The 55629-nt window shown below is 61.7% G+C and carries 55 protein-coding genes, 1 tRNA gene and 1 pseudogene (2 of these 57 only partly in view); 25 read left to right on the plus strand and 32 right to left on the minus strand.

All coding sequences use genetic code 11. The features are described 5' to 3' along the window. The 8 genes and pseudogenes from ACERK3_13015 to ACERK3_13050 form a co-directional block, all read right to left on the minus strand. On the minus strand, window positions 1–413 hold the 5' portion of the coding sequence (locus ACERK3_13015) for a metal-dependent hydrolase (protein ID MFA9479206.1). 268 nt of this gene lie to the left of the window's left edge; 413 of the gene's 681 nt are visible here — the first part of the coding sequence; its start codon is at window positions 411–413; the stop codon falls past the left edge of the window. 152 nt (window positions 414–565) lie between these two features. Continuing rightward, window positions 566–994, minus strand: coding sequence for a hypothetical protein (locus ACERK3_13020; protein MFA9479207.1), 429 nt, complete (start codon window positions 992–994; stop codon window positions 566–568). A gap of 57 nt (window positions 995–1051) precedes the next feature. Then, window positions 1052–1276, minus strand: a pseudogene (locus tag ACERK3_13025) (DUF3553 domain-containing protein). Between the two features lie 541 nt (window positions 1277–1817). Next, the gene (locus ACERK3_13030) at window positions 1818–2273 is read right to left on the minus strand and encodes a GNAT family N-acetyltransferase (protein ID MFA9479208.1); all 456 of its coding nucleotides are present in this window, start codon (window positions 2271–2273) and stop codon (window positions 1818–1820) included. Between the two features lie 70 nt (window positions 2274–2343). Beyond that, window positions 2344–3135: a hypothetical protein gene (locus tag ACERK3_13035; GenBank protein ID MFA9479209.1), complete on the minus strand. Its 792-nt coding sequence runs from the start codon at window positions 3133–3135 to the stop codon at window positions 2344–2346. Window positions 3136–3186: 51 nt separating this feature from the next. Continuing rightward, window positions 3187–4101, minus strand: coding sequence for a mechanosensitive ion channel family protein (locus ACERK3_13040; GenBank protein ID MFA9479210.1), 915 nt, complete (start codon window positions 4099–4101; stop codon window positions 3187–3189). A gap of 60 nt (window positions 4102–4161) precedes the next feature. After that, on the minus strand, window positions 4162–5196 hold the full coding sequence (locus ACERK3_13045; GenBank protein MFA9479211.1) for an agmatine deiminase family protein: 1035 nt from the start codon (window positions 5194–5196) through the stop codon (window positions 4162–4164). Window positions 5197–5280: 84 nt separating this feature from the next. Further along, complete coding sequence (locus ACERK3_13050; protein MFA9479212.1) at window positions 5281–6177, minus strand: carbon-nitrogen hydrolase; 897 nt, start codon at window positions 6175–6177, stop codon at window positions 5281–5283. A 183-nt stretch (window positions 6178–6360) separates the two neighbouring features. Here ACERK3_13050 and ACERK3_13055 point away from each other — a divergent pair, with 183 nt between their 5' ends. The 4 genes from ACERK3_13055 (at window position 6361) to hemC (ending at window position 12924) form a co-directional block, all read left to right on the plus strand. Beyond that, window positions 6361–7821, plus strand: a complete 1461-nt coding sequence (locus tag ACERK3_13055) for an MATE family efflux transporter (protein MFA9479213.1) — start codon at window positions 6361–6363, stop codon at window positions 7819–7821. Between the two features lie 222 nt (window positions 7822–8043). Further along, window positions 8044–9012 (plus strand): DnaJ C-terminal domain-containing protein, encoded by a 969-nt coding sequence (locus ACERK3_13060; protein MFA9479214.1) that lies wholly within the window; start codon window positions 8044–8046, stop codon window positions 9010–9012. Window positions 9013–9060: 48 nt separating this feature from the next. After that, on the plus strand, window positions 9061–11700 hold the full coding sequence (gene clpB / locus ACERK3_13065; GenBank protein ID MFA9479215.1) for an ATP-dependent chaperone ClpB: 2640 nt from the start codon (window positions 9061–9063) through the stop codon (window positions 11698–11700). 177 nt (window positions 11701–11877) lie between these two features. Further along, complete coding sequence (gene hemC / locus ACERK3_13070; GenBank protein ID MFA9479216.1) at window positions 11878–12924, plus strand: hydroxymethylbilane synthase; 1047 nt, start codon at window positions 11878–11880, stop codon at window positions 12922–12924. 98 nt (window positions 12925–13022) lie between these two features. Here the strand turns inward: hemC and ACERK3_13075 are convergent, their stop codons facing one another. Beyond that, window positions 13023–13538, minus strand: coding sequence for a peptide chain release factor-like protein (locus ACERK3_13075; protein MFA9479217.1), 516 nt, complete (start codon window positions 13536–13538; stop codon window positions 13023–13025). Window positions 13539–13680: 142 nt separating this feature from the next. On the opposite strand from ACERK3_13075, the gene ACERK3_13080 reads away from it, so the two are divergent. Next, window positions 13681–14571, plus strand: a complete 891-nt coding sequence (locus tag ACERK3_13080) for a hypothetical protein (GenBank protein ID MFA9479218.1) — start codon at window positions 13681–13683, stop codon at window positions 14569–14571. 139 nt (window positions 14572–14710) lie between these two features. Next, complete coding sequence (locus ACERK3_13085; protein ID MFA9479219.1) at window positions 14711–15832, plus strand: tyrosine-type recombinase/integrase; 1122 nt, start codon at window positions 14711–14713, stop codon at window positions 15830–15832. Here the strand turns inward: ACERK3_13085 and ACERK3_13090 are convergent. Next, complete coding sequence (locus ACERK3_13090; protein ID MFA9479220.1) at window positions 15829–16161, minus strand: helix-turn-helix transcriptional regulator; 333 nt, start codon at window positions 16159–16161, stop codon at window positions 15829–15831. The two genes, ACERK3_13085 and ACERK3_13090, sit on opposite strands and share 4 nt — an antisense overlap. Before the next feature lie 262 nt (window positions 16162–16423). Between ACERK3_13090 and ACERK3_13095 the strand changes: the two genes are divergently transcribed. The 3 genes from ACERK3_13095 to ACERK3_13105 all read left to right on the plus strand — a co-directional run bounded on the left by ACERK3_13095 (window position 16424) and on the right by ACERK3_13105 (window position 20146). Beyond that, complete coding sequence (locus tag ACERK3_13095) at window positions 16424–18178, plus strand: DNA methyltransferase (protein ID MFA9479221.1); 1755 nt, start codon at window positions 16424–16426, stop codon at window positions 18176–18178. A 158-nt stretch (window positions 18179–18336) separates the two neighbouring features. Continuing rightward, window positions 18337–19197, plus strand: coding sequence for a type IIL restriction-modification enzyme MmeI (locus tag ACERK3_13100; GenBank protein MFA9479222.1), 861 nt, complete (start codon window positions 18337–18339; stop codon window positions 19195–19197). Between the two features lie 19 nt (window positions 19198–19216). After that, window positions 19217–20146 carry a hypothetical protein gene (locus tag ACERK3_13105; protein ID MFA9479223.1) on the plus strand — a complete coding sequence of 310 codons (930 nt, stop codon included), beginning with the start codon at window positions 19217–19219 and terminating at the stop codon, window positions 20144–20146. 180 nt (window positions 20147–20326) lie between these two features. Here the strand turns inward: ACERK3_13105 and ACERK3_13110 are convergent, their stop codons facing one another. From ACERK3_13110 to ACERK3_13120, 3 genes are all read right to left on the minus strand, one after another. Next, the gene (locus ACERK3_13110) at window positions 20327–20647 is read right to left on the minus strand and encodes a hypothetical protein (GenBank protein MFA9479224.1); all 321 of its coding nucleotides are present in this window, start codon (window positions 20645–20647) and stop codon (window positions 20327–20329) included. A gap of 155 nt (window positions 20648–20802) precedes the next feature. After that, a complete protein-coding gene (locus ACERK3_13115) occupies window positions 20803–21312 on the minus strand; it encodes a hypothetical protein (GenBank protein ID MFA9479225.1) in 510 nt (169 codons plus the stop codon). Between the two features lie 1093 nt (window positions 21313–22405). After that, window positions 22406–23110 (minus strand): recombinase family protein, encoded by a 705-nt coding sequence (locus tag ACERK3_13120; protein MFA9479226.1) that lies wholly within the window; start codon window positions 23108–23110, stop codon window positions 22406–22408. 562 nt (window positions 23111–23672) lie between these two features. Here ACERK3_13120 and ACERK3_13125 point away from each other — a divergent pair. Next, on the plus strand, window positions 23673–24287 hold the full coding sequence (locus ACERK3_13125) for a hypothetical protein (GenBank protein ID MFA9479227.1): 615 nt from the start codon (window positions 23673–23675) through the stop codon (window positions 24285–24287). Between the two features lie 278 nt (window positions 24288–24565). On the opposite strand, the gene ACERK3_13130 is transcribed toward ACERK3_13125, so the two are convergent. The 8 genes from ACERK3_13130 to ACERK3_13165 form a co-directional block, all read right to left on the minus strand. Continuing rightward, window positions 24566–24639: transfer RNA gene (locus ACERK3_13130), tRNA-Arg, on the minus strand. Window positions 24640–24679: 40 nt separating this feature from the next. After that, window positions 24680–25369 carry a hypothetical protein gene (locus ACERK3_13135; protein ID MFA9479228.1) on the minus strand — a complete coding sequence of 230 codons (690 nt, stop codon included), beginning with the start codon at window positions 25367–25369 and terminating at the stop codon, window positions 24680–24682. A 112-nt stretch (window positions 25370–25481) separates the two neighbouring features. Further along, window positions 25482–26198: a histidine phosphatase family protein gene (locus ACERK3_13140; GenBank protein ID MFA9479229.1), complete on the minus strand. Its 717-nt coding sequence runs from the start codon at window positions 26196–26198 to the stop codon at window positions 25482–25484. A gap of 102 nt (window positions 26199–26300) precedes the next feature. Beyond that, window positions 26301–26630, minus strand: coding sequence for a YkvA family protein (locus ACERK3_13145; protein ID MFA9479230.1), 330 nt, complete (start codon window positions 26628–26630; stop codon window positions 26301–26303). Window positions 26631–26774: 144 nt separating this feature from the next. After that, on the minus strand, window positions 26775–27812 hold the full coding sequence (locus ACERK3_13150; protein MFA9479231.1) for a D-alanine--D-alanine ligase: 1038 nt from the start codon (window positions 27810–27812) through the stop codon (window positions 26775–26777). Between the two features lie 46 nt (window positions 27813–27858). Next, window positions 27859–28899 carry a putative zinc-binding metallopeptidase gene (locus ACERK3_13155; protein ID MFA9479232.1) on the minus strand — a complete coding sequence of 347 codons (1041 nt, stop codon included), beginning with the start codon at window positions 28897–28899 and terminating at the stop codon, window positions 27859–27861. A 40-nt stretch (window positions 28900–28939) separates the two neighbouring features. Further along, entirely contained in the window at window positions 28940–29320 is a 381-nt protein-coding gene (locus tag ACERK3_13160) for a hypothetical protein (protein MFA9479233.1), read from the minus strand. Between the two features lie 199 nt (window positions 29321–29519). Then, window positions 29520–30266, minus strand: a complete 747-nt coding sequence (locus ACERK3_13165; GenBank protein ID MFA9479234.1) for an FKBP-type peptidyl-prolyl cis-trans isomerase — start codon at window positions 30264–30266, stop codon at window positions 29520–29522. Between the two features lie 78 nt (window positions 30267–30344). Here ACERK3_13165 and ACERK3_13170 point away from each other — a divergent pair, with 78 nt between their 5' ends. After that, window positions 30345–30806 (plus strand): gamma-glutamylcyclotransferase family protein, encoded by a 462-nt coding sequence (locus ACERK3_13170; GenBank protein MFA9479235.1) that lies wholly within the window; start codon window positions 30345–30347, stop codon window positions 30804–30806. Between the two features lie 25 nt (window positions 30807–30831). Here the strand turns inward: ACERK3_13170 and ACERK3_13175 are convergent, their stop codons facing one another. The 6 genes from ACERK3_13175 to ACERK3_13200 all read right to left on the minus strand — a co-directional run bounded on the left by ACERK3_13175 (window position 30832) and on the right by ACERK3_13200 (window position 38211). Continuing rightward, window positions 30832–32850: a beta-galactosidase trimerization domain-containing protein gene (locus ACERK3_13175; GenBank protein ID MFA9479236.1), complete on the minus strand. Its 2019-nt coding sequence runs from the start codon at window positions 32848–32850 to the stop codon at window positions 30832–30834. Window positions 32851–32978: 128 nt separating this feature from the next. After that, window positions 32979–34850, minus strand: a complete 1872-nt coding sequence (locus ACERK3_13180; GenBank protein ID MFA9479237.1) for a hypothetical protein — start codon at window positions 34848–34850, stop codon at window positions 32979–32981. 153 nt (window positions 34851–35003) lie between these two features. Then, the gene (locus ACERK3_13185) at window positions 35004–35741 is read right to left on the minus strand and encodes a glycosyltransferase family 2 protein (protein MFA9479238.1); all 738 of its coding nucleotides are present in this window, start codon (window positions 35739–35741) and stop codon (window positions 35004–35006) included. Between the two features lie 71 nt (window positions 35742–35812). After that, window positions 35813–36667: a 16S rRNA (adenine(1518)-N(6)/adenine(1519)-N(6))-dimethyltransferase RsmA gene (gene rsmA / locus ACERK3_13190; protein MFA9479239.1), complete on the minus strand. Its 855-nt coding sequence runs from the start codon at window positions 36665–36667 to the stop codon at window positions 35813–35815. A gap of 75 nt (window positions 36668–36742) precedes the next feature. Continuing rightward, window positions 36743–37393, minus strand: a complete 651-nt coding sequence (locus tag ACERK3_13195; GenBank protein ID MFA9479240.1) for an SGNH/GDSL hydrolase family protein — start codon at window positions 37391–37393, stop codon at window positions 36743–36745. Window positions 37394–37443: 50 nt separating this feature from the next. Continuing rightward, window positions 37444–38211, minus strand: coding sequence for a type 1 glutamine amidotransferase (locus ACERK3_13200; GenBank protein ID MFA9479241.1), 768 nt, complete (start codon window positions 38209–38211; stop codon window positions 37444–37446). A 125-nt stretch (window positions 38212–38336) separates the two neighbouring features. Between ACERK3_13200 and ACERK3_13205 the strand changes: the two genes are divergently transcribed. From ACERK3_13205 to ACERK3_13215, 3 genes are all read left to right on the plus strand, one after another. Next, the gene (locus ACERK3_13205; GenBank protein MFA9479242.1) at window positions 38337–38999 is read left to right on the plus strand and encodes a 7-cyano-7-deazaguanine synthase; all 663 of its coding nucleotides are present in this window, start codon (window positions 38337–38339) and stop codon (window positions 38997–38999) included. Between the two features lie 313 nt (window positions 39000–39312). After that, on the plus strand, window positions 39313–40278 hold the full coding sequence (locus tag ACERK3_13210; GenBank protein ID MFA9479243.1) for an NAD-dependent epimerase/dehydratase family protein: 966 nt from the start codon (window positions 39313–39315) through the stop codon (window positions 40276–40278). 46 nt (window positions 40279–40324) lie between these two features. Continuing rightward, window positions 40325–41653, plus strand: a complete 1329-nt coding sequence (locus ACERK3_13215) for a nucleotide sugar dehydrogenase (protein MFA9479244.1) — start codon at window positions 40325–40327, stop codon at window positions 41651–41653. Window positions 41654–41725: 72 nt separating this feature from the next. On the opposite strand, the gene ACERK3_13220 is transcribed toward ACERK3_13215, so the two are convergent. Continuing rightward, entirely contained in the window at window positions 41726–41926 is a 201-nt protein-coding gene (locus tag ACERK3_13220; GenBank protein ID MFA9479245.1) for a hypothetical protein, read from the minus strand. 160 nt (window positions 41927–42086) lie between these two features. Between ACERK3_13220 and ACERK3_13225 the strand changes: the two genes are divergently transcribed. Continuing rightward, entirely contained in the window at window positions 42087–42527 is a 441-nt protein-coding gene (locus ACERK3_13225; protein MFA9479246.1) for a nucleoside deaminase, read from the plus strand. Between the two features lie 103 nt (window positions 42528–42630). Here the strand turns inward: ACERK3_13225 and ACERK3_13230 are convergent, their stop codons facing one another. Beyond that, complete coding sequence (locus ACERK3_13230) at window positions 42631–43350, minus strand: type II secretion system protein (GenBank protein ID MFA9479247.1); 720 nt, start codon at window positions 43348–43350, stop codon at window positions 42631–42633. A gap of 202 nt (window positions 43351–43552) precedes the next feature. On the opposite strand from ACERK3_13230, the gene ACERK3_13235 reads away from it, so the two are divergent. Both ACERK3_13235 and ACERK3_13240 read left to right on the plus strand, forming a co-directional pair. Then, window positions 43553–43903: a hypothetical protein gene (locus ACERK3_13235; GenBank protein ID MFA9479248.1), complete on the plus strand. Its 351-nt coding sequence runs from the start codon at window positions 43553–43555 to the stop codon at window positions 43901–43903. Window positions 43904–43990: 87 nt separating this feature from the next. Then, entirely contained in the window at window positions 43991–44548 is a 558-nt protein-coding gene (locus ACERK3_13240) for a hypothetical protein (GenBank protein ID MFA9479249.1), read from the plus strand. Here ACERK3_13240 and ACERK3_13245 read toward each other — a convergent pair. After that, window positions 44515–45423: an esterase/lipase family protein gene (locus ACERK3_13245; GenBank protein ID MFA9479250.1), complete on the minus strand. Its 909-nt coding sequence runs from the start codon at window positions 45421–45423 to the stop codon at window positions 44515–44517. The genes ACERK3_13240 and ACERK3_13245 overlap by 34 nt on opposite strands. Before the next feature lie 196 nt (window positions 45424–45619). Then, the gene (locus tag ACERK3_13250) at window positions 45620–46222 is read right to left on the minus strand and encodes a hypothetical protein (GenBank protein MFA9479251.1); all 603 of its coding nucleotides are present in this window, start codon (window positions 46220–46222) and stop codon (window positions 45620–45622) included. 315 nt (window positions 46223–46537) lie between these two features. On the opposite strand from ACERK3_13250, the gene ACERK3_13255 reads away from it, so the two are divergent. Further along, entirely contained in the window at window positions 46538–46798 is a 261-nt protein-coding gene (locus tag ACERK3_13255) for a PF20097 family protein (GenBank protein ID MFA9479252.1), read from the plus strand. On the opposite strand, the gene ACERK3_13260 is transcribed toward ACERK3_13255, so the two are convergent. Further along, window positions 46702–47064, minus strand: a complete 363-nt coding sequence (locus ACERK3_13260) for a PRC-barrel domain-containing protein (protein MFA9479253.1) — start codon at window positions 47062–47064, stop codon at window positions 46702–46704. The genes ACERK3_13255 and ACERK3_13260 overlap by 97 nt on opposite strands. Before the next feature lie 462 nt (window positions 47065–47526). Between ACERK3_13260 and ACERK3_13265 the strand changes: the two genes are divergently transcribed. From ACERK3_13265 to ACERK3_13295, 7 genes are all read left to right on the plus strand, one after another. Next, on the plus strand, window positions 47527–48648 hold the full coding sequence (locus ACERK3_13265) for an NAD-dependent epimerase/dehydratase family protein (protein ID MFA9479254.1): 1122 nt from the start codon (window positions 47527–47529) through the stop codon (window positions 48646–48648). 102 nt (window positions 48649–48750) lie between these two features. Continuing rightward, window positions 48751–49794 (plus strand): NAD-dependent epimerase/dehydratase family protein, encoded by a 1044-nt coding sequence (locus ACERK3_13270; protein MFA9479255.1) that lies wholly within the window; start codon window positions 48751–48753, stop codon window positions 49792–49794. A 157-nt stretch (window positions 49795–49951) separates the two neighbouring features. Next, window positions 49952–50905, plus strand: a complete 954-nt coding sequence (locus tag ACERK3_13275) for a zinc-binding dehydrogenase (GenBank protein MFA9479256.1) — start codon at window positions 49952–49954, stop codon at window positions 50903–50905. Window positions 50906–51007: 102 nt separating this feature from the next. Continuing rightward, window positions 51008–52087 carry a glycosyltransferase family 4 protein gene (locus tag ACERK3_13280; GenBank protein MFA9479257.1) on the plus strand — a complete coding sequence of 360 codons (1080 nt, stop codon included), beginning with the start codon at window positions 51008–51010 and terminating at the stop codon, window positions 52085–52087. Window positions 52088–52198: 111 nt separating this feature from the next. Further along, window positions 52199–53371 carry a glycosyltransferase gene (locus ACERK3_13285; protein MFA9479258.1) on the plus strand — a complete coding sequence of 391 codons (1173 nt, stop codon included), beginning with the start codon at window positions 52199–52201 and terminating at the stop codon, window positions 53369–53371. Between the two features lie 27 nt (window positions 53372–53398). Further along, window positions 53399–54535 carry a glycosyltransferase gene (locus ACERK3_13290; GenBank protein MFA9479259.1) on the plus strand — a complete coding sequence of 379 codons (1137 nt, stop codon included), beginning with the start codon at window positions 53399–53401 and terminating at the stop codon, window positions 54533–54535. A gap of 61 nt (window positions 54536–54596) precedes the next feature. Next, window positions 54597–55629: the 5' portion of a glycosyltransferase gene (locus ACERK3_13295; GenBank protein MFA9479260.1), read on the plus strand. It continues 89 nt past the right edge of the window; the window shows 1033 of its 1122 coding nt (coding positions 1–1033); it begins with the start codon at window positions 54597–54599; its stop codon lies off the right edge, out of view.

The raw sequence follows: 55629 nt of genomic DNA on the forward strand, positions 1-55629 counted from the left end.
CAATGGTAGAAGGTGACGCCGCCCATGTGGATGATGAGCCCGGCGGGCATGCCCATGTACTGGCCGTTGTGGGACGAGCTGTGGTAGGCCTGTGTGAAGGCGATGTAGCCGAAGTCGGTGTCGATGCGGCCGCCGATGTTGCCGGGGTTGATTTTCTCGATGCCCTGGCCGTTGACGTAGTTGCAGATTTCATGGCTGGCGATGACCTCGGCGTGGTTGGCCTTGGCGATGGCGAGGGTGTCGCCGAAGTGGTCTTCGTGGCCGTGGGTCAGGGCGATGGTGTTGCAGCGGATATCGCTGGGCTTGTGCTTGGCCGACTCGTTACCGGTGAGGAACGGGTCGATGGCAAGGGTGTGCTTGCCGTCGTCGAGCAGGAAGCCGGAGTGTCCGAGGAAGGTTATTTTCAGGGCCATGGTGCGTCTTCTCCCTTGGGTGAGCGTTGATAGCGTTCAGGGGATGATAACGCGCCGACAGGCGTCAGATGGCCGACGTCTGGGGAAGACACAAAGCAACCGCTTCCGACTTCTGCCCTCGTCCGGCTACCCACCACCGCCTGTCGCCGGTCTCAGTTCCGAATGGCTTTGGCCAGGGCGGTGCGTGCCGCGGGCTGGCGGGTGGCCTGGAGGGTTTCGTTGAGCACAGCGGCGTTGCCGTTTCGCTTGATCTGCCGGACCAGACTGGACAGATGCTGATCGCGATCGCGTGCGAAGCGGGGGAACGCCTGCTCAAGCTCCTGGCGGGTGTACTTCGTCAGCGGGTCGTTCAGGCCGGTCTGCATGGTGGCCCACTCGATGAGGCTACGCGCGTCGGTGGAGAAGCGATAGCTTTCAAGCGTGGCCTGGAGTCGGCTGCGCGTGCTGGCGAAGGGGTCGGTCATCGTGTCGGGCAGTTCCCAGAGCTCGTGGGAGCGGTTTCGCGTGGCCTGCTCGAGTTGTTCGAGCCAGCCGCTGCCGACGTCGTTACCGAGACTTTGTGAAGATTGTGTGCGTGTCATCGTCGTTAACTGTTCCTTGTTCGATTGCACTGGCTGGTTTGCGGGCTTCAGCGGAGCGACGGCCGTGTTTACCACGAGGCGTCCGCGATTGACGAAGTCCACAGTCAGCCGTTGGGCTTTCCTGCCCTCGTGGATGATTGATTGAGCCTGACGTACGGTACCCGTGCCCCACTCTGGTCGGCGTGGATGGGTGACCTGGTCGCCGCGATTGTGCTGATGTTGTGATGGCGGCGTCATAAAGCTCGACCGCATCGCTTCCTCGGCACGTGCTGTCAGCGACATGCCGGGTGAGCTTTTCAAATCGGTTATTGGTTGACTATCCCTGCTTCCCCTGGCGATCCGGTGTTCCCTGTCGGTTTCCAAACGCCGACCGCCGCCGAGTCACGGTATCCCTCTACAAATGGAGGCTGGCCATCATACACATGTCCGTTCGACCCGCCGCCGATTGCGTGAGATGCCCTCGCGATGCGTGATGCGAAGTCACACCAAGCTTATCGACCTGATCGACTCTGTGACTTTGATGGTGGCTTGAGCCGCCTTCCCGACATGCAGGCCCTGACTGGCGTGCGTCGGCTGCTAATATATACGAACGCCGAAGCCGATCGGTTCATTCCCATTTCGGTTAGAGAAAATTCTTGCCCGTATGCTTGCACAGACCTGACAAATCATGTAACCTGACGAAAGCGTCGGTGAAACCCTGACACGCCGTCTACGGCCGGGCCACTGACGCCTTAATTCGCCCCCGGAAGCCCGTGCTGTCTCTTCGGAGGCAGCGCGGGTTTTTTTACGTTCTTTCCGGGCCATTCGGCCTCGGCGGGGTGGGTCAGGCCACGATGGTCAGCTCTTTTTCGAAGATGACAAGATTGGATTGGCGGTCGTTGTCCCAGCGGATGCCGATGATGTCGTAGCCGCGCGCGATGGCCATGTGGAGCATGGGGCGGTTGCGGGTGTGACATTCCATACGGCTGTACTCGTAGTGATGGTCGTTGGCCCAGGCGTTGGCGGCGTCCATGAGTTGGCTGGCGATGCCGGCCCGGCGGTGGGTGGGCAGGACGCCGTAGAGCCACTCGAAGAAGACGTTGGGCTTCAGTTCCAGGCCGACCATGAACCCGACGGGCTGTTCGTCGACGAACGCCAGCAGTACGAGCGGATTGTGTCTCCCGAGCAGTCGACGTTGGAAGAAAGCTTCGTCGCGGGCGGGGGTGAATACGTCTTTGTAGAGGCGGACCACGGTGGGTAGTTCGTTCTGGCCGACGATGTCGATTTTGGCTTCCGCCATGGCTGTCTTTCTCCCGTATTGGCGAGCAGGTGTGCGCCCCTGCGGGGCGGCCGCTGAACCTTGCGATTCGCTACCGGTGTTCGTGTTCGAAAATGTGGTCCATGCAGTAGCAGGCGGCGTCGGAACATTGCGGGCAGTAGCGAAACTCGGCGTCGGGGTCGCTTTTGTCGGTCTTGCCGCAGACGACACACTTGTGAAACGGCTGCTCGGCGAGCTCGGCCCGCTCTGTTTCGTAGACCCGGCGGCGGTGGGCGTTGCGGGCGCGAGTGATCATCTCTCCGCCGAAGAAGAGGAAGAAGTTGGCGATGCCCGCAGCGAGCACCGCCGCCTCCTGCCACTGACGCATGCCCAACGCCTGCAGGAACCAGCCGGCAGTCAGGACGGCGACGACGATGCCGATCCACTTGACCTTGACCGGGATGATGAAAAACAGAAGGAACTGGAACTCGGGGTAAAGCCATGCAAAGGCCAGCAACACCGAGATGAACACGTAGTAGTTGTTCACCGGCGCGGAGGGGTCCAGCAGGCCCGCGAGCGCGCTGAGCACGAAGGCGGTGAGCAGGTAGATGTTGTAACGGAAGTGGCCCCACTCGCGGTCGAGTGCGCTGCCCATGAGCCAGAAGATGTAGATGGAAATAAGAAACCAGAGCGGGTGCGCGAATCGCGGCATGAAGGCGAACGTCAGCAGCAGCCACACTTCGCCGGCGAACACGCGCTCCCAGACCAGCGCCATGCTGTCGAGGAACGCTTGTCCGGTCGTCGCCACGGCCGCAAGGTAGAACAGCGCCTGGAAGGCGATGAGGATGAGCGTCAGGTTCGGGATCGCGAACCGGCCGAATTTGCGTTCGAGCCTGTCAAGCATGGGAAAGACTATAACGAATGAAAGCGGGCAGACGTTCGCGCAAGGTCCGGATTACGCTGCAGCACCATCGTTGGCGGCGGTGGTGACAGCGTCGGCGGGCGGCGCGACGGGGTTGTCGAAGTGCACGTCCATCTGTGGGAACGGAATGCTGATGTTCGCTTCGTCCAGGTAGTACTTGATTGCGCGGATGGTGGCTTCGCGAACCGGGAAAAGGTCGGCAGCGGGCGCCCAGACGCGAACGGTCCAGTCGACGGACGAGTCGCCGAGCCCGGAGAGCACGACGGCGGGCTCTTTGTCAGGGGCCTGCCCCTCAACGCTTTTGACGGCAGCGAGGAGGGTCTCGCGGGTTTTGTCGATGTCAGCGGAGTAGTCGACGCCGACCGGCACGTCTGTGCGGCGGACGGGGTGGTGGCTCATGTTCTCGATCTTCGCACCGAACACCTGTGCGTTGGGCATGATGATGCGGCGGTTGTCGAACGTGTTCATGTAAGTGAAAAACAGCTCGATCTCGTCGACCGAGCCGACTTCGCCGTTGATATTGACCGCGTCGCCGACCTTGAACGGACGGAAGGTCAACAACATGACGCCAGCGGCGAAGTTGGACAGCGTGCCCTGAAACGCGAGGCCGATCGCCAGGCCTGCTGCGGCGATGACCGCGGCGAGGCTGGCGGTCTGCACCCCGAACTTACTGAGGCAGAAAATCAAAGCCATGACGAGCACGGCGTACTTGGCGAGCTGTGCGAAAAATTTGCTCAATGTCGCGTCGAAGTGCACCTTCATCAGCCCACGCTGGACCCACCGACGAACCCATGTCGCGACCGCAATCGCGACGAGAAGGATGGCAAGCACCGCCATGGCGTTGATGGCGATGTCGACGCCACGCTGGGTGAGTTGCTCGATCAACGGGTCGGACGTGGCGGTGCCAGTGGCGGCGTTGGCGGCTTCCTGGGCGAGTGTGGTCAGCATATTAGATCCCTCTTCACGAGTGATGATTGCGATTGGCAAGGATTGTACCGACAGTCGGCGCTAGCCGGCGGGTTGTTGCTGGCTGAGGCAATGCAGTGCGCCGAGGCCGACGACGAGCCATTCGCTGCGGACGGGGGTGATGATGTGCTCGGGCATTGCATCGTCGAGAGTTCGCAAGGCCAGTTCGTCGTTGGGTTGGCCGAAGGTGGGCACGAAGACGCTGCCGTTGGTGATGAGGAAGTTGGCGTAGCTGGCGGGGAGCGGGGCGGGCCCGCCGGGGCCGAAGCGGTCGGCGGGGTAGTCGAAGGTGATGGTTTCGGGGACAGGCAGCTCGATGAGGTTGAGCTTGCGGTTGCCTTGGTCGCGTGCTTGTTGGAGGACTTGCCAGTTTTGTTCGAGCGTGTCGTGGTCGGGGTGGTGTTGGGGGGCGCGGAGGGCGGCGACGGTGTCGGGGTTGATGAAGCGGGCGATGTCGTCGATGTGGCCGTCGGTGTCGTCGCCTTCGATGCCGCCGGGCAGCCAGATGACGTGGGTTGTGCCGAGCGTTTCGTGGAGCTTGGTTTCGATCTGCTCGCGGGTGAGGTGGGGGTTGCGGTTTTCGTTGAGAAGGCATTGCTCGGTGGTGAGGACCGTGCCGCGGCCGTTGACTTCGATGCTGCCGCCTTCGAGAACGAGGTCGTGTATCCAGATGGGCAGGTGGAGTTGGCGGGCGATGTGTTGAGGGACGACATCGTCGTAGTCGCGATGTTCGTACTTGTTGCCCCAGCCGTTGAATTGGAAGTCGTGGCAGGCGAGGCCGAGGTCGCGGTGGACGACGAAGATCGGGCCGTAGTCGCGGATCCACGAATCGTTGGTGGGGATGTTCAGTTCCTGCGTAGTGGAGACGGGCACGGCTTTGCGCATCGCATCGACCCATGCGTCGTACTGGGCGATGGCCTTTTCCATCACGACGGGCCAGGTTTCGACGTTATGTGGCGGGGTAAGCCAGACGGCGGCGTGCGGCTCCCACTCGGCGGGCATGCGATAGCCGAGCTCGGCGGCAGTGCCGGCGGGCGTGTGAAGCTGGTCGGCGTTCTCGATTTGGGGGTGAGCCATGGGGGGATTGTAATTTCTAATTTCTAATTGCTAATTGCTGATTGCTGATTGCTGATTTGGGGATTCGGCAGGGCAAGCCCTGCCCTACTCGTCCAGCAGGCGTTTGGTGATGGGTTGATAGGCATCAATGCGGCGGTCGCGGAGGAACGGCCAACCGCGGCGGAGCTCTTCGATGCGGTTGAGGTCGCATTCGACTACGAGCACGGCTTCGTCGTTTTCCGGCGCTTCAGCGAGCACGACACCGCCGGGGTCGCAGACGAAAGATGAGCCCCAGAAGGTCAGGTCGCCTTCCGTGCCGACGCGGTTGATGGCGGCGACGAACACGCCGTTGGCAATCGCGTGGCTTCGCTGCATGATCTGCCAGGCTTCTTTCTGCTGTTTGCGGTCGAAGTCGGTTTCGCCGTGGTACCAGCCGATGGCGGTGGGGTAGAAGAGCACCTGTGCGCCGTGCATGGCGGTGAGGCGGGCGGCTTCGGGGAACCACTGGTCCCAGCAGACGAGCATGCCCGTGCGGGCGTTGGTGGTCTGTTGCATGCGCCAGTTCAGATCGCCGGGGGTGAAGTAATACTTTTCGTAGAAGCGTGGATCGTCGGGGATGTGCATCTTGCGATAGCGGTCGATGATCTCGCCGTCGCGGCCGATCATGACGGAGGTGTTGTGGTAGAGGCCGGCGGCGCGCTTTTCGAAGAGCGACGCGGTTATCTCGATGCGCAGCTCTTTCGCCAGTTCGCCAAGACGGTGGGTGGTCGGGCCGGGGATCGGCTCGGCGAGGTTGAAGCGGGTCTCGTCTTCGACCTGGCAGAAGTACTCGGTGAGGAACAGCTCCTGCGTCGCGACGAGTTGAGCGCCTTGGCTGGCGGCGTCGCGGATCATGTCGCAGCAGCGGTCGAGGTTGCGTTGGCTGGCAGCCTCGTCGAGGCCTGGGGAGGCGTGCTGGACGAGGCCGAGCGTTAACGTCGAGGATTTTACTGTGGTGGCCATAGGTTGCTCCGTGCGGGTGAGCCCGCATCGTAAACGATGGGAGGAAGTTTCGAGTTTCTGGTTTCGAGTTTCGAGTTGGGGAGGGGGTGCTCACGACGTTACGTTGTGTCTGGCGGCGGCTGAACGTTTCTAATTTCAGAACTCGAAACCAGAAACTCGAAACGGCCTTATCATGCTTCGTTCATGCCACGCCAGCGTCCCCAATCCAGCGGCGAGTCCGGCACCGGCGACCTGACGCTGCCGCAGGTGCCGCGCAACGGCCGGGCTGCGTCCGCCACTGGCCCGCTACGGCGCGAGCTGTCGGGCAAGCTGGCCGGGCGATCGCTGCCGGGGCAGGTGTGGGTGCTGGCGCTCTGGCCATTCTTAGAGCAACTGCTCAACTCGGCGGTGGGCTTTGTCGACACGGCCCTGGCCGGTCGACTGGGCGTGCCGGCGGCGAACGCGGTGGCGGTGACCGGCTACATCGGCTGGCTGCTGGGCATGCTCCACATGGCGGTGGGCATCGGCGCGGGGGCGCTGGTCGCGAGGGCGATCGGCGGCAAGCATAAGCGCGTCGCCAACGCCGGGCTCGGCCAGGCTTTGCTGCTGGCGGTGGTCTGGGGCACGTTGACCGGCGTCGCCATCCTGCTCGCAGCGCGACCCATCGGGCTTGTGTTCGGCTTACGAGGCGAAGCGCTCGAACTCTGCGTTGTCTACATCCGCATCTTCTGCGCCGCAGCGCCGATGGCGGCCATCCTCTTCATCGGGGCGGCTTGCCTGCGCGCCAGCGGCGACACGCGCACGCCGTTCTTCGCCATGCTGCTGGTCAATGCGGTGAACGTCACGCTGTCTGTGCTGCTGGTGTTCGGCCCGGAGCCGATCGGCGGGTGGGGCGTGCAGGGCATCGCCATCGGCACGGCGGCCGCCTGGGTGGTCGGCGCGGCGCTGATCCTCGGCGTGCTGCTGCGCGGCAATGGCGTGATCCGCCTGCATCTGCATCGCCTGCGGCCGCATATGCACACGGCCAACCGTATCGTCCGCGTTGGCGTGCCGAGCCTGATCGAGTCGTCGGGCATGTGGATCGGCAATGCGCTGGTGGCGATGATCATCGGTCGACTGGCTGCCGAAGCGGCGCTGGGGGCGCACATCATCGCCATCCGTGTCGAGGCGCTCGCGTTTTTGCCCGCGATGGCGATCGGCACCGCCGCCGCGACGCTCACCGGGCAGTACCTGGGGCTAGGCGATCCGCACCGCGCGAAGCAGGCAGCGGGGCTTTGCTGGCTGTTCGGGGCGGTGATGTCGCTGGTGATGGGCGCGGTGTTCATGCTCTTCCCCGAGCAACTCGCCCGCATGCTCACCGATGAGCCGGAATTGTACGAGTTGGCGGCACCACTGATTTTCATCGTCGGCCCGGTGCAGCTTTTCTTCGGCACGTACCTCGTGTTTTCGCAGGCGTTGCGCGGTGCGGGTGATACGACGGTCGCGATGGCGATGACATACTTCAGCACGTTCGCCATCCGCCTGCCGGGGGTGTGGCTGCTGGGGGTCTACTGGGACATGGGGTTGTACGGCGTGTGGATCGCGTTGTGCGTGGAACTGGTCATCCGTGGACTACTGTTCGCCGGGCGATTTCTGCACGGCGGATGGACGAAGGTGAAAGTGTGACCTCACAAAGCTCGCCGTCTGGTGATGCGGCCTCCGCCAGAGGGCGCGTTGCATCCGGCTTCAACTGTCAAAACGGCAGGGCTGGATTGGTAATGCCTTTTCAAGTATAGGATTGTTCGGGGCTTACGATTGATTGCCTTGGTCCCCTGTTTGCATTCGCCTATTGACGGGTTGCCATGCGCCGGCATTGATGACCCTGATTTCAGAGGAAAGTGACTGCTCATGGCTGTGAAGTTTGAGGACTATTACGACACGCTTGGAGTAAAGCGCGATGCGTCGCAGGACGAGATTCGCCGTGCGTATCGCAAGCTTGCTCGCAAATTTCACCCGGACGTGAACAAGGAGAGCGATGCGTCGGCGAAGTTCGCCAAGATCAGCGAAGCTTACGAAGTGCTCGGCGATCCGGAGAAGCGCAAGAAATACGACGAACTGGGGCAGGACTGGAAGAACGGGCAGGAGTTCCGCCCGCCGCCGGGGTGGGAGAACATGGAGTTCAACTTCCGCGGCCCGGGTGGGGCGTCCAGCGGTGGAGGTGGCTTTCGGCCGGGTGGGTTCAGCGACTTTTTCGAGATGTTTTTCGGACGCGGCGGGAGCGGCGGTGGTGGGGCGGGCACGCGAGGGGGGCGATCGTCCTTTGAAGAGATGTTCGAGCAGCAGGCCGGGGGCAACCACCGCCGGGCTGGGATGGCGGAGCAGGAAGTCGAAGTCACGGTCACGCTGGACGACGTGTTCCACGGCGGCAAGCGGCAGATCGAACTCACGGAGCCCACCGGCCGACGCAAAAAGCTGGAGGTGAAAATCCCGGCTGGCGCGACCGACGGCTCGCGCATCCGCCTGAAGGGTGAGCACCTCGTGCTCCGCATCCGTTTGGCGAAGCATCCGCGCTTCGACGTGCAGGGCCACGACCTCACCACCGACCTGCACATCACCCCGGCCGAGGCGGCGCTGGGCGGCAAGGTGGATGTGAAGACGTTTGATGGGCCGGTGACGGTGACGATTCCCGCGGGTGCGCAGTCAGGGCAGAAGCTCCGCCTACGCGGGCGTGGAATGCCCAAGGGCAAGCACAAGCCGGGCGAACGCGGCGACTTGTTCGTCCGATTGCTGATCCGCGTGCCGCATCCGTTGAGCGATGAAGAGCGGAAGCTCTACGAGCAGTTGCAGGCGATTTCGAAATTTGATCCGAGGACGTAACCAATTTGAAGCCTGCTGCATGACGTGGTCGGCTTCGGGAGTACGATCATGGACTTCAACAGACTCACGCAGAAGACGCAGGAAGCCGTGCACGCGGCGCAGAGCGAAGCGACGCGGTTCGGGCATCAGGAAGTCGATGTGGAGCATCTGCTGCTCGCGCTCGTACGGCAGGAGGACGGGCTGGTGCCGCGCCTGTTACAGCGGATGGACGTGCAGATCAGTGCGCTGGTGGGCGATCTTGAAAATACGTTGACGAGTCGGCCGTCGGTGCGAGGGCCCGGCGCGGAGGCGGGCAAGGTGTTTGTCAGCCAACGGCTGAACCAGGTGCTAGCGCAGGCGGAGAAGGAAGCGAAACGACTGCGCGATGAATACGTGAGCGTCGAGCATCTCGTGCTTGCGATGCTCAACGAGCGGGACGGTGACGCGAGGAAATTGCTCGAAAAGCACAACATTAATCGCGATGTGTTTCTCGCGCTGTTGACGAAGGTGCGCGGCAATCAGCGGGTGACGAGTGCGAATCCGGAAGAGACTTACGAAGCGTTGCAGCGATATGGGCGGGACCTGGTACAGCTTGCGCGGACGGGCAAGATGGACCCGGTGATCGGTCGCGATGAAGAGATCCGCCGAACGATTCGCATCCTGTCGCGCAAGACGAAGAACAATCCCGTGCTGATTGGTGAGCCGGGCGTGGGCAAGACGGCGATTGCGGAAGGGCTTGCGCAGCGCATCGTGCGCGGCGACGTTCCGGAGGGTTTGAAAGACAAGACGATTTTTGCGCTGGATCTCGGTTCGCTGATCGCGGGAGCGAAGTATCGCGGTGAGTTCGAGGAACGATTGAAGGCGGTGCTGAACGAGATCAAGGAGGCCGAGGGCAAGATCATTCTGTTCATCGATGAGATGCACACCATCGTCGGCGCCGGCAAGGCAGAGGGGGCGATGGATGCGGGCAACATGCTCAAGCCCATGCTCGCGCGGGGTGAGTTGCATTGTATTGGTGCGACGACGCTGGATGAATATCGCAAGTACATCGAGAAGGATGCAGCGCTTGAACGGCGGTTCCAGCCGGTGCTGGTGGATCAGCCGACGGTCGAGGACACGGTGAGCATTCTTCGCGGGCTGCGCGAGCGGTTCGAGGTGCATCATGGCGTGACGATTCAGGACAACGCGCTGGTCGGGGCGGCGACGTTGAGCCACCGTTACATCACGGACCGGTTTTTACCGGACAAGGCGATCGACCTGGTGGACGAAGCGTGCGCGATGATCCGTACGGAGATCGATTCGATGCCTGCTGAGCTGGACCAGATCACGCGGCGGGTGATGCAGTTGGAGATCGAGGAAGCGGCACTGAAGAAGGAGAAGGATGACGCGAGTCGATCGCGGCTGGAGACGTTGCAGAAGGAGTTGGCCGACCTTCGGAACAAGGCGGACACGATGCGTGCGCAGTGGGAACAGGAGAAGCGTGGCGTGCATGATGTCCAGAAGCTGCGCGAGCAGATCGAGCAGGTGCGTCACGAAATCGAGCAGGCGGAGCAGGCGTACAACCTCGACAAGGCGGCGGAGCTGAAATATGGCAAGCTGCCTGAACTGCATAAGCAACTGGCCGAGGCGGAGTCGAAATCCAACGGCAAGGACGACAAGCAGGAAGGCCCGCGCCTGGTTCGCGAAGAGGTGACGGAAGAGGAGATCGCGCAGATTGTCGCGCGATGGACCGGCATTCCGGTTGCGCGACTTGTCGAGGGCGAACGTGAGAAGCTGCTCAAGCTCGACAAGGTGCTGCACCAGCGTGTGATCGGGCAGGACGAAGCGGTGCAGCTTGTCGCCGACGCGGTGATTCGTGCCCGGGCGGGCATTAAAGATCCCAAGCGGCCGATCGGCAGCTTTATTTTCCTCGGGCCGACCGGCGTGGGTAAGACGGAGCTGGCGCGGGCGTTGGCCGAGACGTTGTTCGACAGCGAAGACAACATGATTCGCATCGACATGAGCGAATACATGGAGCGGTTCGCCGTGTCGCGGCTGATCGGTGCGCCGCCCGGCTACGTGGGCTATGAAGAAGGCGGGCAGCTCACGGAGCAGGTGCGTCGCAAGCCTTACAGCGTGATTCTGTTTGACGAGATCGAGAAGGCGCACCATGACGTGTTCAACGTGTTGCTTCAGATTCTTGACGACGGCCGTGTGACCGACGCGCAGGGGCATGTGGTGAATTTCAAGAACACGGTGATCATCATGACGAGCAACATCGGCAGCCCGTACCTGCTGGAAGATGCGATGGGCGGGGCGGGTGAGATTTCCGACTCGACGCGGAACAAGGTTTTCGCGGAGCTGCGCAGCCACTTTCGGCCGGAGTTTCTCAATCGCGTGGACGACACGGTGCTGTTCAAGCCGTTGACGCTGGAAGAGTTGAAGCAGATCGTCGAGTTGCAGGTGGACGACATCCGCAAGCGGCTGGCCGAGCGGAGCGTGACGTTGGAACTGACGGACGCGGCGAAGCAGCATGTCGCCGAGGCGGGTTACGACCCGGTGTACGGTGCTCGGCCGTTGAAGCGATATCTGCAGCATGAGATTGAAACGCGGATCGGCCGGGCGATCGTGGCGGGCGAGGTGGTGGACGGCTCGAAGGTGATAGTGGATCACGACGAGGACGGCGGGATTCGGCTGGACGTGGCTTCGCCGGCGTCGGCCCCGGCGTGAGCGTGTGGGATCAGCAGCGTGGTTGCGTGGAATCGCTGTGGATGAACGCTGATCCGGAGCGGCCAGGGCACGTTGCCGGGGGCTGATGGGGGTGGCGGGAGGAATCCTGCGGGGCGTCGCTGACGCGGGGCCGCGAGGCCGTTATAGTACGGGTTCTGGCCCTAACGAGAGTGGACTGTGCGACGTAGCCGAAAGCCTATTGTGATTGCCTCGCGCCGTAGCCGACTGGCCCGCATTCAAGCGGAACTGGTGGGCAAGGCGTTGTCGAAGCTGCACCCGCGGCTGGAGATCGAGTACCGCTGGATCGACTCGGAGGGCGATCTGCACACCGGCCCGTCGCTGGCGGAGGTGGGCGGGAAGGGTCTGTTCACGCGATCGCTGGAGAAGGCGGTGCTGGCGGGCGAGGCAGACCTGGCGGTGCACAGTTTGAAGGATATGCCAGCGGTGGACACGCCGGGGCTGGCGCTCGCGGCCGTCCCGCCGCGTGCTGACGTTCGCGACTGCCTGATCACCCGCGAGGGTGCGGGCGGGCTTGCGGGTATGCCGGCGGGCGCGGTGGTGGGTACGTCAAGCCCGCGTCGAGCGGCGCAGGTGTTGCGTGCTCGGCCGGACGTTCGGATTCAGCTGATCCGCGGCAACGTTGATACGCGGTTGCGCAAGGTGCTCGACGTGTCCGGCGAGCACGGGCCGAGCTATGACGCGACGCTGCTGGCGGTGGCGGGGCTGCTGCGAATGGGGCTTCGCGAGCATGTGACCCAGCCGATCGATGTGGATGAGGTGCTGCCGGCCGCGGGGCAGGGGGCGCTGGGGATTCAATGCCGATCGGACGACCACGTGACGCTGACGCGTTGCCTGCCGTTGAATGATTCGACGATCGCCACGGCGGTGCACGCCGAGCGCCAGGTGGTGGCGGGGCTGAATGGCAATTGTCACTCGCCGATCAGCGTGCTGTGTCAGGCCGTGCCGCCACAGAGCAAGAGCAAGCGGAACACGGACTCGCATTGGTATCGGCTGCGGGCGCGGGTGATGTCGTCGGATGGTCAGACGGTGCTGGCGACGGACGAGACGGCTTCGCCGAAGGAACTGCGGCGGGTGGTGGCGCAGACGGTTGATGCGTTGATTGCTCAGAACGCGCGTCGGCTGCTGGCGGCCTGCCGGGGGATTCCGGTGGGGGAGTCGGCAGCGGGTAGACCCGCGGCGGCGGCAGAGGCAGTGGCGGAGTGATGGTGACTGGCGATTTGTGATGGGTAATGTTGTTGGACTGGGTCGCGCTCCGCTTTGCTTCGCGGCTAACTGACATTTCGAATGGCAACTCTTGAAATCTACTTCAAACTGCCCATGCCTCGGTCCTGCCGGGCCTGGTTGACCTGCGCGAGCACGGCAGGCTCGTGGCGGAGCAGCTTGATCATCTGCGAGGTGGAGATGCCTTGGATCAGGGCGGCGCGGGGCAGGTCGTAACCCACGGCGGCGATGGCGTCGAGGGCCTCGGCGAGCAGGGCGGGGAAGTCCGTGTGCTTGGGGTTGATGGCGAGGCGGTTGGCATTGGTACGCTCACGCCAGGTGGGGCTGGGGCCGGTGGCGGGGTAGTCGCGGCGGACGTGCATGGCCAATTGGAGGCGGAGCCTGCGGAGGGCGACACGGCGGTTCTCGGCCTGGCTTCGGCGTTCGCTGGCCTGGGCGGCAACGCCGGTGGGCTGGTGGGTGAGGCGGATGGCGGTTTCGACCTTATTGCGGTGTTGTCCGCCGGGGCCGGACGCTCGGCTACGCTGTGACTGGCACTGGGCAAGCAGGTCGTCGTCGGGCAGCGCGGCGGGATGAACTTCCCCATCTGGGCTCATATCGGTATGGTAACGCGATCGGCCTCGTTGCAGGTCAAGTCGGCCGGGGGGTGAGCCGACAAAGCAAGGGTGTCGCGCGTTTTCCACTTGGCCCTTGGCCACTCGATTTTCGGCCCGTTCTGCCCCGGAGTGAAGTTTCATCGTGAGTGAGCCGACCAGTGACAACGCCGTTGAGACCAAGGCGGCGCAGGGCGGAACGCTGCCAGCGTTCGACGCGTGGATGGCGAGCAACCCGTGGCATCCGCGGATCGTGCCGTTCGCGGTATACCTCGTCTTCCTGGCGATCATCGAGTTTGTGCGCGGCTATTGGCTGCTGAGCTACCCGCTGTTGTATGGCGTGCAGTGCATCACGGTGGCGTGGCTGCTGTGGCGGTATCGCAAGCTGTTGCCGGAACTGACGATCAAGTTTCACTGGCTGGCAGTACCCACCGGCGTCGGGCTTTGCGTGGCGTGGGTGGCGCTGGGGTACGCGATGATCTGGCTCGCCCCGGGCTGGTTCGCAGCGGGCGACGAGCCGCATTACATGCAGGAAATGCAGGGCGAACACCCGGGCGTGTTCTACGTGTCGATGGTGTTGCGGCTGATCGGCATGGCGATGCTCGTGCCGCTGTTCGAGGAGCTTTTCATCCGCAGTGCCTGCCTGCGCGGGCTCCACTCAGCGAAGAAAACCAAAGCAGGGCTGGTGCAACTCGCGGAAGACATGCCGCTGATCGGCGAGCGCGTCATGCACACGCAAGCCGCGAAGGAGGCGGCGAAGTACCCCGCCGCGTTCACGCAGCAGTTGCGCGAGTGGCCGGTGGGCAAGTTGACGATGTTCGGCGTGTTTGCCTCGACGTTCATCTTCATGGTTCACCACCTGCCTCGCGACTGGCCGGGCACGATCGTCTGTGCCGCGGTGTGGTGCTGGCTGCTGTGGTACACGAACCGCGGCGAACGACGCATGGGCCTCGGGCCGATCGCGTGGTCGCATGGCATTACCAATGCGGCGTTGTGGTGGTGGTGCTGGCAGATGGGCGACTGGCAGTTTCTTTAATCAAACCCCTTCATATTAATTATTTACGATCTATCCCCGCATCGGCCTGATGCTGCGGATTGCTGCCTTGCTTTCGTCTGCTGTGGGGTCTATTGTGGGTACTTCACGCATCGGCATCCGCCGAAGGGGAGTATTCAACATGGCGCTTTACAAGCGGGACGGTTCACCGAACTGGTGGATTGAGTTTGAATTCAACGGGCAACGGGTGCGGAAGTCGGCCCGCACAGCCAACAGGCGAAGGGCGGAAGATGTCGAGCGAAAGCTACGCCAAGACATGCACGACCACCACGTCTTAGGCAAGCCCGTGGTGAAGTCGATGACGTTCGAAGATGCAGCAGAACGTTACCTGAAGACGCATCTAAAGCCGAAGGGCCAGAAAGCGGCGACGGCCAGGAACGACGCATACAAAATCAACATGCTGGTAGATCGGGTCGGCGGCGGAAGGCTGTTGAGTCAGATTACCGCCTCATTTGTCGCCGCTTTGAAGGATGATCTACTAAAAGAAGGCAAGACGGATAAAGACGGGAAGAAGTCGGGCCTTGCGCCGGCGACGGTCAACCGTGATCTGGCGATCCTGAAAGCCATCCTGCGGAAGGCTCACGACGAATGGGGATGCTTGGCGACGGTTCCCCGGATCACCTTGCTACCCCTCAATAACCGCCGGCTGCGTTGGCTGGACGCCGACGAAGAAACCCGCCTCTTGAAAGCGTGTGACGATGCCCCGCACCTTCGCGACTTGGTTGTTTTCCTCATGGACACTGGGGCAAGGCTAACCGAAGCCACCGAATTGACGTGGGATCGGGTAGACATGGACCGGAAGCCACGTCCGTTGGTTAGCTTCCACGATACGAAGTCAGGCAAGCCACGAAGCGTTCCGCTTCCCGACCGTGCCGGACGGATGCTTGCACGGCTGCACGCCGACAGGCCAAAGGACAAAGCCCATGTCTTTCTGTCATGGCATCCGAATTGGAAAGGCGGCCGGCATAATCCTCATGCCCAGCCATGCGGTCAGCCTCATGGCGCGTGGGCCAAGGCGGTGAAGCGGGCCAAACTCGAAGACTTCCGCATCCACGATCTACGCCACACTTTCGCGTCTCGGCTGGTGCAGCAGGGGGCATCCCTCTTTGCTGTGTCGAAGCTGTTGGGGCATGAGTCGATCCAAATGACGATGCGGTATGCTCATCTTGCCCCGGACGAACTCGACGCCGCTATCAGCAGGCTTGATCAGCGATCCACACAAATCGCCACGCCAGTCGCCTAAGCCGTGGCGATAGACAAGAACCGCTGTCGCCGGCTGACGCTGCTCGCCTTTGCTCGGCTTGTCCGTGGCACGGTGAGCACGTCTAGGGCCAGCGGGCCGGCGTCGTGGGCCGGGAGTCGTGACGTTTCGGGCTGGCTGGTGCATTGGTTCAACAGGTATTCATCTACGGCCGTGCGATGGTAGAGCACACGTCGCGAGCCGGTGGGCTGTGTACGCGGCAGGTTCAAGCGGTCCAGTGTTCGCACACTCACGCCGATGTGTCTGGCTGCCTGCTCACGATTCATCCACGGGCCAGACGACGCTGGCGCTCCTTGGAAGTGCTGATTCATGTCTGAGTTTACTCCAGTAAAAAAGCAGGCCCTGACCTCGGCCGTTGTAGTAGCGTGCCGTAGTCAGGCTTGCATGTGTTTGTGTTTCTGATTCTGCTTCACGGTGGGGAGGCTTACTCGGCATCTATCCCCATGAAGCTGATGGTGAATGGAAATCTGTTAATCCATCACCCCTGCGACAATCGCCCCGAAAACCTTTAACATTTGCGTTTGACACGGATGCGCCGTCACCGAACCGCCTCACATCGGGGGTAGATGATTCATGCCGCTTTCATGGAACGAAATACGCCAGCGTGCCATCACCTTCGCCCGCGACTGGTCCGACGCCTCACGCGAACGCTCCGACGCGCAGACGTTCTGGAATGAATTTTTTGAAGTGTTCGGCATCCGCCGGCGAACCGTCGCTACGTTCGAAGAACCCGTACGCAACCTCGGCGGCGCAACCGACTTTATCGACCTGTTCTGGAAAGGCCGGCTCATCGCCGAGCACAAGTCGCGCGGCCGCGACCTCGGCAAAGCCCACACACAAGCCAACGATTACATCCAATCCCTCGCTCGCGAAGGCCGGCACGACGAAATCCCCCGCTACATCCTCGTATCCGACTTCGCCCGCTTCGCCCTGCACGATCTCGAAGAATCCGACCCCGCCAAGGCGACCATCGAATTCACGCTGGATCAGCTACCCCGCCGCATCCGCGCCTTCGCCTTCATCGCCGGCTATGAAACCCGCCGACTCGACGCTGAAGACCCCGCCAACCTCAAAGCCACCGCACTGCTGGCCAACCTCCATGACCGGCTCGAAGACGGCGGATACACCGGCCACGACCTCCAGCGCTTCATGGTCCGCATCCTGTTCTGCCTGTTCGCCGAAGACACCGGCATCTTCGAACCAGACGCCTTCACCAACTTCCTCCGCGACAACACCCGCCCGGACGGCTCGGACCTCGGCCCGCAACTCGCATGGTTCTTTGCCGTCCTCAACACCGACTATGACCAACGGCAACGTAACCTCCCCGAAGACCTTGCCAACCTCCCCTACGTCAACGGTGAACTGTTCGCCGAACAACTCCGCTTCGCCTTGTTCGATGCTCCGATGCGCGAAGCCCTCCTGAACGCGACGAACTTCCATTGGGAAAAGATCAGCCCGGCCGTGTTCGGCTCGCTTTTCCAGTCCATCATGGAAGACCGCGCCCGCCGGCAGATCGGCGCGCATTACACCAGCGAACGCGACATCCTCAAACTCATCCGTTCCCTGTTCCTAGACGACCTCCGTGCTGAATTCGAAAAGGTTCGCCACGACAAGAACGCCCTCGCCCGCTTCAACCGCAAACTTGGCGAACTGCGATTCCTCGACCCGGCTTGCGGCTGCGGTAACTTCCTCGTCATTGCCTACCGCGAACTGCGCCAACTCGAAATGGACGTGCTCCAGACCCGCTTCGGCGATATGCCCAGCGAAGGCGACCTCCGCGCCAACGCCCAGCTCAACGTCGGGCAGTTCTACGGTATCGAGATCGAAGAATGGCCCGCCCGCATCGCCGAAGTCGCCATGTGGCTCATGGACCACCAGATGAACAGCGAACTGTTCGAGCGCTTCGGCCAGGCAAAGGCGACCACGCCGCTGACGCGCTCGCCGCACATTCAGCAGGCTAACGCGCTACAGATGGACTGGAACGAACTGCTGCCGGCCGGTGAATGCAGTTTCGTGTTGGGGAATCCACCGTTTGTTGGGGGCAAATACCAAACGCCCGAGCAGCGCGAGGACATGAAAGCGTTGATCGGCCACGTATCCGGTTATGGCCTGCTCGACTTTGTGACTGGGTGGTACTTCAAGGCAGCGGACTACATCGCGGAGCACGCCATCCGAGTGGCTTTCGTCTCGACAAATTCCATTTGCCAGGGCGAACAGGCCGGCGTGCTGTGGGGCGCTCTGCTTGGGCGAGGCGTGCGAATCCATTTCGCCCATCGCCCGTTCGCATGGGCCAGCGAGGCTCGCGGCAAGCACACGTTCACGTTGTAATCGTCGGGTGGGGCCGACAGGATTTCAGTCCCAAACGCCTCTACGATTACGAAACGGACGATCAGCATCCGACTGTTACGGAAGCAAGGGACATTTCGCCGTATCTCGTTGAAGGCCCGCCCCTCGCAATCACCAGCCGTTCGCGACCATTGTGCGACGTGCCGACAATCGGCATCGGCAACAAACCGATTGACAATGGGTCTTACCTCTTCACGCCGGATGAGAAGCAGGCATTCTTGGCTCGCGAGCCCGCTGCGGAACCCTACTTTCGACCGTGGATCGGCTCGAAGGAGTTTTTGCAAGGCATCGAACGTTGGTGCCTGTGGCTTGGAGATTGCCCACCCCACGAACTTCGCACCATGCCGCTGTGTATGCAGCGCGTTGCTGAGGTGCGAGCGTTTCGATTGGCGAGTAAGAGCACACCGACACAACGGCTTGCCGACACGCCTCAGCGCTTCCACGTCGAGAATATGCCGGATGACCCGTTTCTTGTCGTGCCGAAAGTGTCATCAGAGCGACGAGCGTACATTCCTATTGGTTTTGTCAGCCCACCTGTGCTTGCTAGCGACCTCGTGTTTCTCGTGCCTCATGCCACACCGTACCACTTTGGCATGCTTTCTTCCGCAATGCACATGGCATGGATGCGCCAAGTCTGCGGTCGGCTCGAATCCCGTTATCGCTACTCGGCAAATCTCGTTTACAACAACTACCCTTGGCCGCAGGAAGTCAGCGACAAGCAGCGGGAGCGGGTGGAGAAGGCGGCGCAAGGGGTGCTTGACGCGCGGGCTCAGTTTCCCGATGCAACGCTGGCGGACCTATACGACCCGATCGCGATGCCGGCGGTGCTTCGCAAGGCGCATGCCACACTGGACCGGGCCGTGGACGCCTGCTATCGCCGGCAACCGTTCACCAGCGAGCGCCAGCGGCTGGAGTACCTGTTCGCCTTGTACGAAACCCTGCTGGCCCCGCTGACGCCGGCGAAGAAGCCTCGCCGCACCCGGCGGGCACGAACCACTTAGGCGTTACCGCCAAGGGGGAATGATGACAGAAGAGAATGTGCGGGAAGATCGAATCCATATCCGCTTTGAAGGCGGTCTGGCCGATCAGAATCGGATACCTGTTCAGGAATTCATTACCTCGCTGGACGGCTGGCATGACTTTCTTGATCTGTCCACGACCGCCTTTCTGACCGGTCGCTTGACCACCGACCGCCTCCCATCCGACCGCCGGGTTCGGTACGAAATTCAGACGGTGCGTGAAGGCTCGGTCGAGGTCATTCTTGAAACTGTCGGCTTATGGGCTGCCCAGGGGATCGTTGGAGGCGGTGCCGCTGGTATCACGTTCGCAACAGGCCGAGCCCTATGGCGGTGGCGTCATGCGCTCTTCAACCGGCAAGTCCAATCGCATCGCGATGATGCAACGATTGAAGAAGCTGCCGCCGCGCTTGCTCACATGGCGAGGGAGCACCAAATTGCCGTCGGTGACGAAGATGATCCGGCCGATTATGTGGAGCGGATTGACGCGACGATGAAGCGTGCTGTTCGGCCGGTGACACAATCCGTCACTCATGTCTCGATGCGTGGCGAACTTGGGACGGAGATCATCACAGCGGCGTCATCACAGAAAAGAGCGCTCGACAACGACTATTCCTCGGTGAAGCAGCCGGAGCGTGTCGGTGATTTCGAGGCGAGGGAAGTCATCTTTCGCCGTATCAACATTGAGTCTGGCAGCGCTTCGGTAACATTTGTTGATCCACATGATGAGGATGAGGTGGGCATCAAGCGGTGTTGGATCATTGACGCAAACCTACGAACGAAACGTGATCCTTACACCGGCTCGATGCACAAACGATCACCGCTTCAGGTTCTTGCCCGCAAAAAAGTTTTGAACAGCGAAACCGGTGCGGTTCGATGGGAAGTTACTGCGGATCAAGATGAGGCTGGCAGGCACCTGTTCAACCGTGAATGATGACTTCGGGGGATACTGTCTGCCGGCGGCGACGGCGACGCAAGTCGGCGGAACGCTCCCGCATTGCTTAGTGGCCTGCTTACTGCTCGGTGCCTCACATGCTGGCACGTCAGCACATCCGAAGGGTGAAGACGGCTCACGGTCCGCCTTGGAAGCCGGCGGGCGGAATGTGCCGATATGTCAGTCATTCCAGCCCAGGTCATCAGCGACACGATTACGGGCTGCCCGAAGCTGGATCACAAGCGGGTCATCCGGCTTGCCCCCTTGCTGTGATTCGAGCCGGTTTTCTTCAACGAAAATCGAATCGTAAAGCATTTCCCGCTTCGCTGCGTTCATGCTGCCGGACATGGGCCGGGCTTCAGTGCTGCCGGCGGCCTGAAGCTTCGCCTTCATGTGGTGGCGAATCTTTCGCTTGATGCTCTGGCTGCTGATCGGCTTCAGGTATTGTGAGACGGACGATAGCTTGCCCTCGCGTGAGGGTTGAACGGTGGTGGTGGTCATGTCTTTCCTTGTGGTGGGTGGGGTGATCGGCCCAGCGTTGCCGCTAGGGTTTGAAACGGCCCACATGCTGGCACTTCAGCAGGTCCGAAGCTTGAAGGTGGGCGATGGGGTGGTTGATGATGCCGATAATGAAGAAAGCTGCATATGTAAGCCATTCAGTCATCATGCTTGGCAGGCTCGGCGTTGGGCTGTCGATGATCTTCGGTCTTCTGCCGTAGCTGCCGTGGCTGCCGTGGCGTCTGTGGGATCACGTTCAGGTTTTCACGCCGAAGGTTCAGGCGGTTCCCATCCCGATATTTCACTCGCTCACCCTTCCCGGCGTCCACGATGATCCGGGCAGCGGTGACAAGCTCGCCAGGGCCGAAGCGTTGCTGACTGTCGGCGATGCGTACGTACTGGTGGCCGGGGCCGGCGGCGTTGTAGCACCAACCGGTAGTCATGTTCATCGCAGCCAGCCGGCGGTAATCCTGTGGCCACAACTTCGCTTCATGGATGCCATCGGAAAGCGGCACCTTCATCACCTTCGCCCCGTCATGGTCGATGGCTTCATACGCCGGGCCTGACTTCGGGGGACGCCGGCGTGGTCGGCCGCCACCCCTCGGGGTGGGCAGGTCCACTTCAACGCCAAGGTATTTCTTAACTGCTCGCTGTGTTCGTCGGTGCATTGTGGGTGGTGCCATCGTGTTCACGTTGTGTAATTCCTTCCAAGGGGAGAACAGGGGGTGATTGATCCATGCCCACTACAAAGGGCAAAAAACAAGGGCCGAGTGAGCCGTTAAGCCCACCCGGCCGCGTCATCAGAGCCGGCCTTGTCACCACTACCACCACCACCACGGGCCGGTATCGCTTCGCTGATCGGCGGGGACACGTCACGCCAGCCGGGGCCGGCTATCGCGTCCGCCCAGGCCAACCAGCGGGAGAATTGGGGGCTTACTACAAAGGCCAGAGAACATTGATCCAAAAATGTGTGGGTGAAAATTCTTCAGGTGAACGGGTGGCGCGCTGATTCACGTTCTGTTACAACGGTCCCCGCAACGCTCACCGGGCCGCGTTACGGTCCACCGGGCTTCACTGATTCGATGGGAGATTCGAGATATGGGAATTAGGCACATGCTCATGGAAGTGTTCTGCGAATCGTTCCGGCGGGTCACTGGCCTTGGGCTGTACGTTGGTCGGTCGTGGGCCATGCCTCACACTTGCCGATTCGGAATCATCAGGGATCGGGGGTGCGTTGCGATGTACGCTGGGCCGGTGGGAATGATGGTGGACAAGGCGCGATGGTGGTGATGATGATGAACACAGCCACCGACAAGCCCACGGCATGAACGCCGGGGCATCCAGAGAACACCTAAAGGGAACCTTCGGTAAGCCGTGGGTTCCCTTTGGTTTTATCTATAGGGAATACACATACAGGAACACATATAAACAGAGTAGTGGACAACCATAGGGAACCTGTGGTTCTCTTTAGAATACCTATAGTTACCCCCCTTACCCCCCATCACGCTACCATCCCCCTCATGCTGGTAGTGTGTTTCTGCTCGGATTGTGTGTGCGTTGTTTGTCGAAATAGCAACCTAATTGCCGGTCGGACATTTTGGCACAATTCGTGGCCAGTGAAGCGCATGGTGTTTGTCGAAAGGACAACCGAATTGTGAACGGACATTTTGGCACAGTTTTTAGGTGGTGAAGCGCATGGTGTTTGTCGTCTGGGGCAACCTATCTGAACGGACAGTAAATCCGGTGTCTGTGCCGTCCCCTTCACGCCCCCGCAAGGCTCGGCCTTTCACGCTTCACGATGGCGTACACCGTGCCGGGCTTCCACGGCCCACCGTTGCGGGTGGTGACACCTTCGGCGTTCAACGCTTCGGCGATCTCCGCATAGCTCATCCGCTTACGGCCCTTCGGCTTCCGTCGCATGGCTGCAATGCGTTCAATCACTTCCGGCTCACCCTCATAGAAGCCGAAGGGCTTACGTCCCTCACAACGGCCCGTGGTTCGCCGCTGACGTTCGCGGGCTGCCCGAAGCTTCGACACAATCACGCTCTTCTCAAACTGCGACACGGCCCCCAGCACCTGCCGGATGAGTACCCGTGTCGGGTCATCATCGCCGGCGGTCAGGTCGTTACCGCCTTCGGCTTCGATCACGCTGACGCCAAGGTCTTTGAACTCGCGGAGAATGATTTCACCCACCACCAGGTCACGGGCCAGCCGGTCGGAGCGTTCAACCAGCACCACGCGTACGCCGTTGGCTTTGATCCTCACCAGCATGTCAGTCAGGCCGGGCCGGTCGAAGCTTTCCGCTGTGCCGGTGACCCCCTCGTCACGGTATTCGCCGGCGATGGTCAGGCCGTGGGCCTTCGCGTACTTGTCGATGGCGTGACGCTGCCGGTGGAAGCCGTCGCCGTCTACCTGCCCCCTGCCGCTGACCCGAAGGTACGCCAAAGCTGTTGCTTTGCTGCCCATGTCCTGTCCTTCCCGTGAAAGTGATTCGTGTGATTCGATCCATAAAATACAGGATAAGGCGAGTCTGTCAACAATGAATCTAAAGAAATATTGATAAATGAGTGGGCACCCCGGAGCATCGCCAGTCATCAGCAGGGCTGCACGCCCCCGGTCGGCTGTACGTCCATGCCATCACGCCCGCCGACAGCGTTGACCACGCCGGCGACAGGCTAGCCGTCACGCTGTCGCATCGGACCACCGCCCCGGCTGCCCCGACCCCCGGTTGAATCACCGTGACGACGGCTTGTGGTGGGCACGGGGGAAAGTCGAGCCGAGCCGATGTTGATACAGGGCTGAAGAAATTTGTAACAGACTTTCGCCGCCTCGGGCTTCGGCTGGGAATCTCTGCGTATACGAGAAACACTCACCACGAGGGGGAACACAAGGATGGTTCTTATTTCTGCTGGCTGGAAACAACCTATCAGGCATGAGAACTTACTTGCTTGCGGAAGAGACGCCCATCCACTACCGTCGCGGATGGAGTAACGAATTTCTTGGGTTTCAACGGAAGAGAGAAAGAACTATGACTCGTGTATTTATTTTCGGGACCGTGCTTGCACTCTGCGCGAACATGGCGGCTGCTTCTACTGTCTATCACGTCCGATCTGAGTGGGAGGCAGATGCCCATCACATCGACAGCATGTTGTTCCGGCCGGTGAGTGAAATCCCCTTGGAGGGGCTTATTTCAGATGGCCTTGGGTCGACGATTGAATACTCACCGTACTTCCCATTCAGGGGGCGTGGCAGGATTTACGGAGATGGGTTCCTTGCCATGCTTGAGTCAGGCGACTCACGGGTCACGATCAGGTTCGACCAGCCAGTTCGAGGGTTCGCTGCTGACATCGTGATGGGGTACAACCAAGTAGTCCCCCTGCGATTCACCGTGCCTACCTCCGACGACTGGTACGCGATACCGCGTGGCGCTACCTTCTTTGGCTTCTTAGCTGAGGGGGATCAGTTGTTCGATGAGGTCATCATTTCAAACCCCTTGGGCCAAGCGAATATCGAGATGCGTAACGTTCAGGTGGATGGGGTGCTTCTGCCCACGCCTGCGGCTTACATGGGCGGCGGCATTCTGTTGGCCTTCCTCGGCCTGTTCCACTGGATGCGTAAACGCTCAGCCTGCGAAACGGTTTAAGCTTCCAGCCAAGCGTCGGACGTGCCGGTGGTGAAGGCACGCATCTGTCGCAACTAAATGACGCCTAAAAATCTGCCCGCTGTGGGGGCCATTGTGGGTACACCGCTTCACTTTGGCGTCCTCTGTCGTCGCCTGAATACGCGTTTAAAAGCCAAAAACACAGGTTTTCATCTACCTCGCACTATCTTATTCGCCTTACCAATGCGGCGTTGTGGTGGTGGTGCTGGCAGATGGGCGACTGGCAGTTTCTCTAAGTTTAAAAAGCGATGGCGTCGCAATCCGCGCGGGAGGATTCGAACCTCCGACCTGTCCTTTAGGAAAGGACTGCTCTATCCTGCTGAGCTACGCGCGGCAAGGCGGCGGGCATTTTACCGCTTCCCGCTGGGCCTGCATCAGAACCCGCCTTCGCGCATGTCGGTGATCGACTGCGGGAACGGGTAGCGGGCGTAAAGCGCGGTCGGCGCTTCCCACATCCACGGCGCAGGGTAGACGTCGCCGGCGAAGCCGGACTCATGCATCGTGCGCAACACGGTCTCGAACGTCGGCTCGCGGCCGGCTTCGTCGAGCATGAGGTTGGCGCGAGCGCCGAGGAACGAAACGCTGGCGCAGGGCAGCCGCTGAGTCTTACGGCGGAGCATTTCGGCGATGATCTGAAAACCCATGCCAAGGTCGTCAAGCGTGAGGTGCTCCTGCCCGGCTGGTCGCAGCAGAGCAAGCACTTCGACCACGTCCATGTCGTACTTGATGACGGTGACCTGATCGTGGCCGATGAATCGGCGGGCGTGGTCGGTGATCGTGCGGTTGGTCCATTGGCTGGTGGGCAGCATCTCGGCCACCTGGCTGATGATGCCGTGGCTGTTGTCGTCCGCGTTCACGGCACAGATCAGCGAGCGATAGCGATTGCTCAGCAGGTCATCTAGCAGCAACTGGCCCCACATGAGGCGCAGCTTTGGTGCTGCGGCGGGCTGCTTGGCGGGCTTGGCGTCGGGAATGATGACGATGCGCTCGGTGTGCGTGGCTTGCGCCATCAGGGCGTCGCCGTCGCCTTCGTAGATACGGTGTTGGGAGACTGGGGTGCGCATGGTGAGGCTCCTTGGTCGGCCGGTCGCCAGGGGGCGGCCTGAGGTTCGGATCACGCGAGAGACGCGTTTATTATCACCGGCTGCACGCATCATGCCAAGTGAGGTCAACGGATCACTCGTAATTGGCCTTGATGCCCACGGGCATGCGGACGTTGTGCAGGCCCGCGGCGTAGAGGTGCGACAGATCTCCCATGCCGATGCACCGAGGCACGGCGACGTCATTGTTTCGCTCATCAAAGAGTATGGTCGTCACCGACGTTGGCGGCAGGAAGAAGCCGACGAAGACCGACGGCAGCGGCAAGGCGAGAAGATGAGCAAGCCATATCAGGCCGAGCCCACCGTGGCAGAACACCGCGAGGGAGTCGCGGTTGGAGCGTTCGATGCGGTAGACGCCTTTGTCGTGCACATAGCCGTGGGTGGCGAGCAGTTCGTCGGATTGCTGGCAGATCTCGTCATACTCTTCGCGGAAAAGGGGGTTGTCGAAAGGGGCGATGGTATGCCAGTCGTGTTGTTGCGGGAGCGGTTCGCAGGCGCGGACGCGATGGCCGTGGATATCCCAGAGGCAGACGTCGGCGCCGGCGTCGTGGGGTTGTTCGACGCGCCAGTGGCCTCGCTCGGCGGTCCATTCGAGAACCTTGGGTTCCTGGTTTTTCAGGTCGGCGGTGTACTTTGCGGTCGCGCGTGCCCGGCCGAGAGGAGAGGTGTAGAGGTGATCGATTTTGACGTCGCGCAAGCGGTCGGCGAGGGCGCGGGCCTCGGCGTGGCCGTGCGTGGTGATGGTGTCGTTGGCGTAGTCAGGGTCGGCGTGGCGGATGATGTAAAGTCGCATGGCTTGACCTGTCGTTTAACGGGTGATGAAAGCCGCATCGTACCCGAAGATGCAGGTGAGGCCGAGCCGTGTTCCGCGCGATTCGAAGTCGACGCGGTACGGCTAAGAGTGCTGCTCGCCGGGCGATGAGGCGGCGTCGGCCTGAGCCTCGGCGTTCTGTTCGTGTTCGAGTTTCATACGGCTTTGCTTGCGGACGATGGCTGGCGCGGCACGGGTGATCAGCCACATGAGCGTCGTGGCGACGACGATGTCATCGACAATGCCAAGCACGGGTACGACGATGGGGATCGCATCCCAGGGCCAGATGACGTACGCCAGTGCGAGCGCAGTGAGGATAACCTTCGCCCACCACGGCGTACGCGGATCGCGATAGATCAGCCAGAACAGCTTCAGCCGAGCGAACAAGCCGAGTTTGGGACGGAACTTTGCCATAGGTGAATCATAGCGCAGTTAGACAGATTTGGAATTTCGGATTTCGGATTTCGAATTTGTAAAAACCAGTACCGTCAAGAAATCCCAAATTTCGAAATCCGAAATTCGAAATCCGAAATCCGAAATTCCAAATTCCCCCACCCCTCACGCCTGTCCGCGTAGCCGGTAGCGCAGGCCGAGGTTGAGGATTTTCTGGAGCAGGTCTTCGTATCCGACGCCCACGGCCTCGGCGGACTCGGCGAAGTCTTCGCCGTAGGCGAGTTGCGGGTTGGGGTTGGCTTCGATGAGAAAGACCTGGCCCTCAGGATTGAGGCGGAGGTCCATCCGCGCGTAGCCCGACAGCGACAGGGCGCGATAGACGCGTTTGCAGAAGTGGTGGATGTTTTTCTTTTCAGCAGGCGAAAGGTCGGTTGGCTCCTGCGTTTCAATGCCGACTTTTTCCTGGTACTTGTAGTCCCACTTGATCCGACCGGTGGCGATGCGCGGCGCGGCCTCACGCAGCTTGGTGAAAGTCAGTTCCCAGATCGGGAGCGTGAACAGCCGTTCGTTGCCCAGCACGCCGACGTACATCTCGCGGCCGTCGATGTACTGCTCGGCAATTGCGTCGGTCTGGCAAGTGCGATGTACAAACGCAACGCGCTCAGCAAGTTTGTCGTCGTCGTAAACGATCGACGCTTGCGAGATGCCCACCGAGCCTTCTTCCGTCAGCGATTTGACCAGCAACGGAAACGCGAGGCGCTTCGGCCGACGAACCTTGCGGTCGAGCGGGAACACGGCGAACCGCGGCACGCCGATGCGATGATGGCGAAGGATCATCTTCGTCAGCGCCTTGTCATGGGCAAGCATCAGCCCTCGCGGGTTGCACCCGGTGTAAGGCAGGCGGAGCAGTTCGAGATAGCTGACCACGTGCGCGTCATACACCCCCACGCCATCGAACTCTTCCAGCAGGTTGAACGCAATGTTCGGCTGCCACTGCTCGTTCGCCTCGCGAATCACCGACAGATCGCTGGACACCCCCAGCGGCCGAACCTCGTGGCCCATCTCGCGCAGCGTGGCGCACACATCAAATTCCGTTTTGAACGGTGCGATCTCTTTTTCGCTCAAGCCCTCGACGGACTCAGGCGGCACGAGGTCTTCGTGCATCAGCACAAGAATGCGTAGTTTTTGACGTCGTTTCGCCATTGGCGTTCCATCTAAAGGCGCGCTCTGCTGCGCGTCGCGGCTAACTTTACAGCGCGACCCGATGCTGGCCGCTGTGGAGGAAGTTCATCGTCTGCACACTGAGCATGATCATGGCTTCTGTTTTCGTTTGCTTCTCGGGTTTGGCCAGGCGCAGCTTCAGTTCTTTGCATCGGTCGATCATGTCGCGCAGCACCTGGTCAATCGTGTACGCCGGCGTACCGGTCCAGTTCGCGACCGTGTCGCGCAACTCCGGGCGAATGCGACGCAGAAAGCTCGCAGCAGTGGGGCGAAGCTTGTATTGCGGCTCCTCGGAAAACAGCTTGCGCAGATCCGAATCGTAAAAATCGGGGAACTCGTCCGCGTAGTGCATGTGCTTGCGGCGGTAGTGCTGACGCAGCGTGCGTGTGATCTGCGACAAGGGCTCGATCTGCAAGCGACTGCGCACCGGCGCGGGCTCGCCGGCGATCTCCTGCATCAACTCGTCAACGTATTCAAGTTTGCGGTACGCAGGCCAGTTGCGATACGCCTGTCGCCACCGCGAGCCCGGTGCCAGCCAGACGGCGAACGTCTCGGCGAAGTCCTCGGCCGGGTGCGCCTGGGCGTACCACGCATCGAGGTGCAGCACGTAATCCCGGCTGCGCGGCTTGGGGCGGTAGTGTTGCGGGTAAGGCTGCGTGAACGAGCCGAACAACTCACGCCAACGCTTGCGACGGTGCAGGCGGTACGCGGTGTCGATGGCATGGCCCGCTTCGTGGCGAAGGATGCGCAGGCATTGATTTTCCGGCCCGCCTTCGACGGCGAGCATCTGCCGTTTTTCCAGCTTTTCCAGCCGAGGGTGGGCGAGGTAGAACGGTGCTGCGATGCCCGGTACGCCGTCGGGACTGAACCACTCGGTGCTGAGCCAGACGTGCGGGCGGAAAGTGAGTCCCTTGCGGTCGAGGTCTTCGTAGAGACGTTGCACACGTCGTTGGAGGGCGGTCTTTTCGTAGCGGAGTTTCAGATCACAGAAGCGCAGATCCAGCAGGTGATCGTCGGACAGCCGTGTCCAGGCGTTTCGGCGTCGGGCGATGGGCTGGCGTGTGGGCATAGGCGTGCTCTGTGGCCGATCCCTGTGAAAAAACGACAGGTCAGGTTTCGTTTTCTCGCTGTCGACGGGCGACGATGAACGACCGTACGCCGAGTCCCACATATGCCAGGCATAGCAGGCCGAGCACCCCGCGTGACACGGCGGCGGGCGGGTTGTCGACGTCGCCGCCGACGATGAGCGAAAGCAGGCTGAAGATGCCGGGGATCATGCCGATGAACACCAGCAGCGCCAGACCCACCGCTGCGTGCATGACGTGTTTGCGCGACTCGGGCTTCCACATGGCAAGTGCGGCGAGCAGGGCGAACACGCCGCCGATGATGGCGGGGATCAACGCCGTCGCGTGTTCACGGCCCGTGGCGATGTAGCCGGCGACGCCGAGGACGATAAGCAGAACACCGAGGCCGAGGGTGATGCGGGGCATGAATAGCGGTCCTTCGTAAAAAGCGGTTCGTCATCATTCTAACGGCTGACGGCCGGGACGGGGCGGTTTGGCGCCCGCGCGTTTGGCAGCCAGTACCTGTAAGCCGTTTCGACAGAAAAAAATCGACGCCGCAGGCTTATGCATACGGCGTCGATTGGTTATGTCCGATTAATGCATTGCGATCGAGTGACGGCCCGGATCATTTCACTTCGAGCAACTCGACTTCGAAGATCAGCGCTGCGTTGGGGGGGATCATGCTGCCAGCGCCGCGTTCGCCATAGCCCAGTTCCGAGGGGATGAAAAGCTCCCACTTCGCGCCGGGCTTCATCATCATCAGCGCTTCGGTCCAGCCGGGGATGACCTGGTCGGTGGGGAACTCGGCCGGCTCGCCACGGTCGTGTGAACTGTCGAACTGTTCGCCGGTGACCAGCGTGCCGCGGTAGTGGACGACCACAGTGTCGCCGCGCTCGGGCGAGTCGCCTTCGCCTTCCTCAATGATTCGATATTGCAAACCCGAGTCGGTGACCTGCACGCCCTCGGCTTCGCGGTTTTGTTCGAGGAAAGCACGGCTGGCTTCGGCGGCCTCCGCGCCGCGCTCCTGCTGTCGGGCCTGCATCTGAAGCTGCAAGGTGAACAACGCCTGCATCAGCGCCTGCTCGTCCATTCGCGGGTCGTCATTGCCCAGCGCGGCGGCGATGCCGTCGGCGAACTCGTTGGTGTCCACGTCATATTCAATGCCCTGCTGCCGAAGGTCCAGGCCCACGCGATAGCCCAGGGCGTAGCTGATGTCGCCGCGGTCGATGTCTTCGCCGGCCTCAGGCTCGAATGCCATCTGCTCGGGCGATTCGATGGCGACCTCTTCCTCGGCGTAGCTGAACATCGACAGGCCGGCCGCGCCGACGGCAAAGGCAGCCAGACCGGTCACGATCATTCGTTTGTGCGTCACGATAAAGGCTCCGAAAGTGAAGGTTGAAAGCAGTATGATAACCTATCATCGCCACGCAGGGCGTGACAGGCGACGATCATGCATTATTTTGCATACGGCTCAAACCTCGATCCGGTTCAGATGCGCCGGCGGTGCCCCGGTTCCAGCCCCCTTGGGCGGGCCACGCTTCGTCAGCATCGCCTGGTGTTCCCACGCACCTGCGAAAGCTGGGCGGGGGGCGTCGCGGGCATCGAGCCGCACGAGACATCAAATGTCGAAGGCGTGATCTACCACCTCACAGCCGCGGACCTGGCAGCGTTAGACGAATACGAGGGGCTTGCCGAGGGCGACTACGTCCGCCGCAAGGTTGTGGTGCATCAGCCGGCCGAGCTTTCGATCGAGGTCTGGACCTATTTTGCCAACCCCGCCCCGGCCGGCCCGCAGCGGCCGTCGCGCCACTACCTCGACGCCATCGTCCGCGGTGCGGAGCACTATCGATTGCCCGAGTCGTACATTGCCCGACTCAAAGCGATCCGCACCGTCGAAGACCTCGCCGACTGACGTGGCGGGTTGTGGCTGTTTGCCATTATGCGAGATCGATTTCGACCATCGCGTGGCCGACGATTTTGGGCACGGTGAAGCGAACTTCTTTGCCGTCGGTGTGGAATTCGACGCGGTCGCCGTCGGGCACGAGCGCGACCGAGCCGACCTTGCCGGGCACTTTCACGCGGATATCGATAGCGTGGAGTGGGATGATGTCTTCGATGATGTCGAACGCCTGGCCGCGGCGTTCGGGCAGGTAGTGCAGCAAATGCAGAATGTATCGATCGTGATCGGGCTGGTGATTGAGTGTGGTCAGCAGCGTGGTCGGGCCGGTGGTGCGGACGAGGCGGTCGGGCATGAGCCGATCGATCGCGGCTTCCAGCAGTTTGCGACACCAGCGCGGCGCGTTGGCCTGATATTGGCGGAACAGGGGGTGGGCAAAGTAAATCACGCGGTCGTGTTGAACGATACCGGGATAGCCGACTTGTCCGGACGACGGCGCGTGAGCATGTGAGCAGAAGTGGCGCCAGGTGCGGTTGAAGTGTGGCGTTTCCACGTCGGCGAGCACGGCCGCGTTGTCAGCGGGGCGAACCTCCAAGGCACGCTGGTACATGACGTGGCCGGTGCGTGGCAAGTCGGCGTTGAGCGCTTCGCCGGGCACGATGAAGTCGGGCGAGTAGGGAGCTTCCTGCATGAGCGAGACGCCGAAGCGGTCGCTGGCGAAGCGGTCGCCCGCGGGCGCGAGGCCGGCGCGATGAGAAAGAATCAGCGCACCGCCCTGGTCGAGGTACTGTTCGAGTTTTTTCGCGAACGTTTCGTCGACGGGAATCTCATCGGGGAGAATGAGCAGCTTGTAGGCGTTGAAGTCGCGATCGGTGTCAATGATGTCGAACTGGATGTGGGCTTCCTGAAGCATGCGGACCGCGCCCATGGCCGCTTCGGGCAGGCGTGAGTGCCCGGTGGCGCTTTGGAATTGCTCTGGCGTGAACAGGCCCACCTCGTTGAGGGGTGTGACGTTTTCACACCAGGGCTCTTTGCGTTCGACGCTGCTGTAGACTTTGCCGATGAGATCGTAGGTGGCTTCGTCGATTTTGCCGTCGGGCGGCAGTTGGTCGCCGATGGAGCATCGTGCGCCCATGGCGATCATCTGAAAGCACTCGAACTGCAACGCTGCTTCGTTTTTGTAGGAATGGAAGTCGCCCCATGAGGTGTGGAACTTGCCAGTCATACCGAGGCAGGGGTGGCCGGTCGCGTCGAGGCCGCGAGCGTAGCGCATTGTGAGGGGGAAATGGAGGTAACCCCAACCGCCGGAGGGCAGCGACTCAAGCTCGTAGTGCGTGTAAGCGGGCAGGCTGGACTTGTGTCGCGGGCCGATGTGCCCGGCGTTGTAGAAGATGGTGCAGTCTTTATCGAACGTGCGGATGTACTCGGTCATCTCAAGCTTCCACGCATCGATGATCCCGTTGGCGAACCGCTGGCGGGCCTCGGCGTCTTCGGGGTTGACGCCGACGTTGTCCATCGCGTCAAGCCAGTGCTTCGCGAGCGAGTAGCGAGGCTGGACGATGTCGAAGAACAGGCCATCCACCGCAGGAAGCGTTTCGAACATCTCCTTGACGTGGTCTTTGAGAAACTGCCGATAGCCGGGATGAAACACGTCGACGAAGCGGTAGAAGCCAGGGTCCAGCGGCGGCGTACCGGGAAGCTTGCCATCTTCGTCCACGACGAGCCAGTCGCGGTGCTCGTGCGCGGTGTATTGGTCCCACTGCACGGTGGTGTAGACGGGCACGCGGATGCCACGCTTGTGGCAGGCTTCGATCTGCTCGGACAGCAAATTGGGACGCTTCAGTCGCGGGTGAATGCGTTCGGGATTGCGTTTGGAAGGGTAATAGATGTAGCCATGATGGCAGCGGGCAAATGCGGTGACGGAGTCGACGTGGGCCCGCTTGAGCGTGTCGGCAAACTCGTCGGGATCGAACGCGGCGCCGATGCCGTCGATGTGTTCGCTGGTGTGAAAGTCGAGGTGAACCTGGCGGAATCGAAGCTTGTCTGCAGAAGCGTTCATGAGGTCGGCTCGTCAGTTCGAGGTACGGGAGACCGGCTACGAGTCGCCTATGATAGCGATCGCCTGCGGTGACGTGGCAGTGTGGTCAGCTTGTGGTGGGGGCACGCGCGCTCCGCTGCGCTTTGCGGCTAACGGCCGACGCGTTGCTCGATCTGGGCCAGCGCCCGCTGGGCTTCGCGCGTTTCGCCCGCCTGCTGCAACTGCTCGACATACATCATGCCAAGCCGATACCAGTTGCTTTGCTGCTGAAACTCCAGGTACATGTCCGCCGGCCGATTCACCTGCGACCAGGTATGAGCGTACAACTCCAACACACGCTCGCCACGGCCGGCCTGTTCGAGCATGCGCTGCGTCCGCCGTACCGCTTCGAGGACAAACGGCCCCGCGTTCGCATACCGCTCGATCACATTCTCATAACGCTGACCGGCCTTGATAAACTCGCCTGCCTGCTCCCACATTTCGCCCTGGCGCATGCGGATTTCCGCTGCGAGGTCATGCCGCCTTCGGAACATCTGAAACATCTGCTCCCACAACGCGTCCTGCTCGTGAAGGTCCGTCACTGTCTCCACCATCGGCCGAAGCAGCACGACCGCGAAGTCCGGGTAACGCTGGCCGCACAGCCGCATGACCACGTCGGCCCATCGCCGCTTCTGATCAAGCGTCATCTGGCCTGACTCGGCCATGTGTGCGAGCATCAGCCAGCCGTACAGGTGGCCGTGCGACTCGCGCAGCCCCGCCTCCAGCAGTTCCAGTTGTGACGCCAGATCGCGGCCGCGCGGCGAAGGTGGCGCTGCGGCGTCATCATCATCGCCCGCCTCAAACGTGATCAACGGCTCGGGGTCCCAGTGGTCAAGGTCTGCCTGCGAGATCGCGTGCAGCCGAATGGTCGCATCCGTCATCGCCGCGGCGGAGTAGCGCTGCGTTTCGTTTGTGCCGATCAGTTCCGCCAGTAGCGACACGTAGCTGTCGTCGACCCATTGGCGTGTTTGCGGATCGCGCGTCAGGCCGCGCACGCCTTGATAGGCGGCGTATCGGCCGTGGTCGAAATTCCAAACGCCAGATTGGCCCTGCTGTTCGAGGAAGCCGACCCATGCATGGCTGACCTGCGAGCTTGCGCCGCTGGCGTACACCGCCGGTACGCCGATGGCCTTGCCGACCGTGACCGCGAAATGTGCCTGGTCGGCACACACGCCGCCGAACGCGCGGATGTTTGGCAGGTTGAACCCCTCCGTCGTCACCCGTTTGGGCGTGCCTCGGCGGAAGTGGTTCTGGTCGTAGCGAATCGTGTGAAACAGCCTGCCGACGTTGCGGTGCCCGCGATACTCGTCCAACGCCCATTGCATCTCATCGATCGTCGCGCCAATGTCGACCAGGTAGACCAGCAGTTCCACCGGCATGTCGCGGATGCCGAACTTCATCCGCTCGTGGTTGCCCGCGTAGAAATCGAACAGCTCGATCGGCTCGGGCGAGCTGGTCGTGTTCTCGTTCACCTGCGTGACCATCGGCCGATCGTGCACGACGACGATCGCAGCCGCGAGATAGGCGAACGTTTCGAGCTTGTCACCTCGCGCCTCACGCAGCTCATCAAGCAGGCGATATACCGCCGCGACGTCGTTCTCCGGCTTCACCGCGAACGCCACCGCCCGTCCTAGCCGGGGCTTTGACCGCAGGTAAGCGAGCATCTCCAGCCGATCCACGTCCGTCACCTGTTCGAGCTGCCGCACCAGCCGACGGACGTAGGCGATCTCACGAAACGCTTCGAAGTCGTTCGCGTCGGCGTAAGCGATCAGCCGATCAAGCACGGCGTCGCTCGCCCGGCGGGCGGATTCAAAGTCGCCCGTCTGCTTCAGCTCGTCGAGAATCGCGTCGGTTTTTTGCGAAACGGCTTCGAGATGCGGATGCGCGACCGTCGCCTGCCGCGCACGCGGCTGGGCAGACACGTCAGCTGCAACGATGGCGAGCAACACCACCACCAACCACCATCGCGTTGCCATACCCATGCGCTGTCTCCCACTGCCAAACGCAGCTCGCCTCCGGGCGTCGGCTCCCGGTAACCGGCTCCGTGGGATTGTTGAACGGCGTCGGCACGGATTCAAGTATTTGCGGCACAAACTTGCAGTCGCGAGCAGCTTTGTACGTCGTCGGCCGGCGGATTACCGACCGGGACACGAGCACGGCGACTTCGCCGCGAGCTTGTCGGCATATTTTTCCAACTCGGCGTCGAACACCTCGCGGTAGTGTGCGATGCGGTGTTCGGGGTCGTCGAGCTTGCCGCCGAAGCTGCGGTTCGGGTCGTTGTAGATCAGTCGGATGGGCACTTCCTTGACGCGAAGCTGGTGGGCAGCCGCCTGGACCCAGAACTGAAGCGGGATGGCGTAGCCGTCTTCGTTCAGATTCAGGTGCTTGAGCTTGGAGACACGGTAGGCCTTGTAGCCACAGAAGCTGTCGGTGATGTGCAGGTCGAGGTGTTCGTTGACCCATTTCGAGACTTCGAGGTTGATGGCCCGGCGGTCGGGCGGCGGCGGGTCGCCGGAGTATGCCGGGTCAAGGTAGCGCGAGCCGGAGAGCACGTCAGCGTCGTCGGCTTCGATGGCTTTGTCGAAATCGGGCAAGCTGCGGGGCTCGTGCTGCTCGTCGCAGTCCATGGTGATCAGCCAGTCGTAGCAGTAGCACTGGGCATAGCGAAACGCGTCGCGGATGCTTCGGCCGTAGCCGCGATTCTCGGCGTGACGGATGACATCGACCTTCTGCTGAGCGAGCAGCATGGGCGTCTGGTCCGTCGAGCCGTCGTCGACGACGAGAATATGCTCAGCGTACTTGCGGACCTCCCTGAGCACCTGTGTGACGTATTTTTCTTCGTTGTAGACGGGAATCGCGACGAGGGTACGCATGAACTGCTCCATAGGTCGTTTTATTGATTTTACCCGCGAATGGAATCATCCGCTGGCGTGGCATCACAGACCTATAGAGAACGCGCCAACTCAATGAGTTGTTCCACACTCAGGGTTTCCGGTCGATCCGTGCCCGCAATGCCTGGCGGCAGGGCTGTCGACCGTCCGAGCACCGAGCCGAGCTGCTTGCGCCGCTGGCCGAACACCCGGTGCAGCAGGTCGGCCAGACGAGGCGGATCATCCGTCATCGGCGTTGCCCGGCGACGCAGGCGAATGACCGACGAATCCACCTTCGGCGGCGGCCAGAAGCAGCCCGGCGGCAGTACGCTCACCCGCTGCACTTCGCACATCGCCTGCACCATTACCGTCAACGGCCCGTATTGCTTGCCGCCCGGCTTGGCGAGCAGGCGGTCGGCCACCTCCCGCTGCACCATCACCACCGCCAGCGTCATGGCCGGGTGGTCCGCCGCGAGGTTGATCAGCAGCGGCGAGGCGATGTTGTAAGGCAGGTTGGCGATGAGCTTGAAGCTAGAGGCTTGAGGCTTAGGGTTTGGGGCTTGAGGCTTGGGGCTTGAGGCTTGCAGGGCGTCGATGACGTCGGGGTTGAGCTGGCGCTTGCTGGCGAGGATGTCGCCGACGACCAGGTGGGCGCGGTCGCCGAACGGGGCGAGTCGTTCGCGCAGGATGGGCTCGAGGTCTGTGTCGAGTTCGACCGCGACGAGATGAGCGCCCGCTTCGAGCAGGGCTTCGCTGAGCGTGCCCGTGCCGGGACCGACTTCGAGCACCCGGTCGCCCGGCGAAAGCTCGGCCGCGGCGAGAATCTTGCGCATCTGGTTATGGTCATGCAGAAAGTTCTGGCCCAGCCGATGCTTTGGTCGCAGGCCATGAGCGGCGAGCAGTTGCTTGATCTGGGTGAGCGTCTGCATGGAAATCGCTGATCGTTGATCGCTAATTGCTGATTTGGGGACGCTGGTTGCTCGATGCTTATGAGCAATCAGCGATCAGAAATCAGCAATCGCTTTGAGCCACGTTCGCGCCATGAGCTGGTGCCCGGCGAGCGAGGGGTGTACGCCGTCGGCCGCCCAGTACGCTGGCTCGGCTTCGCTCAATGCCGCGTCATAGGCCGACTGAAACGCGACAAATCGGCCGTCGTAATCGCGGGCCAGTTGCTGCACCACCGCCCGCCGCTGATCGATCTCGGGAAACCAGGCGTCCGTCACCGCGCCACAGCGCAGTGTGAACGGCTCACAGAGCACCAGCCGAAGCTTCGGCTGCGCTTTGCGGGCCTGCTCCAGCAAATCGCGATAGACGGTCTCATATTTGTCCAACGGCACGCTCTTGCTCGGCTCACCCTTGCCCGTGCCGTGCCAGGTGTCGTTCACCCCGATGAGGATGCTCAGCACCGTCGGCTTGAGGTCGAGGCAGTCCGCCTGCCAGCGGTCGGCCAGATCGGTGACACGGTTGCCGCTGACGCCGCGGTTGAAGATACGCAGCTCATGCTCGGCATAGTCGACCAACAGCGCCGACGCGGTGAGGAGAGCGTAGCCTCGGCCCATCGCGGCGGCGTGATTGGGTTCGGCGATCCCGCGGTCACGGCCGGCGTCGGTGATTGAGTCGCCCTGGAACAGTACGACGTCATTGGGTTGCAGCATGGCGGGCTCGCAGGGGGTTGGTTTAAATGGACGTAGCGGGACGTGGCCGGTCAGGTGCTTTCCGTCGCGTCCCACGTTTTGGGCGCGTCTCGACTGCCGCCTAGCCGTTTGTCGAGCGGGAACAGCAGCGTGGCGAGGTTGGCCGACAGTCGATCGCCGAGGTGTCGGTACATTTCGTAATAGGTGTCGATTTCGGTGCGGATGGCTTCGACGTCGCCCTCGGCTTCGCCGATCCAGGCCTGGTGACCGTCGAGCGCGGCGTGGAGTTGCTGCTTATCCCACTCGAAGTGGTACTGAAAGCCGAACGCCCTCAGGCCGACCTTGAACGCCTGGTTTTTGCAGACTTTCGAAGCAGCCAGCGGTGTCGCGTCGGGGGGGAGTTCGGTGACTTCCTGGCCGTGGAGGTGGAACTGCATGTGCGTCCACGGCAGGCCGGCCATCATGGGATCGATCGTGCCGGGGAAGGCGAGCTTGACGTTATGCCAACCCAGCTCGGCGGCGGGCATGGCTTCGACTTTGCCGCCCATGGCCGCCGCGATCAACTGGGCACCCAGGCAGATACCCACGACCGGCAGGTCGGCGTCGATGGCCTGTTTGAGGTAGGCCAGTTCGTCGTTGATCCACTTGTGCTCGTCGGCTTCGTCGACGTTCATGGGCCCGCCGAGCGAGATAATGCCGTCGACATCGTCGAGATCGGGCGGGAGGGAGTCGCCTTCGTTCAGCCGGAACACGCGCAGGCGGTGGCCGTTGTCCCGGAGGATGTCGCCCAGGCGTGCGGGGGTTTCGTGCGAGTTGTGTTGGAAAACGAGAATGGCCATGGGTTTGCCCTTTGCTACATCGAGTGGTCGGCGAATGCAGAGTCTTGTGCAGGCGGTCGCGGCTGTCAAGCTTGGGCGGCTGGGAGTCTGGAGTTTCGGGTTGGTTGTTGAGTGAGGGGCGGTGGATGGCCGATAACGAAGGTATGGCCAACGCATCGGTAGTGATTCTGCACAGCGGGGGGTTGCGCAGCCTTGTGGCGACGGCGCTGATGCTGCGCGAGCACGAGCCGGCCCAGATGAATCTGCTGCATCTGGTCGACGGACGGGAGAATGCGGCGACCCGCATCGAGCATCTGCACCGCCAAGCCGAGTACTACCAACTCCGACGTGTACGCGAGGTCGACGTGCCCCACGTGTTCGGCCACGGTCAGGGTAAACAGCCCGACGGCCAGCCCACCGGCCCGCTGGCGACGGCCCAGCAACTGCTCGTGGGGCTGGCGCACGCCCGATTGCACCAGATCGGCCGGGTGCTCTGGCCCATGGCGTGCGAGGGGGAGGCGGCGGCGATGGCGCGGGCAACGGAAGTGATGCAACTGGTCAACCAGTTGGCCGACCTCGATCCGCCACCGATGCCCCGGCTGGAGTCGCCGCTGCTGGAACTCAACAGCCAGCAGGTGATCGAGCTCGGCGCACAATTGCAAGTGCCCTGGAAGCTCGCCTGGTCATGTCTGCACCCGGGTGAGAGCCCTTGTCGGATGTGCCCGGCCTGCCGGCGGCGCAAGGCCGCGTTCACCAAGGCCGGCCTGGCCGACCCGCTCGACGGGGCCGTGACGCAGCCGACGGAGTGACGTGTATGGCATGAATGCCAATGGCAACCTTACGCATCGGCGTGGGGCGGGGCAAGGTTTGGCGGGGGCCTTCACGTTGGCAGGGCGATTCAGATCGCAAAGATTCGGCCGACGTATCCTGATATCTTCCCGTATGAAACGATGTTCACGAGCCGGCTGGAGATCTGTCGAGTCGGGGACCGGCGGGCTCGTTGATGGACCTCGTTGATGGATATGTCATACCGAGGAAGGTGAGGACATGATGGCCGACGATTCACGGAACTCGCAGGATGGTTCGGCCATCTCTTGGTCGGCATTGCATCAAGATGCCTTCATGGACAGCCACGTCCTTGTCACCGGCGGAGCGGGGTTTATCGGGTCGCATTTGACGGAGGCTTTGCTTGAACTTGGGGCAAGCGTCACCGTGCTCGACGACCTGTCGGGTAGTGACATGAACAACCTCGCACTCAGCCGGCAACAGGCGGGGCAGCGGCTGCGATTTGTTGAAGGGTCGGTCTGTGATACGTCGACCGTGGCTCGGTGTGTTGAGGGAGCACGGTACGTGTTTCATCTGGCAGCGCGTGGTTCCGTACCGCAGAGCGTCAAGCAGCCGGTGCAATATCATGAGGTCAACAGCACCGGCACGTTGAACGTGCTCGAAGCGGCGCGCTCGGCCGGGGTGAAGCGAGTGATATTTGCCGCCAGCAGCTCCGCGTACGGGGACGCGCCTGCCCTGCCGAAGGTTGAATCGATGGCCGTTCGGCCCGGCAGTCCCTACGCCGCGACGAAGGTGGCGGGAGAGGCGCTGTTGCGTGCCTATGCCAGCAGCTACGGGTTCGACACCGTCTCGCTTCGCTACTTCAACATCTTTGGTCCTCGTCAGAACGCGAACAGCGCCTACGCCGCGGTGATCGCCGCTTTCGCTAACGCGTTGCTCGCCGGTGAACGGCTACGCATCTTCGGCGACGGCGAACAGTCGCGCGACTTTACTTACGTCGCCAATGCGGTGCACGCAAACCTGCTCGCCGCTCGCGCGACAACACCCTTGCAAGGCGAGGTGTTCAATGTCGCCAGTGGTCGGCGGATAAGCGTCAACCAACTTGCGGACTTGATGGCGCGTCAGATGGGCCGACCTGACTTGACGCCCGAACACCTCCCCGAGCGGGCGGGTGATGTGAAACATTCGTTAGCCGACCTGACACAAGCCACCACTACACTCGGCTACCAACCGCAGGTGACGTTTGAACAGGGCCTGGCCTGGACGGTGGCGTGGTATCAGCACACGGCCAACGTGGCGTGATGTGATAAGCTCGCCGGGCCAGTTCAACGGCGAAAAAGGTGAGACGATGAATGCTACCGCCGCTCTGCAAGAACGTATCCGAACCAAGTCGGCTCGAATCGGCATCATCGGCCTCGGATACGTCGGCCTGCCTTTAATGAAGGCCTACTGGTCTGCAGGGTTTCATGTCGTCGGCTTCGACGTCGATCCAAAAAAAATCGCAGCGATCAAGGCCGGTAACAATTACCTCAAACACCTCGGCGATGATTACGTTGCCGAGCTGATTCGAACCGACCGCTTCGACGCGACGGACGATTTCACCCGCCTTACCGAGCCTGACGCCATTCTCGTCTGCGTACCAACGCCGTTGGGTCGACACCTCGATCCGGACCTGAGCTATATCGAACAGACCACGGACGCGATCGCTCAAACGCTGCGTCCCTGCCAGCTCATCGTGCTCGAATCGACCACTTACCCGGGAACGACGCGCGACGTCATGCTGCCTCGCCTGATCAAGTCAGGGCTGAGTTGTGGTGAAGATTATTTCCTCGCTTATTCGCCGGAACGCGAAGACCCCGGCAGAAAAGATCACAGCACGCAATCCATCCCCAAACTCGTCGGCGGTATTGACCAGGCAAGCGGCGAACTCGCCGCTGCTTTGTACCGTCAAGCCATTCACAAAGTCATCTCCGTCCGTTCGGCCGAGGTCGCTGAGGCGGCGAAGATACTTGAAAACGTCTATCGGGCTGTGAACATTGCATTGGTGAACGAATTGAAAATCATCCTCACAGAGATGGGCGTCGATGTGTGGGAAGTCATTGAGGCTGCCGCGACCAAGCCCTTCGGCTACCAGGCGTTTTATCCCGGACCAGGCCTTGGCGGGCATTGCATTCCCATCGACCCGTACTATCTGACGTGGAAAGCACGCGAGGTGGGGCATACCACTCGTTTCATCGAACTCGCCGGGCAAGTCAATCACCAAATGCCCGACTATGTCATTCAACGCACCATGCTCGCACTCAACGACCACGGCAAGGCGATGAAGCATGCCAGAGTGCTCGTGCTCGGCGTGGCGTACAAGCCTAATGTTGACGACGTACGCGAAAGCCCGAGCTTTGAGTTGATCCGCCAACTTCGCCAACTCGGCGCGGAGGTCAGCTACCACGATCCGCATGTACAGCACACGCACCCGATGCGGCATTACCCCGACCTGCCGTCAATGCAAAGCGTTGACCTGACCGCTGAAATGCTCTCGTCGACAGACTGCGTATTGATCGCCACCAACCACGACGCCTGCGACTGGGGGCTCGTAGCTCGGCACGCTCAACTGATCGTTGATACACGAAACGCGATGATAAAGGTCGCAAATATCCAAGGGACCGTTGTCAAAGCGTAAACCGGGTCACGCGAGGGTTCTTGGTGGATGGACGCGTAACCGCCGGTAGTAAGAAGGTGATGTTCAACCGACTCACGTGGTCGAAGACCCCCGGCCGGCCTTTGGGTTGGTTGCTGCGTGCTGTTCGAGGCGAGCCAGGCGTTGTTCGATCTGCGTCAGCTTATGCAGGATCAACACATGCGTCTTTTTCGCGTCGATGCCTACTGGGCTGTCGGCGGAACTGATAAGTTTCTCGATCTGTTCGTATGTCGATGGGTCGATGTTCGCGTCCATAAGCACCTCTTCAGTGGCCAGGGGAATGATGCGATTTTACAGGTCAATCTCGATACTCGTCGTCGATCAGTCTATCGCCATCATGATGGTAAGATGTCGTCCTCAGCCATAGCATAACGGGCATGATTTTAGCAGGTGTGTTTACGTGTGGAATGCGACGATGAATGATGAACAGTTGATTGGCGAAGCGTTGGCCGAGGCGCAGCGCGGCCTTGCGGATGGCGGGTTGCCCATCGGTAGCGTGCTGGCGGACGCGCAAGGCCAAGTGGTGGCTCGCGGGCACAACCTGCGCGTACAGTCGGGCGACCCGACCGCTCATGCCGAGGTAGTGTGCATTCGCAATGCAGGTCGGCGGCGCGACTGGCGCGAGTTGACGCTCGTGTCGACGCTGAGTCCGTGCGTGATGTGCACGGGTACGGGGCTGTTGTTTCAGATCCCGCGCGTGGTGGTGGGCGAGAACCGCAATTTCATGGGCGCGGAAGACCTGTTCCGCGAACGCGGGGTCGAGTTGACGGTGCTCGATGATGAACGATGCATCGCGATGATGCGCGATTTCATTGCGGCACAGCCTGACTTGTGGCATGAAGATATCGGGCTGTGAAAAAGTGGAAGGGTTCTGGTTTTGGTTTCAGGTTGGGGGAATCCGGAGTTGCGCTGCGCTTCACTCCGGCGTGGGGGTAGCATTTCACCCGATCCCCGGGCAGTTAACGTTCTTCGTCAAAGATATCCCAGATGTCGTCGATCGTACTGTTGTGCGACGCGTCGAGGCCGGTGATGGTGCTCAGTGGTTCGTTGAAGATGTCGCGTTCGATCCAACGGACGGCGGCGTCGCCATAGAGCACGTGGACACCGGTTTCGTGTCGGGAATCGAGGCGTTCGGGCAGGCCGGGTGTGTCGGCGAAGATGGCCTCGGCCATGTAGTCGGACAGGCGTGGCATGGGGGTGACAGTGTCATAAGGGCCCCAGTCGATGATGGGCCTGGACGCATAGCCGCCTTGCACGTTGGAGCCCGGCTGGGGGCCGTCTTCCCCGGGCGGCCAGGGGTTGTCGTCGGTGTTATACATTTGCCCCGGGCTGGATTCGGCGGGGCAGTAGAACGCTTCGGCGTCGTTGATGTAGTCGGCGACATAGAGGCGGCCGAACAGAACGAAGATCGGCGGATCGCTGAACTCGGCGCTGTACATCATGGTGTTCCACTGCTTGCGGCCGCCGCGGTAACCCAGCGGGACGTGGTCGTCGTGGTCGGCGGCGTAGGCGTGGAAGATCTGGTGGACGGAGCGGAGGTTGGCCTGGCAGCGGATGTTCGTCGCGGCGCGGCGGGCGGCGGCGAGCGCGGGCAGCAGAACGCCAATGAGCACAGCGATGATGGCGATCACAACGAGCAGTTCGATGAGCGTAAAGGCCTTGGGGCGAAGGATCAGCATGGTTGATTATAACCCGGGGCAGTGGGGGATTATTTCTCCGGTGGGCGGGTGGGTTCGGCATGGCGTGGTGGTTTTTCTGTGGACCCTTGGGGGGCGGCTGGGTATAAGAAATGTTGTGCTCAACGGTGGGGCCGACGCGGTTCGGGGGCGGGGGAGTCGGGCCGTTGGGCGTTCGAACAACCTTGTCTGGAGGATAGACGCCATGTCCAGGTTACGTCGGTGGTGTGTCATGTCGGCTGCGTTGATGCTGGTGATGGGCTTGACGTTCAGCGGCGGTTGCCAGTCGGGTGAGTCGACGGCGTCGGCAAACGGTGAGGCGGAAGTTTCTGCCAGCTATGACCCGCAAGAGGGGATGACGCGGGACGAGATTCGTGAAATGTATCGCGGCGAGCCGGACCGTCGCTCGGTCGGTAGCGATGGGTCGGAGGTGTGGACGTATCACGTGAACGCGGGCGAGGCGTGGATTCCGTTCAACTTCGGCTATCGGCCGCGCTATCACGTCATCCACTTCGACGCGGAGGGAACGGTCGAACGCTACGTGCGAGACGATTGATTGCCTGCGGCATTGTGAGGCATAGCACAACAGGCAAGCTCATGACGTGAGAGTCATGAGCTTGCCTGTTTTTCATGGTGTGATCCGTTGGGATCAGTAGGTTCCCGAGGTGCCCGGGCCACCGTCGCCGGCGTCGTCAGCATCGATGTCCCTGTCAGCATCCATATCCCTATCGACGTCCATATCGGCGTCGTGCTGTTGCGGGCGCTGCTGCTGAGGCTGGTGCTCGGGCTGATGCGGCTGCTGACGCTGACCTTCGTGCTGACGCTGACCCTCGTGGTGCTGCTGTTGCTGCTGCGTTTCGATGGCGGGCCGCTGCTGGTGCTGCCCCGGGTCGCCTGGGTCGCCGGGGCCGGTTTCACAGCCCATCAATCCACCGGTGAGTGCAAGCGCGCCGCCTGCGGCGAAGGTGTAGAGCGTTCGTTTGACGTTCATCATGTCCTTTTCCTTTCCTGGATCCAACATCCGCATCCGGGGTGGTTCAGTCGCCACGCGCGACTGCCGTCGGGGCGGTTCCTACATGCGTTAGCGCACGAAGGTGCAATCATGTTCGATCAATTTCAAAACTATATTGGGGTACGGGCGGATATGTGGTGCTGGATTTGTGGGATTTATTGCGTCTCGTGCGTGTCGGCGGCGGCGTAGTCGGTGGTGGTGTCGTCTTTGTCTTCGTCTTCACGGCCGGGCAGGGGGGTGCGGGGGTTGGTGGCGAAAGGTTCCTCGTCCCGAAGGCGGCGGGTGATGTCGGCGACGATGCGCGGGTCGCGGTAGGCCCAGGCGTGGGCGAGTTCGAGTCGGCGATTGGGAAGCCACCAGGGCGTGTCGCCGGGCGGTGCGGTGTTGGGCGCGCCGACAATCAGGTCGCCCAAGCGGACGTAAGGGTAAAGTTCGTAGTCGGCGTCTTCGAACGAGGCGTCGAGTTGCTGGAGAAACTCGGACTCGCCACGCATGTCGAACTGGCGATGGTCGGGGGTGGGCAGGGTGGCGAGGTCGGCGCCGCGGTGGGGCGTGCCAATGGTGAACAGGCGGTTGATGCGCAGTCGGCGGACAGGGTTGCCGGTGGGCGGGTCGGCGGCGGCGTAGCGTGCGACGAGGCCACCCATGGAGATGGCGACGACATCGACTTCGCTGGTCCACACGGGGTCGTCGTTGGGGTACGCCATGTCGACGGCGTTGATGACGCGCTCGCGGCAGGCGTCGAAGTTGCCGGTGAGTGCGAAGTGGACAACGATGAGCGATGCGTCGCCGATGGCTTCGTCGAGCATGTCGGCGAGGGTGCCGACGGCAGTGCCGGGGTCGTTCCAGCCGGCGAGGACGACGATGGGGCGCGGGGGAGTGTGGGGTTGGGTGGCCATTTCGTCGAGGGCAGCCCATGCCTGATCGACTTCGAGATCAAACGAGGGGTTGGTTGGTCCGTAGGTCGCACAGCCGAGGGAGAGTGTAAGGCAGGCGATGAGTGCGATGCGAGCGGTGAATCGGCTCGCTAAGCGAGCGTGTGACGGTGGGGTCGGGCGTGGCATGGGCGGATCTCTCCCGGTCCTGTGAAATCGCGGTCGGCAATGCGGCGGCGTGCTGCTGACCGTTGCTTTGATGGTAGCCGGGCGGGGCGCGGTTGTGGCTGCGGATGTGGAGAAAAGCGCGAAGGGGGCGCGGGGATGAGGGACCCACGGATGCTATCCGCGGGCTTTAAGGGCGAGAGGGGATGAGGGTTGTCGGTTAGTGTTCGACGCACCATTCGAAGAGGGCACGCCATTCGCGGCGCTGCATGGCGACGAGTTCGGGCCAGTCGACGTTATCACCTTTGTCGTAAGCACGCTGGACGCGATCGACGAAGCTGAATGGTTCGTATTCGCCGATGGTCGTACCGGCGCCGGCGCTGCCGCCGGCGGTGGTGATGCGACTCATGACAGGGTGCTTGCCGGTGCGTCGGAACCAGTATTTACTGTTGGAGAAGTCGCCTTCGCGGCGGTGCATAATGGCGTGCCAGAACGAGCCGGTGGGTGTGTCGACCTGCTGGCTGGCGGTGTGTGATCGGTCGAGTTCGTCGATGTAGAGCCATAGGCCGGCAACAAGTTCGGGGCGGTCGGCAATCACCTCGTTTGAAACGATGTCTTCCACCAGCGGGACGTGCTGCGAGGCGGGCTGGTCAGCCGTGACGACGAGATGGTCCATCGCCTGTTCCAGCGGCAGGGCTTTGAACAGCGGTTGGAGGAGATTGTGCAATGGCTCGGTCAGGTGCAGCGGCATGGTCAGGTCGTCCTTGTCGTTTTCAGGGGTTGTCTTATGATCCTCAACGTTGACTGGATCAGCGGGTCGCATGCGTCGCGACGCTCATACATAGGCTGCCAAACCCTGGTCGGCGGGCTAGGCGGCCCCTGAGTGACTATAGGTTCGCTCCCCATTAAAAGGCTATCGGCTATATCGGCCAAGTAACGACAATGCATGACCTTTGGGGGCGAAGAAGTCGGCGGTTTCTGGTTAGTGGTTTCTTGTTTCTGGGTGGGCGAGTGCTGGCCAAGTCGGGCTGGGTACGTCACAATAGGAGGGAGCATTTTCTGGTCACCGGCCGCTGCTGAAAGGGTGCCTGTCATGGATCATTCCACCGAGTCGCGTTGTCCACATTGTCACAGCCTGATGGAAGAGGGTTTTATTCCCACGGCTGGCGGGTTGCACTGGTACCGCCGACGGGAGACGTCGGGGACGGATTTCGCGGAGGCGTTGCCGGGCACGTTCAGTTGGGATCGACGCAGTCGGCTGCCGGCGTGGCGATGCAAGAAGTGTCACATCGTCGCCTTCCGCTACGGGCATGGCGTTGCACGCCATCTGGAAGATGGTGCGTCGTCCAATACGGAGGCGAGTGAAGCGGCGGGTGGCGAGGGCGAAGCTTCGTCGTAGAGGAGGCCTTGCGCGTTGCGGAACACCTCCGGCTGGAGGTTGAGGCGGAGTTGTCCGTCGGCGTTGATGGAGAAGGCGCTCCAGGGGATGACGAAGCGTTTGTGTTTCGTGTTGTTGTGAGTGTGGTGGGTGAGCACGGCGTAGGCGATATAGCCGCGGTCGAGATCGACGACCAGTTCTTCGATCTCTCCGAGCGTCAGGCCCTGGAGGTTATAGACGGTTTGGTGCAGTAGCCGACGTGTGGGCGTGACGAGCATTTCGTGCATCAGACATTTCCCCGTAGCAGGACCGATGAAAAAGGCCGACGAGCGGTTACGGCTTTGGCCGACCGCGGTCGCCGAGTCAGCGATGGATTGTTTCGCTGCCCGGCGGGGATGTTTCATATCTGAGCAGCGGCACCGTGATGATGATGCATGCGGTGTGTGTCAAGCAATTGATATACCTGACGAGGTAATTCTTGGGAATGCCTGGCTGAAGCTTGTCAGGGGCGAAGACCGTCGACGGCGGGCGTCGAGCGTTGTATTGAGCGGTGGGTGGGTGTGTAAATGTTGCGGCCGACTTGTAACGGCTACAGCCGCAGAGGCGGTGCGGCGGCTTGCATGTGCGCGGAGACGGCGGTTTGTGGGGGAAACGGCATAGGTGTCGCATCGGTACGGCGATTGCTGTTGTACCTGCACGACCGTCTGCTGATGGTTGGCAGGGCGGAGGCTGTAGGAGACGCACGCGTGATGGGACCACTGGCATTAATCACCGGCGGGGCGGGATTCATCGGCTCGCATCTGGCGGATGCCCTGCTGCGCGAGGGGTATCGCGTTCGCGTGCTGGATCGGTTGCAAGCACAAGTGCACGGCCCGCGGGCGCAGCGGCCGACGTACCTGGCGGACGATGTCGAATTGATGCAGGGCGATGTATGCGATCCGCTGGCGGTGCGCCGAGCGGTGCAGGGAGCGGAGGTGGTGTATCACCTTGCGGCGCGGGTCGGGGTGGGACAGAGCATGTACCAGGTGGCGGACTACACGGTTGTGAATGATGCGGGCACGGCGGTGTTGCTTGAGGCGATGTTGCAACATCCGGTGCGTCGGTTGATCGTCGCGTCGAGCATGAGCATCTATGGAGAAGGTCGATATCGAGATGCGTCGGGGGGCTTTGTGGATGACGCGGCGCGGGCGGTGGATAACATGAAGGACGGTCGATGGGAGCCGACGGACACTGGGGGACAGGCGTTGACGGCTGTGCCGACACCGGAGAGCAAACCTGCACGATTGGCATCCGTCTATGCATTGAATAAGCATTGCCAGGAGCAGTTGTGCCTGGTCGTCGGCCGAGCGTACGGGATCGCGACGGTGGCATTGCGCTTTTTCAATGTATACGGGCCGAGGCAGGCGTTGAGTAATCCTTATACGGGGGTGTTGGCGATCTTCGCGTCGCGGTTATTGAATGGTCGGCCGCCGATTGTTTATGAGGATGGTCAGCAGCGGCGTGATTTTGTGAGTGTGTACGACGTGGCGCGGGCGTGTGTGCTGGCGATGGATGCGCCGTTGCCTAGCGATGCGCCGGCGGTATTCAACATTGGAAGCGGGCAGCCCCGTACGGTGGTGGAGGTTGCGGAGCGATTGGCGGCAGTATTGCAGCGACGGATCGAGCCGCGGGTGAGTGGAGAGTATCGACAGGGTGATATTCGTCATTGTTTCGCAGACATCGAGCGAGCGCGGCGCGTGCTCGGATACGAACCGAGGGTGGCGTTTGAGGATGGCTTGGCGGAACTTGCAACATGGTTATCGCGTCAGCCTGCGGAAGATCAAGTGGATCGTGCGCGGGCGGAGTTGTCGACGCGTGGGTTGACGGCTTGAGGAAGGTGATGTGGCTGGGGTTCATGGAGGCGCTATCAAGCCATGCGAAATATCAGTCAACCCGGTGCTGTCGCAAGTACGCGAATCGGTCATGATCGGCCTGTGCTGATCACGGGCGGCGCGGGGTTTATTGGTGCGAACCTGGCGCACCGCCTGTTAAGTGAAGGCCGAGCGGTGATCGTGTTCGACAACCTTGCCCGGCCGGGGGTTGTGCGAAACGTTGAGTGGCTGCGTCGCGAGCACGGGGCGCACGTGCAGTTTGAGATGGGTGACGTGCGGAACCCGCGTGCAGTGAACGGCGCCGTCGGCCGGGCGGGTGCGGTGTTTCACTTTGCGGCGCAGGTGGCGGTGACGACGAGCCTGGACGACCCACGGCATGATTTTGAAGTGAACGCGCGCGGAACGCTGAACGTGCTTGAGGCGATGCGTGCGTGTGATGAGCCGCCGCCGATGCTTTATACATCTACGAACAAGGTGTATGGCTCGCTGGAGGGGATCGAGTTGCGGGAGGAGGGGTCACGTTACTGGCCGATTGATGCGGCGGTCGCGCGGCATGGGGTAGGCGAGCAGCGGTTGAGCTTTCAAAGTCCGTACGGCTGCTCTAAAGGCTCGGCGGACCAGTATGTGCTCGATTATGCCCGCAGCTTCGGCTTGCCATGCATTGTATTTCGAATGAGTTGCATTTACGGACCGCATCAGTGCGGGACGGAAGATCAGGGGTGGGTGGCTCATTTTGTGCGTAGCGTGATCACGGGCGAGCCGATCACGTTGTTCGGCGACGGTCGGCAGGTGCGCGACTTGCTGTTTGTCGATGATCTGGTGGATGCGATGACAATTGCAGTGGGCGGCGCGGCGACGCTGCGCGGCCGAGCGTTCAACATTGGCGGGGGGGTGGAGCATACGGTGAGTCTGTTGGAGTTGACGCAGTTGTTGCGGCAGTTGCACGGGCGATCGCCGACGGTTCGGCACGGTGAGTGGCGAGGGGGCGATCAGCGTTATTACGTGTCGGACATTCGACGATTCGCGGCGGCGACGGGGTGGCGGCCACGGGTGTCGGTGCGAGAGGGGGTGGAGCGGGTGCATGCATGGACGATGCGCGAGGGGGCGACGGAAGGGTTGGGCGTGGTGGGGCGGACGGTGGCTTGAACGTTGGTGGGGTGTGGGGAACCCATGGATGTCATCCGTGGGTTTTTAGGGGGAATGATTTTCGATGTGAGTTTGGGGGTGGTGGATGTTGATGATGACGCGTGTGGTAAATGATGCAGTGGCGGCGACGGGTGATGGTGAGGCCGCGTCGCGGCGGATGACGGCGGCGACGGTGGTGGCACCGGGGCGGGTGGTGATGCAGCAAGTATCGTTGCCTGAGCCGGGACCGGGGCAGGTACGTGTGCGGTTGGAAGGGTGCGGTGTGTGTGCGTCGAACGTGCCGGTTTGGGAAGGTCGGCCGTGGTTTACGTATCCGCTTGAACCGGGCGGGCTAGGCCATGAGGGTTGGGGGCGGGTGGACGCGGTGGGGGAAGGTGTGCGTGAGGTGCAGTTGGGGGAGCGGGTGGCGTTTATTTCGGAGCATGCTTATGCGGAGTATGACGTGACGTCGGCGTCGTCGGTGGTGGTGTTGCCGAGCGAACTGGATGACGAGCCGCTGCCGGGTGAGCCGCTTGGGTGTGCAATGAACGTGATGCGACGCAGCGGGATCGAGGCGGAGCAGACGGTGGGAATCATTGGCATTGGATTTTTGGGCGCGTTATTGACACAGCTTGCAAGGGGTGCTGGGGCGCGGGTGATTGCGATGGCGCGTCGGCCTGCGGCGCTGGCGACGGCGCGGGCGATGGGGGCGGACGACACGGTGACGATGGACGATCACGAGCGGGTCATTGGTGAGGTGCAGCGGTTGACGGGCGGGCGGTGGTGTGACGTGGTGATCGAGGCGTCGGGGGCGCAGTGGCCGATCGATCTGGCGGGTGAGGTGGTGAAGGTGCGGGGTCGCTTGGTGATTGCGGGGTATCACCAGGACGGGGCGCGGCAGGTGAATATGCAGCTGTGGAACTGGCGGGGGCTGGATGTGGTGAATGCTCACGAGCGTGAGCCAAGCATTTACCGGGCGGGGATTGAGGCGGCGGTACAAGCGATGGTGGAGGGACGGTTGCGGCCTGGCGGATTGTATACGCATCGGTTTCGGCTGGGGCAGTTGGGGGAGGCGTTGGATATGACGCGCGATCGGCCGGAGGGGTTTGGGAAGGCACTGATGGTGATGTGAGTATGCGTGAGGAGGATGGGGGCACGGCTGGAAGCCGTGAGCTTTCGAGGGGGATGAGGTGTTTTGGATGAACATCGCGGTTCAAACGAAAGGTGAATAACGATGAAGGTATTGATGACCGCGGACACGGTTGGCGGGGTGTGGGTTTACGCGATGGAACTGGCGGGCGCGTTGAAGGAGGAAGGGGTATCGGTTTGCCTGGCGACGATGGGCGGGCCGATGACGGCGATGCAGCGTCGGCAGGTGGAGGCGTTGGGTTTGGATGTGCGTGAGAGTGGCTACAAGCTGGAGTGGATGGATGACCCCTGGTCGGATGTGGCGGAGGCGGGCGAGTGGTTACTTGAGTTGGAGCGACAGGTGCAGCCGGACGTCGTGCATTTGAATGGGTATGTGCATGGTTCGCTGGCGTGGCGAGCGCCGAAGTTGTTGGTGGCTCATTCATGCGTTGTGTCGTGGTGGCGGGCGGTGCATGGTGAGGACCCGCCGCGGACGTGGAATGTGTATCGCGAGCGCGTGCGGGCAGGGTTGCTGGCGGCGGACATGGTGCTGGCGCCGACGTGGGCGATGCTGGAAGCGATCGAGGAATGTTATGGCTCGCTTCCGCGGATGGGTAGAGTGGCCAATGGGCGGGACCCGCGCCGGTTCGTGCCGGGGCGGAAGGAAGCGTTCGCGATGGCGGCAGGGCGATGGTGGGACGAGGCGAAGAATATTAGGGCGGTGCAGTCGGTGGCGGATCGGGTGGACTGGCCGATGTATGTCGCCGGCGAGGGTGGATTGCCTGCGACAGGCGGGGCGGCGTGGCCTTCGTTGCGGCCGCTGGGCTTGCTGAGCGAAGAGGCGATGGCGGACTGGTTGAGTCGGGCGTCGGTGTTTGTGCATCCGGCGAAGTACGAGCCTTTCGGATTGGTCGTGCTGGAGGCGGCCATGTCGGGTTGCGCGCTGGTGCTTGGCGATATACCGAGCTTGCGTGAGCAGTGGGATGAGGCGGCGTTGTTCGTGCCGCCGAGCGATCACGATGCGTTGCAAGCCGCTGTGGTGAAGTTGACGACGGACGATCGGCTGCGGCGGGAGCTGGCGCGGCATGCATGTCAGCGGGCGATGCCGTTGACACCGGGGCGGATGGCGACGGAATATCATCGGACATATCGGTTGCTGGCGGGGCATGAGGCGGTGGCGGGGTGAGGCGGTTGTATGAGGAGATTGCACGTTGTGAGTGGCCCACGGATTCGCTGCGATATATCCATGGGCTTTACCGGAGATGGACATCCGTATCCTGAATCGTGAGTGAATGGTATGCAATTCGTTTTCTTTTATCACTCGTTGATTTCGGACTGGAACCATGGCAACGCCCATTTTTTGCGTGGGATTGTGTCGGAGTTGTTATCGCGGGGACATGACGTGCGGGTGTTCGAGCCGAGAGACGGGTGGTCGCTGTCGAACCTGCTGGCGGAGCATGGCTCGCGGCCAGTGGAAGTGTTTGAGCAGGCGTATCGTCATTTGCGAAGTGAGATGTATGACCTGGCGACGTTGGACTTGGACTCGGCGCTGGCGGGTGCGGACGTGGTGATTGCACATGAGTGGAATCACCCGGACCTCATCGCAGCGCTGGACGAGCATCGCGCGTGCCATCGGCATTATCGATTGCTGTTTCACGATACGCATCATCGCAGCGTGAGCGATCCGCGGGCGATGGCGTATTACCGGTTGCGACATTTTGATGGTGTGCTCGCGTTCGGGCAGGTGGTGGCGAAGATCTATCGCGAGCAGGGTTGGGCGGAGCGTGTGTGGGTGTGGCATGAGGCGGCGGACACGCGGGTGTTTTATCCGCGGGTTGATCGGCCGAGCGAGGGGGAATTGGTGTGGATCGGTAACTGGGGGGACGGCGAGCGGTCGGAGGCGTTAAAGACGTTTCTGCTCGAGCCGGTGAAACGGCTGGGCTTGCGGGCGAAGGTGTTCGGCGTGCGATATCCGCCGGAGGCGTTGTCGGCGTTGGCGGAGGCAGGGGTGACGTACGGCGGGTGGCTGCCGAACTTTCTCGTGCCGGAAGTGTTTGCGCGATATCGGGTGACGGTACATGTGCCGAGGCGGTATTACGCGGAGCATCTGCCGGGGATTCCGACGATTCGGCCGTTTGAGGCGATGGCATGTGCGATGCCGCTGGTGAGCGCGCCCTGGTCGGATACGGAAGCGCTATTCGAGGCGGGACGGGATTATCTGGCGGCGAGCGATGCGGATGAGATGACGGAGCATCTGCGATCGTTGTTGGCGGATGAGCGTCGCACGAAAGCGGTGGGCGAACATGGTCGGCAGACGATCCAGCGAGCTCATACGTGTACGCATCGTGTGAATGAATTGCTCGACATCTGCTGTGAACTGGAGCTGCCCGTGCCGCAGCACGATCGCGTGAGGCGTCGGCCGATGCCTCGAACGCGCGGAAGGTCGGCGGAACTGGGTGAGTTCTTGTAGGCAATACGTAAGCAAGAGGATGAATTGATGCATACAGGTATGAACATCGCGTTTTTCGGTTCGAGCCTGGTGTCGGCGTATTGGAACGGTGCGGCGACGTACTACCGCGGGATCATCCGCGCGCTGCACGAGCGTGGGCATCGAGTGACGTTTTATGAGCCGGCGGCATTTGATCGGCAGGCGCACCGGGACATTGACGATCCGGATTGGGCGAAAGTGGTGGTGTATTCAGCGGCTGACACGGATGAACTGCGTCACTGTCTGGAAGAAGCGAGGCAGGCGGACCTTGTCGTCAAGGCGTCGGGTGTGGGGGTGTTCGATGCGATGCTCGAGTCGGCGGTACTGGAACTGCGGCGGGCGGGAAACATGGTGGCGTTCTGGGATGTGGATGCACCGGCGACCTTGGAACGGTTGACGCAGTATCGCGACGATGCGTTCATTCCGTTGGTGCCGAAGTATGACTTGATACTGACGTATGGCGGGGGCGAGCCGGTGGTGAACGCGTATCTCGCGCTGGGGGCGAAGCGGTGTGTGCCGATCTATAACGCGCTGGACCCCCAAACGCATTTTCCGGTCCGAGGGGAGACGCGGTTCGATGCGGAGTTGGCGTTGCTGGCGAACCGACTGCCGGATCGTGAGGCGCGGGTCGATGCGTTTTTCTTCGACGTGGCCTGCCAGTTGCCGCGGCATCGCTTTCTGCTGGGGGGGAATGGGTGGCATGATCGGCCGGTGAGCGACAACGTGCGATATCTCGGGCATGTGTATACGCATGATCACAACGCGTTCAACAGTTCGCCGTTGGCGGTGTTGAACATCAGCCGTGCGAGCATGGCGCGGTTTGGTTTTTCGCCTGCAACGCGATTGTTCGAGGCGGCGGGCGCGGGGGCGTGCATGATCACGGATGCATGGGCGGGACTGGAGCAGTTTTTCGAGCCGGGCGAAGAAATACTGGTGGCGCGCGACGGCGAGGCGGTGGTGGAACACCTGTTGCGGTTGACGCCGATGGCGGCGCGGGCGATAGGCACGGCGGCGCGGCAGCGCGTGCTTGCGGAGCATACGTACGCGCATCGGGCAGCGGAACTGGAGGCGGTGCTTGATGCGACGCCGCGCGGTGGGGCGCTGCGGACAGGGGTAGGGCAGTATGGGAATAAGGTGGTTAAGTGATGCGGGTATACCGAGGGCGCCGTCCCTGGGCTTTATGTTCGTCATGAGATACTTGGAGAGGATGATACGGTTGAATCTTAATATTGTATTTCTTGGACTGTCGATTACTTCGTCGTGGGGTAACGGCCATGCGACGATCTATCGGGCGTTGATGAAGGCATTGGATGCGCGTGGGCATCGGGTGCTGTTTCTCGAACATGATAAGCCTTGGTATGCCGAGAACCGCGACTTGCCGACGCCGACGTACGGGCGGACAGCACTTTATTCGAGTGTGGAGGCGTTGAAGGATGAGTATGCGCGGGAGGTGCGAGAGGCGGACCTGGTGGTGGTTGGCTCATATGTGCCGGAAGGTGTAGCGGTCGGACAGTGGGTGCTTGAGGAAGCACGGGGGGGTGTAGCGTTTTATGATATTGATACGCCTGTGACGCTTGCGCGGTTGCCGGATGGAGAGCATGGTTACATCGATTCGGAATTGGTACGCCGATATCCGTTATATCTTTCGTTTACGGGCGGGCCGATATTGGAACGTTTGCAACGCGAGTATGGCTCGCCATGTGCTCGGCCGTTGTACTGTTGTGTCGATCCGGAGCTGTACTATCCGGCTGCGGCGATGAACGAGGCGACCCCGGAAACGGGGGTGTGGGATCTGGGGTACATGGGTACGTACAGCGGGGACCGCCTTGCGAAGTTGAATCGGCTGCTACTGGATCCGGCGCGTCGGATGCCGGGGCAGCGGTTTATCGTGGTGGGACCGCGGTATCCGGATGACTATCCTTGGCCGGGCAATGTGGAGCGTGTGGAGCACTTGCCGCCGGGCGAGCATTGCGGTTTTTATAATTGTCAGCGATTTACGTTGAACATCACGCGGCGAGACATGGTGGAGGCGGGGTATTCACCGAGCGTCCGACTGTTCGAGGCGGCGGCGTGCGGGACGCCGATCATCAGCGATGATTGGCCAGGCCTGGGCACGTTCTTCGAGCCAGGGCATGAGGTGCTGATCGCGGAATCGTCGCAGCAGGTGATTGAGTATCTCAATGGCGTAAGCGAGACGGACCGTCGTCGGCTTGGCGAGCGGGCGCGGGCGCGTGTGCTGT

The organism is Phycisphaerales bacterium AB-hyl4 (assembly GCA_041821185.1).
GTDB classification, from domain to species: domain Bacteria; phylum Planctomycetota; class Phycisphaerae; order Phycisphaerales; family Phycisphaeraceae; genus Natronomicrosphaera; species Natronomicrosphaera hydrolytica.

Excerpts from the sequence above, each read along its gene's own strand:
- ACERK3_13055 (MFA9479213.1), top strand. The coding sequence starts at position 6,361 with ATGCCACGCCAGCGTCCCCAATCCAGCGGCGAGTCCGGCACCGGCGAC.
- ACERK3_13260 (MFA9479253.1), bottom strand. The coding sequence starts at position 47,064 with ATGCACGAAATGCTCGTCACGCCCACACGTCGGCTACTGCACCAAACC.
- ACERK3_13030 (MFA9479208.1), bottom strand. The coding sequence starts at position 2,273 with ATGGCGGAAGCCAAAATCGACATCGTCGGCCAGAACGAACTACCCACC.
- ACERK3_13105 (MFA9479223.1), top strand. The coding sequence starts at position 19,217 with ATGATGACAGAAGAGAATGTGCGGGAAGATCGAATCCATATCCGCTTT.
- ACERK3_13075 (MFA9479217.1), bottom strand. The coding sequence starts at position 13,538 with ATGAGCCCAGATGGGGAAGTTCATCCCGCCGCGCTGCCCGACGACGAC.
- ACERK3_13120 (MFA9479226.1), bottom strand. The coding sequence starts at position 23,110 with ATGGGCAGCAAAGCAACAGCTTTGGCGTACCTTCGGGTCAGCGGCAGG.
- ACERK3_13265 (MFA9479254.1), top strand. The coding sequence starts at position 47,527 with ATGGGACCACTGGCATTAATCACCGGCGGGGCGGGATTCATCGGCTCG.
- ACERK3_13250 (MFA9479251.1), bottom strand. The coding sequence starts at position 46,222 with ATGCGACCCGCTGATCCAGTCAACGTTGAGGATCATAAGACAACCCCT.
- ACERK3_13235 (MFA9479248.1), top strand. The coding sequence starts at position 43,553 with ATGTCCAGGTTACGTCGGTGGTGTGTCATGTCGGCTGCGTTGATGCTG.
- ACERK3_13255 (MFA9479252.1), top strand. The coding sequence starts at position 46,538 with ATGGAAGAGGGTTTTATTCCCACGGCTGGCGGGTTGCACTGGTACCGC.
- ACERK3_13200 (MFA9479241.1), bottom strand. The coding sequence starts at position 38,211 with ATGGCCATTCTCGTTTTCCAACACAACTCGCACGAAACCCCCGCACGC.
- ACERK3_13150 (MFA9479231.1), bottom strand. The coding sequence starts at position 27,812 with ATGGCGAAACGACGTCAAAAACTACGCATTCTTGTGCTGATGCACGAA.
- ACERK3_13050 (MFA9479212.1), bottom strand. The coding sequence starts at position 6,177 with ATGGCCACCACAGTAAAATCCTCGACGTTAACGCTCGGCCTCGTCCAG.
- ACERK3_13180 (MFA9479237.1), bottom strand. The coding sequence starts at position 34,850 with ATGGGTATGGCAACGCGATGGTGGTTGGTGGTGGTGTTGCTCGCCATC.
- ACERK3_13135 (MFA9479228.1), bottom strand. The coding sequence starts at position 25,369 with ATGCGCACCCCAGTCTCCCAACACCGTATCTACGAAGGCGACGGCGAC.
- ACERK3_13160 (MFA9479233.1), bottom strand. The coding sequence starts at position 29,320 with ATGCCCCGCATCACCCTCGGCCTCGGTGTTCTGCTTATCGTCCTCGGC.
- ACERK3_13040 (MFA9479210.1), bottom strand. The coding sequence starts at position 4,101 with ATGCTGACCACACTCGCCCAGGAAGCCGCCAACGCCGCCACTGGCACC.
- ACERK3_13175 (MFA9479236.1), bottom strand. The coding sequence starts at position 32,850 with ATGAACGCTTCTGCAGACAAGCTTCGATTCCGCCAGGTTCACCTCGAC.
- ACERK3_13225 (MFA9479246.1), top strand. The coding sequence starts at position 42,087 with ATGAATGATGAACAGTTGATTGGCGAAGCGTTGGCCGAGGCGCAGCGC.
- ACERK3_13245 (MFA9479250.1), bottom strand. The coding sequence starts at position 45,423 with ATGCCACGCCCGACCCCACCGTCACACGCTCGCTTAGCGAGCCGATTC.
- ACERK3_13170 (MFA9479235.1), top strand. The coding sequence starts at position 30,345 with ATGCATTATTTTGCATACGGCTCAAACCTCGATCCGGTTCAGATGCGC.
- ACERK3_13020 (MFA9479207.1), bottom strand. The coding sequence starts at position 994 with ATGACACGCACACAATCTTCACAAAGTCTCGGTAACGACGTCGGCAGC.
- ACERK3_13090 (MFA9479220.1), bottom strand. The coding sequence starts at position 16,161 with ATGAATCAGCACTTCCAAGGAGCGCCAGCGTCGTCTGGCCCGTGGATG.
- ACERK3_13145 (MFA9479230.1), bottom strand. The coding sequence starts at position 26,630 with ATGGCAAAGTTCCGTCCCAAACTCGGCTTGTTCGCTCGGCTGAAGCTG.
- ACERK3_13215 (MFA9479244.1), top strand. The coding sequence starts at position 40,325 with ATGAATGCTACCGCCGCTCTGCAAGAACGTATCCGAACCAAGTCGGCT.
- ACERK3_13290 (MFA9479259.1), top strand. The coding sequence starts at position 53,399 with ATGCATACAGGTATGAACATCGCGTTTTTCGGTTCGAGCCTGGTGTCG.
- ACERK3_13125 (MFA9479227.1), top strand. The coding sequence starts at position 23,673 with ATGACTCGTGTATTTATTTTCGGGACCGTGCTTGCACTCTGCGCGAAC.
- ACERK3_13060 (MFA9479214.1), top strand. The coding sequence starts at position 8,044 with ATGGCTGTGAAGTTTGAGGACTATTACGACACGCTTGGAGTAAAGCGC.
- ACERK3_13045 (MFA9479211.1), bottom strand. The coding sequence starts at position 5,196 with ATGGCTCACCCCCAAATCGAGAACGCCGACCAGCTTCACACGCCCGCC.
- ACERK3_13230 (MFA9479247.1), bottom strand. The coding sequence starts at position 43,350 with ATGCTGATCCTTCGCCCCAAGGCCTTTACGCTCATCGAACTGCTCGTT.
- ACERK3_13220 (MFA9479245.1), bottom strand. The coding sequence starts at position 41,926 with ATGGACGCGAACATCGACCCATCGACATACGAACAGATCGAGAAACTT.
- ACERK3_13035 (MFA9479209.1), bottom strand. The coding sequence starts at position 3,135 with ATGCTTGACAGGCTCGAACGCAAATTCGGCCGGTTCGCGATCCCGAAC.
- ACERK3_13195 (MFA9479240.1), bottom strand. The coding sequence starts at position 37,393 with ATGCTGCAACCCAATGACGTCGTACTGTTCCAGGGCGACTCAATCACC.
- ACERK3_13185 (MFA9479238.1), bottom strand. The coding sequence starts at position 35,741 with ATGCGTACCCTCGTCGCGATTCCCGTCTACAACGAAGAAAAATACGTC.
- ACERK3_13205 (MFA9479242.1), top strand. The coding sequence starts at position 38,337 with ATGGCCGATAACGAAGGTATGGCCAACGCATCGGTAGTGATTCTGCAC.
- ACERK3_13110 (MFA9479224.1), bottom strand. The coding sequence starts at position 20,647 with ATGACCACCACCACCGTTCAACCCTCACGCGAGGGCAAGCTATCGTCC.
- clpB (MFA9479215.1), top strand. The coding sequence starts at position 9,061 with ATGGACTTCAACAGACTCACGCAGAAGACGCAGGAAGCCGTGCACGCG.
- ACERK3_13085 (MFA9479219.1), top strand. The coding sequence starts at position 14,711 with ATGGCGCTTTACAAGCGGGACGGTTCACCGAACTGGTGGATTGAGTTT.
- ACERK3_13115 (MFA9479225.1), bottom strand. The coding sequence starts at position 21,312 with ATGCACCGACGAACACAGCGAGCAGTTAAGAAATACCTTGGCGTTGAA.
- ACERK3_13280 (MFA9479257.1), top strand. The coding sequence starts at position 51,008 with ATGAAGGTATTGATGACCGCGGACACGGTTGGCGGGGTGTGGGTTTAC.
- rsmA (MFA9479239.1), bottom strand. The coding sequence starts at position 36,667 with ATGCAGACGCTCACCCAGATCAAGCAACTGCTCGCCGCTCATGGCCTG.
- ACERK3_13275 (MFA9479256.1), top strand. The coding sequence starts at position 49,952 with ATGACGGCGGCGACGGTGGTGGCACCGGGGCGGGTGGTGATGCAGCAA.
- ACERK3_13285 (MFA9479258.1), top strand. The coding sequence starts at position 52,199 with ATGCAATTCGTTTTCTTTTATCACTCGTTGATTTCGGACTGGAACCAT.
- ACERK3_13095 (MFA9479221.1), top strand. The coding sequence starts at position 16,424 with ATGCCGCTTTCATGGAACGAAATACGCCAGCGTGCCATCACCTTCGCC.
- ACERK3_13140 (MFA9479229.1), bottom strand. The coding sequence starts at position 26,198 with ATGCGACTTTACATCATCCGCCACGCCGACCCTGACTACGCCAACGAC.
- ACERK3_13155 (MFA9479232.1), bottom strand. The coding sequence starts at position 28,899 with ATGCCCACACGCCAGCCCATCGCCCGACGCCGAAACGCCTGGACACGG.
- ACERK3_13210 (MFA9479243.1), top strand. The coding sequence starts at position 39,313 with ATGGACAGCCACGTCCTTGTCACCGGCGGAGCGGGGTTTATCGGGTCG.